At 57.2% G+C, this 57,671-nt stretch carries 45 protein-coding genes and 1 tRNA gene (2 of these 46 only partly in view); 25 read left to right on the forward strand and 21 right to left on the reverse strand.

Annotated features, from left to right (window positions below; genetic code table 11):
• On the reverse strand, positions 1 to 992 hold the 5' portion of the coding sequence (gene gabT, locus PZA18_RS13170) for a 4-aminobutyrate--2-oxoglutarate transaminase (RefSeq protein ID WP_284101313.1). The gene continues 280 nt to the left of window position 1, outside the view; the window shows 992 of its 1,272 coding nt (coding positions 1-992); its start codon is at positions 990 to 992; the stop codon falls past the left edge of the window.
• Between the two features lie 253 nt (positions 993 to 1,245).
• Here gabT and amrB point away from each other — a divergent pair, with 253 nt between their 5' ends.
• The 4 genes from amrB to PZA18_RS13190 are packed head-to-tail and all read left to right on the forward strand — an operon-like array spanning position 1,246 to position 4,242.
• Positions 1,246 to 2,049, forward strand: a complete 804-nt coding sequence (gene amrB / locus PZA18_RS13175; protein WP_284101314.1) for an AmmeMemoRadiSam system protein B — start codon at positions 1,246 to 1,248, stop codon at positions 2,047 to 2,049.
• Positions 2,046 to 2,606, forward strand: a complete 561-nt coding sequence (amrA, locus tag PZA18_RS13180; protein WP_284101315.1) for an AmmeMemoRadiSam system protein A — start codon at positions 2,046 to 2,048, stop codon at positions 2,604 to 2,606. Before amrB ends, amrA begins: the two co-directional genes overlap by 4 nt.
• A complete protein-coding gene (gene amrS, locus PZA18_RS13185; RefSeq protein ID WP_284101316.1) occupies positions 2,603 to 3,676 on the forward strand; it encodes an AmmeMemoRadiSam system radical SAM enzyme in 1,074 nt (357 codons plus the stop codon). Before amrA ends, amrS begins: the two co-directional genes overlap by 4 nt.
• Before the next feature lie 17 nt (positions 3,677 to 3,693).
• Positions 3,694 to 4,242, forward strand: coding sequence for an HD domain-containing protein (locus tag PZA18_RS13190; protein WP_284101317.1), 549 nt, complete (start codon positions 3,694 to 3,696; stop codon positions 4,240 to 4,242).
• A gap of 65 nt (positions 4,243 to 4,307) precedes the next feature.
• On the opposite strand, the gene PZA18_RS13195 is transcribed toward PZA18_RS13190, so the two are convergent.
• The 5 genes from PZA18_RS13195 to pbpC form a co-directional block, all read right to left on the reverse strand.
• A complete protein-coding gene (locus PZA18_RS13195) occupies positions 4,308 to 4,562 on the reverse strand; it encodes a YdcH family protein (protein WP_284101318.1) in 255 nt (84 codons plus the stop codon).
• 170 nt (positions 4,563 to 4,732) lie between these two features.
• The gene (hslU, locus tag PZA18_RS13200; protein ID WP_308447382.1) at positions 4,733 to 6,064 is read right to left on the reverse strand and encodes an ATP-dependent protease ATPase subunit HslU; all 1,332 of its coding nucleotides are present in this window, start codon (positions 6,062 to 6,064) and stop codon (positions 4,733 to 4,735) included.
• A gap of 13 nt (positions 6,065 to 6,077) precedes the next feature.
• Positions 6,078 to 6,611, reverse strand: coding sequence for an ATP-dependent protease subunit HslV (hslV, locus tag PZA18_RS13205; RefSeq protein WP_284101319.1), 534 nt, complete (start codon positions 6,609 to 6,611; stop codon positions 6,078 to 6,080).
• A 144-nt stretch (positions 6,612 to 6,755) separates the two neighbouring features.
• Positions 6,756 to 8,030 (reverse strand): STAS domain-containing protein, encoded by a 1,275-nt coding sequence (locus tag PZA18_RS13210; protein ID WP_284101320.1) that lies wholly within the window; start codon positions 8,028 to 8,030, stop codon positions 6,756 to 6,758.
• A 102-nt stretch (positions 8,031 to 8,132) separates the two neighbouring features.
• Positions 8,133 to 10,265, reverse strand: a complete 2,133-nt coding sequence (gene pbpC / locus PZA18_RS13215; RefSeq protein WP_308447383.1) for a penicillin-binding protein 1C — start codon at positions 10,263 to 10,265, stop codon at positions 8,133 to 8,135.
• Positions 10,266 to 10,525: 260 nt separating this feature from the next.
• Here pbpC and PZA18_RS13220 point away from each other — a divergent pair, with 260 nt between their 5' ends.
• Positions 10,526 to 11,326: a transporter substrate-binding domain-containing protein gene (locus PZA18_RS13220; protein ID WP_284101322.1), complete on the forward strand. Its 801-nt coding sequence runs from the start codon at positions 10,526 to 10,528 to the stop codon at positions 11,324 to 11,326.
• A 79-nt stretch (positions 11,327 to 11,405) separates the two neighbouring features.
• Here PZA18_RS13220 and PZA18_RS13225 read toward each other — a convergent pair whose 3' ends face one another.
• Entirely contained in the window at positions 11,406 to 11,867 is a 462-nt protein-coding gene (locus tag PZA18_RS13225; RefSeq protein WP_284101323.1) for a CreA family protein, read from the reverse strand.
• Positions 11,868 to 12,178: 311 nt separating this feature from the next.
• On the opposite strand from PZA18_RS13225, the gene PZA18_RS13230 reads away from it, so the two are divergent.
• Together PZA18_RS13230 and fliD are read left to right on the forward strand one after the other, a co-directional pair.
• Positions 12,179 to 13,702, forward strand: coding sequence for a M12 family metallopeptidase (locus tag PZA18_RS13230; protein ID WP_284101324.1), 1,524 nt, complete (start codon positions 12,179 to 12,181; stop codon positions 13,700 to 13,702).
• A 141-nt stretch (positions 13,703 to 13,843) separates the two neighbouring features.
• Entirely contained in the window at positions 13,844 to 15,184 is a 1,341-nt protein-coding gene (gene fliD, locus PZA18_RS13235) for a flagellar filament capping protein FliD (RefSeq protein WP_284101325.1), read from the forward strand.
• 87 nt (positions 15,185 to 15,271) lie between these two features.
• On the opposite strand, the gene PZA18_RS13240 is transcribed toward fliD, so the two are convergent.
• The 4 genes from PZA18_RS13240 to argH form a co-directional block, all read right to left on the reverse strand.
• A complete protein-coding gene (locus tag PZA18_RS13240; RefSeq protein ID WP_284101326.1) occupies positions 15,272 to 17,935 on the reverse strand; it encodes an RCC1 domain-containing protein in 2,664 nt (887 codons plus the stop codon).
• Between the two features lie 201 nt (positions 17,936 to 18,136).
• Positions 18,137 to 18,622 carry a GNAT family N-acetyltransferase gene (locus PZA18_RS13245; RefSeq protein WP_284101327.1) on the reverse strand — a complete coding sequence of 162 codons (486 nt, stop codon included), beginning with the start codon at positions 18,620 to 18,622 and terminating at the stop codon, positions 18,137 to 18,139.
• A complete protein-coding gene (locus tag PZA18_RS13250; RefSeq protein WP_284101328.1) occupies positions 18,592 to 18,969 on the reverse strand; it encodes a glutaredoxin family protein in 378 nt (125 codons plus the stop codon). Before PZA18_RS13250 ends, PZA18_RS13245 begins: the two co-directional genes overlap by 31 nt.
• Positions 18,966 to 20,357, reverse strand: coding sequence for an argininosuccinate lyase (gene argH / locus PZA18_RS13255; RefSeq protein ID WP_284101329.1), 1,392 nt, complete (start codon positions 20,355 to 20,357; stop codon positions 18,966 to 18,968). The genes PZA18_RS13250 and argH overlap by 4 nt, the downstream gene beginning before the upstream one ends.
• A gap of 506 nt (positions 20,358 to 20,863) precedes the next feature.
• Here argH and PZA18_RS13260 point away from each other — a divergent pair.
• Both PZA18_RS13260 and PZA18_RS13265 read left to right on the forward strand, forming a co-directional pair.
• On the forward strand, positions 20,864 to 21,424 hold the full coding sequence (locus tag PZA18_RS13260) for an SPOR domain-containing protein (RefSeq protein WP_284101330.1): 561 nt from the start codon (positions 20,864 to 20,866) through the stop codon (positions 21,422 to 21,424).
• Positions 21,425 to 21,477: 53 nt separating this feature from the next.
• Positions 21,478 to 22,158, forward strand: coding sequence for a thiol:disulfide interchange protein DsbA/DsbL (locus tag PZA18_RS13265; RefSeq protein ID WP_284101331.1), 681 nt, complete (start codon positions 21,478 to 21,480; stop codon positions 22,156 to 22,158).
• 79 nt (positions 22,159 to 22,237) lie between these two features.
• Here the strand turns inward: PZA18_RS13265 and PZA18_RS13270 are convergent, their stop codons facing one another.
• The 10 genes from PZA18_RS13270 to rplU all read right to left on the reverse strand — a co-directional run bounded on the left by PZA18_RS13270 (position 22,238) and on the right by rplU (position 32,067).
• Positions 22,238 to 23,035, reverse strand: a complete 798-nt coding sequence (locus PZA18_RS13270) for an inositol monophosphatase family protein (RefSeq protein WP_284101332.1) — start codon at positions 23,033 to 23,035, stop codon at positions 22,238 to 22,240.
• A 119-nt stretch (positions 23,036 to 23,154) separates the two neighbouring features.
• Positions 23,155 to 24,327 (reverse strand): THUMP domain-containing class I SAM-dependent RNA methyltransferase, encoded by a 1,173-nt coding sequence (locus tag PZA18_RS13275; protein ID WP_284101333.1) that lies wholly within the window; start codon positions 24,325 to 24,327, stop codon positions 23,155 to 23,157.
• A 75-nt stretch (positions 24,328 to 24,402) separates the two neighbouring features.
• A complete protein-coding gene (locus tag PZA18_RS13280; RefSeq protein WP_284101334.1) occupies positions 24,403 to 24,768 on the reverse strand; it encodes an MmcQ/YjbR family DNA-binding protein in 366 nt (121 codons plus the stop codon).
• A gap of 12 nt (positions 24,769 to 24,780) precedes the next feature.
• A complete protein-coding gene (locus tag PZA18_RS13285) occupies positions 24,781 to 27,576 on the reverse strand; it encodes an AAA family ATPase (RefSeq protein WP_284101335.1) in 2,796 nt (931 codons plus the stop codon).
• A gap of 27 nt (positions 27,577 to 27,603) precedes the next feature.
• Positions 27,604 to 28,263: a hypothetical protein gene (locus PZA18_RS13290; protein ID WP_284101336.1), complete on the reverse strand. Its 660-nt coding sequence runs from the start codon at positions 28,261 to 28,263 to the stop codon at positions 27,604 to 27,606.
• Between the two features lie 12 nt (positions 28,264 to 28,275).
• Positions 28,276 to 28,890 (reverse strand): HAD family hydrolase, encoded by a 615-nt coding sequence (locus PZA18_RS13295; RefSeq protein ID WP_284101337.1) that lies wholly within the window; start codon positions 28,888 to 28,890, stop codon positions 28,276 to 28,278.
• A 13-nt stretch (positions 28,891 to 28,903) separates the two neighbouring features.
• Positions 28,904 to 30,154 (reverse strand): hypothetical protein, encoded by a 1,251-nt coding sequence (locus PZA18_RS13300; RefSeq protein WP_284101338.1) that lies wholly within the window; start codon positions 30,152 to 30,154, stop codon positions 28,904 to 28,906.
• Positions 30,155 to 30,228: 74 nt separating this feature from the next.
• Positions 30,229 to 31,368: a GTPase ObgE gene (gene obgE / locus PZA18_RS13305; RefSeq protein WP_284101339.1), complete on the reverse strand. Its 1,140-nt coding sequence runs from the start codon at positions 31,366 to 31,368 to the stop codon at positions 30,229 to 30,231.
• Positions 31,369 to 31,461: 93 nt separating this feature from the next.
• Positions 31,462 to 31,740, reverse strand: coding sequence for a 50S ribosomal protein L27 (gene rpmA / locus PZA18_RS13310; protein WP_284101340.1), 279 nt, complete (start codon positions 31,738 to 31,740; stop codon positions 31,462 to 31,464).
• Between the two features lie 15 nt (positions 31,741 to 31,755).
• Entirely contained in the window at positions 31,756 to 32,067 is a 312-nt protein-coding gene (gene rplU / locus PZA18_RS13315; RefSeq protein ID WP_284101341.1) for a 50S ribosomal protein L21, read from the reverse strand.
• Between the two features lie 309 nt (positions 32,068 to 32,376).
• Between rplU and PZA18_RS13320 the strand changes: the two genes are divergently transcribed.
• The 16 genes from PZA18_RS13320 to PZA18_RS13395 form a co-directional block, all read left to right on the forward strand.
• Entirely contained in the window at positions 32,377 to 33,351 is a 975-nt protein-coding gene (locus PZA18_RS13320; RefSeq protein ID WP_308447384.1) for a polyprenyl synthetase family protein, read from the forward strand.
• Positions 33,352 to 33,408: 57 nt separating this feature from the next.
• A tRNA-Pro gene (locus tag PZA18_RS13325) sits at positions 33,409 to 33,485 on the forward strand.
• 506 nt (positions 33,486 to 33,991) lie between these two features.
• Entirely contained in the window at positions 33,992 to 34,450 is a 459-nt protein-coding gene (locus PZA18_RS13330) for a helix-turn-helix transcriptional regulator (RefSeq protein WP_284101342.1), read from the forward strand.
• Positions 34,447 to 35,559 carry a replication protein RepA gene (locus PZA18_RS13335; protein ID WP_284101343.1) on the forward strand — a complete coding sequence of 371 codons (1,113 nt, stop codon included), beginning with the start codon at positions 34,447 to 34,449 and terminating at the stop codon, positions 35,557 to 35,559. Before PZA18_RS13330 ends, PZA18_RS13335 begins: the two co-directional genes overlap by 4 nt.
• Positions 35,556 to 36,611 carry a site-specific integrase gene (locus PZA18_RS13340; RefSeq protein ID WP_284101344.1) on the forward strand — a complete coding sequence of 352 codons (1,056 nt, stop codon included), beginning with the start codon at positions 35,556 to 35,558 and terminating at the stop codon, positions 36,609 to 36,611. Before PZA18_RS13335 ends, PZA18_RS13340 begins: the two co-directional genes overlap by 4 nt.
• Positions 36,612 to 36,720: 109 nt before the next feature.
• Positions 36,721 to 37,782, forward strand: a complete 1,062-nt coding sequence (locus PZA18_RS13345) for a Fic family protein (RefSeq protein WP_284101345.1) — start codon at positions 36,721 to 36,723, stop codon at positions 37,780 to 37,782.
• The gene (locus tag PZA18_RS13350; protein ID WP_284101346.1) at positions 37,782 to 40,649 is read left to right on the forward strand and encodes an SNF2-related protein; all 2,868 of its coding nucleotides are present in this window, start codon (positions 37,782 to 37,784) and stop codon (positions 40,647 to 40,649) included. Before PZA18_RS13345 ends, PZA18_RS13350 begins: the two co-directional genes overlap by 1 nt.
• Complete coding sequence (locus PZA18_RS13355; protein WP_284101347.1) at positions 40,649 to 43,732, forward strand: TrlF family AAA-like ATPase; 3,084 nt, start codon at positions 40,649 to 40,651, stop codon at positions 43,730 to 43,732. The genes PZA18_RS13350 and PZA18_RS13355 overlap by 1 nt, the downstream gene beginning before the upstream one ends.
• Positions 43,733 to 43,872: 140 nt before the next feature.
• Positions 43,873 to 45,639: an AIPR family protein gene (locus PZA18_RS13360; RefSeq protein ID WP_284101348.1), complete on the forward strand. Its 1,767-nt coding sequence runs from the start codon at positions 43,873 to 43,875 to the stop codon at positions 45,637 to 45,639.
• On the forward strand, positions 45,639 to 47,636 hold the full coding sequence (locus PZA18_RS13365; protein WP_284101349.1) for an ATP-binding protein: 1,998 nt from the start codon (positions 45,639 to 45,641) through the stop codon (positions 47,634 to 47,636). Before PZA18_RS13360 ends, PZA18_RS13365 begins: the two co-directional genes overlap by 1 nt.
• 12 nt (positions 47,637 to 47,648) lie before the next feature.
• Positions 47,649 to 49,421, forward strand: coding sequence for a site-specific DNA-methyltransferase (locus tag PZA18_RS13370; protein WP_284101350.1), 1,773 nt, complete (start codon positions 47,649 to 47,651; stop codon positions 49,419 to 49,421).
• Positions 49,418 to 52,150 (forward strand): DEAD/DEAH box helicase, encoded by a 2,733-nt coding sequence (locus PZA18_RS13375; RefSeq protein ID WP_284101351.1) that lies wholly within the window; start codon positions 49,418 to 49,420, stop codon positions 52,148 to 52,150. Before PZA18_RS13370 ends, PZA18_RS13375 begins: the two co-directional genes overlap by 4 nt.
• A 201-nt stretch (positions 52,151 to 52,351) precedes the next feature.
• Positions 52,352 to 54,574, forward strand: a complete 2,223-nt coding sequence (locus tag PZA18_RS13380; protein WP_284101352.1) for an McrB family protein — start codon at positions 52,352 to 52,354, stop codon at positions 54,572 to 54,574.
• Positions 54,574 to 55,695, forward strand: coding sequence for a 5-methylcytosine-specific restriction endonuclease system specificity protein McrC (mcrC, locus tag PZA18_RS13385; RefSeq protein ID WP_284101353.1), 1,122 nt, complete (start codon positions 54,574 to 54,576; stop codon positions 55,693 to 55,695). The genes PZA18_RS13380 and mcrC overlap by 1 nt, the downstream gene beginning before the upstream one ends.
• Positions 55,696 to 56,184: 489 nt before the next feature.
• The gene (locus tag PZA18_RS13390; protein ID WP_284101354.1) at positions 56,185 to 57,444 is read left to right on the forward strand and encodes a hypothetical protein; all 1,260 of its coding nucleotides are present in this window, start codon (positions 56,185 to 56,187) and stop codon (positions 57,442 to 57,444) included.
• Positions 57,441 to 57,671 carry the start of a condensin complex protein MksE gene (locus tag PZA18_RS13395; RefSeq protein WP_284101355.1) on the forward strand. Its footprint extends 381 nt past the window's final position, so the window shows 231 of its 612 coding nt (coding positions 1-231); the start codon lies at positions 57,441 to 57,443; the stop codon falls past the right edge of the window. Before PZA18_RS13390 ends, PZA18_RS13395 begins: the two co-directional genes overlap by 4 nt.

Below are 57,671 nucleotides of genomic sequence, written 5' to 3' on the forward strand. Positions count from 1 at the left end.
AGCTGTTGTCCCAGTTGTTCTGCGCGCTGGTTCAGCCCTTCCTGTTCGATGACTTCGAGCACGGCCAGCGCTGCGGCCGTGGCCAGCGGGTTGCCGGCATACGTGCCCCCTAACCCGCCTGGTGCCGGGGCGTCCATGATTTCGGCTCGTCCGGTCACGGCGGATAAAGGCAGGCCACCTGCCAGACTCTTCGCCTGGGTGATCAGGTCGGGCAAGACGTCGTAGTGTTCCATGGCATACCAGCGTCCGGTTCTGGCAAACCCGGTCTGGATTTCATCGGCTATCAGCAGGATGCCATGCTGGCTACAGAGGCGGCGCAGTTCCCGCATGAATTCTGGCGGGGCAATGTAGAAACCTCCTTCCCCTTGAATCGGTTCAAGAATGATTGCAGCGACCCGTTGCGGTTCGATGTCTGCTTTGAACAGAAATTGCAGTGCCTTGAGTGAGTGTTCTGCCGTAATGCCATGCAGGGCAACCGGAAACGGTAGGTGGTAGATATCAGCCGGAAAGGGGCCGAAGCTTTGCTTGTAGGGGGCCACTTTGCCAGTCAAAGCCATTCCCAGCAGGGTGCGACCATGAAACCCGCCTGAGAAGGCAATTACGCCGGGGCGGCCCGTGGCGGCACGTGCAATCTTGATGGCGTTTTCGACAGCTTCGGCGCCTGTCGAGAAAAACGCGGTTTTTTTGTGATGGTTGCCCGGTGTCAGATGATTGAGCCGCTCCGCTAGCGCGATATAACTTTCGTAAGGCGCAATCTGGTAGCAGGTATGCGTGAAGTTCTGCAGCTGGGCCTCAATCGCCTGGACAATTCGGGGGTGCCGATGGCCGGTATTCATGACCGCAATGCCGCCGGCAAAGTCGATATAGCGACGACCTTCGACATCCCACAACTCAGCGTTGTCTGCTTTGGCGACGAAGAAAGGGGCCAGAACGCCAACGCCACGCGGGGTGGCCAGTTCGCGGCGGCGTTGCAATGATTCACTGCTGGGCATGATATCCCCCGTTGGCGAGCCTCATGATGTCCAAGCATAGACGATGAATTTTTTCATCGTCAATGTTGAATATGTTCATCGTTGCGGGAGGGAGCTAGCCGTATGTCGGGAATCAAAACCTTCTTGGTTTCAAAGGCTTGCTTGGCGTGCTTCGGCCCGCAATATACATAAGAACGGTGTATTGAATGGGCTGCTATCGCTGCATGCCAAAGAGTGATGGGGCAGGTTTTCACTGATCGGGGAGCCGATTGTCATGAGTCAGCGCTTCGTGCGGACACCCGCTGTGGCGGGGTTGTTTTATCCGGCGGATGCCGCTTTGCTCGCGGCTAGTATCACCAACATGCTGTCGGTGGCGGCAGAGCAGGCAGGGCAGCGCCCAAAAGTATTGGTGGTGCCTCATGCGGGCTATCGCTACTCCGGGCCGATCGCGGCCAGTGCCTATCGCTGTCTGCAGCCGTGGGCAGATCAATTCCAGCGGGTGGTTTTGCTGGGGCCGGTGCATCGGGTGGCGGTACGGGGCTTGGCCCTGCCTGGATGCGACGCGTTCCAGACCCCGCTGGGCGAGGTTCCGGTTGATGCCGAGTGGGTAGCCCGGGTGATGCGCTTGCCACAGGTCACGATCAGCCCGGCCGCACATGCGCACGAACATTCGCTCGAAGTACAACTGCCTTTTCTGCAGGCGGTGCTTCCTACCTTTTCGCTACTGCCGCTGGCCGTGGGAAATGCCAGCGCAGCAGAAGTGTCTGAAGTGCTTGAGTGCGTGTGGGGCGGCCCGGAAACCCTGCTGCTGATCAGCACGGATCTTTCGCATTATCTGCCGTACTTGGCGGCCAAAACCCTCGATCGCCAGACTTGTGATGCCATCTTGCAGTGCGATCTGGCGATTGACCATGAACAAGCCTGTGGTGCCACACCTCTGCGCGGCATGTTGATGTCTGCCAGGCAACACCAACTGCAGGCTCGTCTGCTGGATCTGCGCAATTCCGGTGATACCGCAGGTAGCAAGGATAAGGTGGTGGGGTACGCCGCCTTCCGCTTTTCGGAGCCAGGCCAATGACCAACTCGCTTGGAACCGTCTTGTTGCAGCTGGCACGCAGCAGCATTGAGCAGGAACTGGGCATGCCAACACAGAGCTATGCCGGGTTGATGGGCACACTGCCTGAATTGGCGTTGCCTGGGGCGACCTTCGTTACCCTGACCGAACACGCCGATCTGCGAGGATGTATGGGCACGCTGGAAGCACATCGCAGCCTGCATGATGACGTTTGTGCCAATGCGCGGGCTGCCGCATTTCGAGATCCGCGCTTTCCGCCGGTGACATGGCAGGTGTGGCCACAGATCCGGGTGGAGGTATCGCTGCTGACGGCGCCAGAGCCTTTGCCGGTAGCGGACGAAGCCGATGCGCTACGCCAGCTCGTGCCGGGGCGGGATGGTCTGATCTTCAGCTGGGCTGGGCATCGCAGCACCTTTCTGCCACAGGTTTGGGAGCAGCTGCCGCAGCCGGCCGAGTTCCTGGCCCGACTCAAGCAGAAAGCGGGCGTTTCGGCGAAGTTCTGGTCACCAGAGGTGCGGCTTGCACGCTATCGGGTTGAAAAATGGAAGGAGTGGGCATGACGGCTTATTCGGCCCGCTGGTGGCATCTGCTGGATGATGGGCGTATCCAGTGCGACTTGTGTCCACGAGACTGCCGTCTGCATGCCGGGCAGCGTGGGGCCTGTTTTGTTCGGGCAAGGGAAGGCGATGGCATGGTGCTGACGACCTGGGGCCGCAGTTCAGGTTTCTGTGTCGATCCCATTGAAAAAAAACCGCTGAATCACTTCTACCCTGGTAGCGCGGTGCTGAGCTTTGGCACGGCCGGATGCAATCTGGCCTGCAAGTTCTGCCAGAATTGGGATATCTCGAAGTCACGCGAAATGGATACCTTGGCCGATCAAGCCAGCCCCGAGCAACTGGCCGCAGCTGCCCGGCGCCTGGGGTGCCAGAGCGTAGCTTTTACCTATAACGACCCGGTGGTGTTTGCAGAATATGCAATGGATATCGCAGCCTGCTGTCGCGAGCAGTCCATCAAGACGGTTGCGGTGTCGGCCGGCTATATTCACGACGTGCCTCGTCGAGAGTTTTTCAGCTGGATGGATGCGGCCAATATTGATCTGAAGGCGTTTACCGATCAGTTTTACTTCAAACTTTGCGGGGGGCATCTGGAACCGGTACTCGACACCCTGCGCTATCTGCACCACGAAACCGAGGTCTGGCTTGAAATCACGACACTGCTGATTCCTGGACAGAATGACTCGGACCAGGAACTTGGGCTGCTGTGTGACTGGGTGATGACAACACTGGGGCCTGAGGTGCCGCTGCACTTCACGGCGTTTCATCCGGATTACAAGATGACCGCGTTAGCGCCCACCTCTGCGGCGACACTGGCGAGAGCCCGCCGGATTGGGCTGGCGGCAGGACTGCATTACGTCTACACCGGCAATGTGCATGATGCCGAAGGCGGCACGACACGTTGCCCAGCCTGTGGCAGCGTCGCCATTGAACGGGATTGGTATGCCATCCTTGCTTATCATCTGGATGAGACAGGGGGCTGTGAACATTGTGGCACCCTGTTGGCAGGGTGCTATCAACGCTTTCAGGGCGGCTTTGGCCGGAAGCGGATACCAGTCAGGCTGGCAGGCCCCTGACTGAAACGGGAGAGCTCATGCAGGCAAATTACGCACTACTGCTGGCGGCTGCCGCCTTTGCGGCAGATCGGCATCGCGATCAGCGACGCAAGGATCAGGCGGCGTCGCCTTATATCAATCATCCCTTAGCACTGGCTTGCGTACTGGCGAACGAAGGTGGCGTCGAAGACGTGGTGGTGCTGTGTGCAGCCTTACTGCATGACACGCTTGAAGACACGGCTACCCATTTCGACGAATTGCAGCAACGCTTTGGGCAGGAAGTGGCGGCGGTGGTGGCGGAGGTCAGCGATGATCGGTCTTTGAGTGCTACCGAGCGTAAGCAAGCACAAGTGGCACATGCCGCATCAATCTCCAAGCGTGCCAAACTGGTCAAGCTGGCTGACAAGATCTGCAATCTGCGGGACTTGATATACGCCCCTCCTGCTTCATGGGATAACGCGCGCAAGCTGGCTTATTTTGATTGGTCTGCACAGGTCGTGGCGGGTTTGCGTGGGGTGAATCCGGTATTGGAGGGTTTGTTTGACGAGACTTACCAGAAAGGAAAAGACGGGCTATTGCCCGTCTGATGTACCGCAGGAGAGCCTGCCTAAGGGGTTGGGCAGATTCCCAAGTGGTGGTCTAGCGCCTTGGCTTACTCGGTTGTTTCAGCGGCTTCACGCAGGCGGCTGTACAGATCGTCCTTCAAATGCAGGCGCAACTTCTTCATTTCTTCCAGCGCTTCATCGGCCATGGCTTCAATGCCGCTTTCGCTCCGGCAGATAGCTTTGTCTACCTGTTGGTATTCGGCGAACAAGCGGGCGAAGTGGGCGTCTTCAAGTTTCAGGGTGTGAATCTGCTCTTTGAACTCGGGAAATTCCTGGGCCAGATCGTGATGTTCTACGTGCATAGTGCGCTCCAATGGTTACTGATTGATGAGATGACAGGTACCAGCGTAGTGCAGTCGTATGGCCTGCGGCTTGAGCCAGATCAAGCGCTCATGGTTTCCGTTGCGGCCCCCGGAAAAGACAACAGCCCGCTAGGGCGGGCTGTTGGATACCCTCAAGTCATTGCCGGGTATTACAAGACGTAGCGGGCGAGGTCTTCTGACTCGGCAAGCTCACCCAAGCGGCCATCGACGAAGGCTGCGTCGATCAGAACTTCGCCACGTCGGGCATCGAACGACACCTCTTCCAGCAGACGTTCCATGACGGTGTACAAGCGGCGTGCACCGATATTCTCCGTCTTCTCGTTGACCTGACAGGCAATCTCGGCCATACGGCGGATGCCTTCCGGTGCAAACTTCAGATTGACTTGCTCTGTTGCCAGCAAGGCTTCGTATTGTCTGGTCAGGCAGGCGTCGGTGCCGGTGAGGATTTGCTCGAAATCTGCGACCGACAAAGACTCCAGCTCGACCCGAATCGGGAAGCGACCTTGCAGCTCCGGAATCAGATCGGACGGCTTCGAAAGATGAAATGCGCCGGAGGCAATAAACAGGATGTGGTCGGTCTTGATCATGCCGTACTTGGTGCTGACCGTTGTGCCTTCAACCAGCGGCAGCAGATCGCGCTGTACTCCCTGGCGCGATACTTCTGCGCCTTGGCCTTCCCCTCGACTGGCGACTTTGTCGATTTCGTCAATGAACACAATGCCGTTCTGCTCCACGGCGCGCAAAGCGGCCGTTTTCAGTTCTTCATCGTTGACGAGTTTGGCGGCTTCTTCTTCGGTCAAAAGACGCATCGCTTCTTCGATGCGCAGCTTGCGTAGCTTTTTACGGCCGCCCGCGACATTCTGAAACATGCTCTGGATCTGATTGGTCAGATCTTCCATGCCGGGCGGGGCGAAGATTTCCATAGCGCCTTGTGGTGCGGCGACTTCAATTTCGATTTCCTTATCGTTCAGCTCGCCTTCGCGCAACATTTTGCGAAATTTCTGGCGGGTCTTGCTGTCCTCTTCCCGGTGAGAATGGGTGTCTGCCGAGAAGCCGAATTCGCGTGCCGGGGGCAGCAAAGCGTCCAGTACCCGCTCTTCCGCAAGGTCTTCTGCGCGCACACGAACTTTTTTCATTTCGCTATCGCGTGTCTGTTTGATTGCGATTTCCACCAGATCGCGGATGATGGTGTCCACATCTCGACCAACATAGCCGACTTCGGTGAACTTGGTCGCTTCGACCTTGATGAAGGGGGCGTCTGCCAGTCTGGCCAGTCGGCGGGCAATCTCGGTCTTGCCAACGCCGGTTGGGCCAATCATCAGAATGTTCTTGGGCGTGATTTCGTGACGCAGCGGTTCGTTTACCTGCTGCCGCCTCCAGCGGTTGCGCAGGGCAATGGCAACGGCGCGCTTGGCGGCTGCCTGGCCGACGATGTGCTTGTCAAGTTCGTGGACGATTTCCTGGGGGGTCATTTGAGTCATGATGCCGGGCCGCTCAGAGGGTCTCGATGATGTGGTTATGATTGGTGTAGATGCAGATGTCACCGGCAATTTCCAGCGATTTCTTTACGATGTCTGCGGGAGCCATTTCGGTGTTCTGGAACAGCGCGGTTGCCGCTGCCTGGGCGTAGGCCCCACCTGATCCGATTGCGGCAATGCCCTGTTCGGGTTCCAGCACGTCACCGTTGCCGGTTATCACCAGCGTGGCCGTCTTGTCTGCAACAATCAGCATGGCTTCCAGCCGGCGCAACATGCGGTCGGTACGCCAGTCTTTGGCAAGCTCGACTGCACTACGCAGCAAATGGCCCTGGTGCTTTTCCAGCTTGGCTTCAAAGCGCTCAAACAGGGTAAAGGCATCTGCCGTGCCGCCGGCAAAACCAACCAGAACCTTGTCGTGATAAAGCCGTCTGACTTTGCGTGCTGATGCCTTGATGACCACACTACCCAAGGTGACTTGTCCGTCACCACCCAGAGCGACTGCTTGTCCTCTGCGGACTGACACAATGGTGGTTCCGTCAAATTGCTGCATTCGATTGCCTCATTCAATTACAAAAGACCAAACGGCCAATACCTGACGAAATGGGGCGGATTTGATCGAAATGCAAGGGATAGGCGTAAAAAAACCGGCCAGATCGTTGAGTCTGGCCGGTTGATGGTGGGGTATAACGCTGGCTTATTTCTTGCGGACGACTTTGGCAAAGTCAGCGATGCCCATAATGCGAAACAGCGCAACAATCAGCTCATTGGCACCACCGATGACGATGGATTTGCCGGCTGACACCATGCCCATCAGCACATTGACCAACACGCCTGCGCTGACGAAGTCCACACGCGGGACTTTCGTCAGGTCGATCTGCACGGTCGTGACACTCTCTGCGTATTGGTTCAGGGCGGCAAAGGTGGCGTCGTTGGCAGACAGGATTGCACCCTGGAACCGGAATACATCGTCGTCCGCCTTGTTTGCATCGTCACTGGCCTGAATGTCGGCGGCCAGTTTGGCTTCTTCTGCTGCAACTTCGGCTGCCGTTTTTTGCTTGGCAGCAGCATCCCAGGATGGCGGAGAGACTTCGTAAGTCACGGCATAATCAACGGCGAGGTTTTCAAACTCTTCAAACAGGCCGATCAGCTGATAGACATCCAGCAATAGCAGCCAGTAAGGCTCTTCATCCAGTTCGCGTCGCATGACTTCGATCTTTGATTTAAGCAGTTGAGCAAATTGGGTGCCGCCAGACGGCTGGAATTTCCGGCCCTTCTTTCTGAATTGTCCCCAGCGTACCACCATGGCCGCAGCCGCAACCGGATCTATCTGGGTGATACGGCCAAAATCAATTCGAGCCGCGCCGGGTTGCGCCGAAGAGGCTTTGTCGAGAAGGTCAAGCTGGCTATCAATGTTCTCGGTTGTCAGCGATGCCGGAAAAATGAATGATGCACCAGTGGGCTTGGCGCCTGCTTGAGGGGTCGCAGCGGTGGGCGTGGTACGGTGCCAGACTGGGGCGCTGCGCTCGAATTCGACGACAAATTGCAATGCTAATTCGTCGAATTCAGTTTTGCGGTTTTCAAGCTGATACAGCTCGAACAGCATGAGCCAAGTGTCGAGCGCATGATGGCCCTCAACAGTCTCTATGTCTGCAATCAAGGTGGCGACTGCCGCGTCATTCTGTTCGTTGGCGTAGAGAATCGCGGCCTGTTCCATGGCGGGAGACAGGGTGTCTGTGGACTCGGACACCTCAATCGAAAACTCCCCCATGGTCGAAAATTCAAAAGCAGTAGGCTCGCCCCTTGCGGTTGGCGCCCCTGATTTTGTTGGCGGTTCTGCGACCTTGGGACTGGTGGCTGGCGCTTGAGATGGCGCACGTACCTGCCCCGATGGCAAAGCCACCTTGGGTGTCTTGATCTCCGGTGCTTCTGGCTGCGGAGTGTCTTTTTTCTTGAAGAAGGAGAAAACCACGATCCAATTCCCGACTGCTGAAACCTGGCAAGTGTCTGATGCGCCAAATTTGTTGATGTTAGCTGCTTAATTCAAAAGAATTTTTGGCGCAGAACGACGATTCTATAGCTTAGGTCCCTTATTTAAAATAGCCAAGGCGGCACCCCTGACCTGAAAATGTACTACTGAAAATACTTTTCCTTGGTTATTTACCAGCTCAAGCTGGTACCGGCCTGGGCGCGGCGACCACAGGTGACGGTGGCTGGCCGGAGCTATAACTACTCCGTTTAATCTGAAGCGTAAATTTTCGCCTGCCGAGGCCTCAAAACGTATTGCCTGATTGGTTACCGGAATATCCTGATCGGTCGCAAAGATCATCCCGTCACCCGGATAAGTGATACGCGGCCGGATGGCTAACTGGTTGAGTCGCAATTCGGTCATTTCTGTTCCCGTTAGAAACCATTCATCCCGAGCTGGTTCAATCGACGGCACATATTTGACTCGCGAAGCGACTACCCCTGCCGGCGGAGGCCTTTCCTGGCTGGGTAGGTTTGCGTGCAGCCTGTTGACGGTATCCAACCAGGCGGGGGCTGCTCCGGAAACGCCTGATACATCCCACATTGGCTCACCGTCTGCATTACCTACCCAGATTCCCACGGTGTAACGCTCAGTAAAGCCGATACACCAATTATCACGCATATCTTTGCTGGTGCCGGTTTTTACTGCACTCCAGACTCGCGTGGCCAAGGCGTTTTCAAGGGAAAACGTCGTATTTCTGGCTGCGCGGTCTGACAGCATATGGCTGACCAGAAACGCAGTTGCCGGACTGAAGACGCGCTTCCCGTCCTCAGGCCGCTGGCCTGGGTGAAATCGTAGCGAACTCCAGATCCCATTGTTGGCTAGGCTGCGGTAAGCGTTGGCAAGCTCTGCAAGCCGCACGTCAGCGACGCCCAGAGCCAAGCCGTAGCCGTAATGGTCGGCCGGCAGGTCAAGAGGAAAGCCCAGCCATTTCAACCGTTCATAAACCGGCTCATAGCCTGTAAGTATTATCGTCCGAATTGCCGGAATATTGAGCGAGGATGCCAGCGCTGTTCTGACGCTGACCCAGCCTCTGAAGGAGTGGTCGTAGTTCTGCGGCATGTAAACACCAGCAGGTGTCTGCAGATTGACCGGTGAGTCTTCCAGTAAAGAGGCTGGCGTCAACAATTGCCGCTCAATGGCCAAACCGTAAACAAACGGTTTCAGGGTAGAACCCGCCTGACGTGGCGCCATGACGCCATCGACGTGCGGTGCGCTCGCCGCTTTGCCAAGGTTTCCGACCCATGCCAGCACTTCGCCGCTGGTGTTATCGATCACAATTCCGGAGGCGTCTCGCACGTTCCGGTCTTTCAGCTCGGCGATGCGTTCCCGCAATTCTTGCCGGAGCCAGCGTTGGAGTGAGGCATCCAGACTACTGCGTACGCGCACTCCCGGTGAGGTCAGTAATCGTCTGGCTAGTTCAGGGGCCAGATCGACCACGCTTTCTGCCTGGGCTCGTTGGCCGGATAACGCTTCAATAACCATTTGTCGAATGGGTGTACACGGCGTTGGCTCGGCAGACTGCTGGATCTGACGACACACCCGATCTGCCACCTGCTGGGGCGAGGCATTGGGAGACCGCAACAGGCTGCTTAGCAGAGCGCTTTCTGTACGGTTGAGTTTGTCAGGAGGCTTGCCAATCAGATAGCGGGAAGCGGCATCGATGCCTTGTACCTCGGCCCGGAATGGCACCAGATTGATATAGGCTTCCAATATCTGTGCTTTGGTCCACGACTGCTCAATTTGCTGAGCCTGCCGAATCTGCTTGGCCTTCTGCCACAAACTGCGTCCGCTGCCAGATGGCTTGAGCGAAGAATCGAGTAAGCCCGCCAACTGCATGCTGATAGTACTACCGCCACGTCGATCCCCCCGTAGCGTCGAGAGTGAGGCAGCCCCCAAGGCGGACCAATCCACGCCTTGATGGGCGTAGAAGCGTCGATCTTCAACTTGTACGACGGCTTGCAAAAAGGCTGGGGAAATCTGATCGAGGCTGACCCAGCTCAATTTTCTGCTCTGTATATCCACCCGCATCCTTGAAAGTGGCTCGCCATGGCGATCAGTGAGCCAGCTGTCAGAAGAACGCCATCCCGACTGTACGTCTTTAAACGTCGGCATAGCGGCGGCTGTTACAGAAATTTGCAAACTTAGAAAAACCGATAGGAACTTTTGAACAGACATTCACTCTGACTCCGTGAATGCCAAGCGCAACAGGATTTTTGCACTAGGCTTCATCGTTTCTCTCCTCGACATCCTGTTCTCCCCTACAGGATTTGAACGGCGCCTCTGGCGCCGTTTTTTTTATCCTTGCATTTATCCTATTATGCCCGCCGCTGGGGCGCGACCCTGCCGCCAATTGCAAGTGATATGATGTTGTGTTCAAGCTGCTTTGGTTTGATAGTGTGCCATCTATTCCTAATGACTAAATAAAGGGTTTACCAGTGAAAATTGCGCGCCTATGCCTGTTGGTCGGTCTGTTCGTTTCAGCTATGGCACATGCCAATGATTGGGAAAAAATCCAGAAAAAAGGTGAAATTGTAATTGGAGTACGGGATAGCTCGCCGCCTTTTGGATTTTTTGAAAAATCACGAGGAACTGTTTGGGGGTATGATATTGAATTTGCCCAGTATATTGCCCACAAGCTGAATGTGAAGCCCGTATTCAAGACGGTAGACCCTGCGGATAGATTGACGGTAATTAAAGATGGGCGCGTCGATATTGTACTGGCGACCTTGGCCAAAACGCCAGAAAGAATGAAAGAAATAGAATTCAGTTTGGGATATTTTGTTGCAACTCAAAAACTTTTGGCAAAGAAAAAATATGCTTTCAAGGATGTCAGCCAACTGGATAACATGACCGTCTGTGTGCCGGCTGGTACTACCAATGCCCAGTATCTGCGCCGCTTGTCCGCAAGCGTGAAGATTGATCAACTGCCAGATACGGCTGAAGTCTACAAAGCCCTGGCAGAGGGGAGGTGTGAAGCGACTTGTGGTAGTGAGGCCTCGTTGCAGAGAGGTCTTGCCAAACTGCCCAATAAAGCTGAATTTGAAGTGCCTGATGTTCCACTCGAAGCAGAGATTTACGCAGTAGGAATGCGTCGCGGTGAGAGGCACTTGCAAGAGCAAATCGATAAAGCCCTGATTGAAGCAGAGAAAACCGGAGAGGCTGTTGCGATTTATGATCGCTATTTTGGACCGCAAAGTCCTGTGCCCGTACCACGTTCTTTCAAGATTGCTCGCTGATATTCGATCTCTTTTGCAATGCGGATGGGGAAATGTTTTTGGTATTTACATTTCCCTTTTCGGCACGTTTTAATATCTGTTAGCGAACGGGGATTTTTTGATCCATTACAGCAACTGCTGTAATCGCATTGTCTGGGCTGCCATCTATTAGCTTGTCCGAGTAAGTCAAATAAGTCAGCGCATTACGCTTGGCATCTACAATCCGCACGACCCGGACATGCTTGAATACCAGAGAGGCGCCTTCCCTAAAGACCTCTTCTTGCTTTGGTAACGGTTTGAGAAATTTGATGGCAGCAATTTGCCGGCAAGCCACAGAAAAGCGCGAAGGATCTTTTGCTATGCCCAAGGCACCTTTTATGCCCCCGGACTTGGCTCGGGAGATATAGCACGCAACCCCTTCGACCGAAGGATCATCGAAAGCTTCAACGACTACCTTATGGTCTGGACCAAGCAGTTTGAATGCGGTATCGACAGAACCAATTTCTTCTGCCCCAGCTACTGTCGTCACCATTACCAATCCAGCCAGAATGTATTGCTTCATGCCCATTCCCTTGTAAGTGTTGATTACCAATGTGGCATGGTAAGTCCTTGGGCTAACAGTCGGTTAGATTTACCTTGATCCGACATTCATTTGCGGTATCTCTTGCCGCATGGTGCAGACCGTGCGAGGAGCGATGGGTAAAGGCTTTTTTAAATATACTCAATGACATACGGTAAATTTATTGATGGCGAGCCTATGACAAAAGTATAATGGGTACTTGTGTCTGACATGAGTTTGCCTAATTGAGTAAGGTGGGTTGATGATTGTTGGGATTGATGAGTGAGTGGGTTGGATTGTTGGAGAGTGGGTGTATGAGGCAAAAACTGGGTTCAATAACGAGTAGCGCAATTCTAGCAATGGTGAGTGTGCCTGCTATGGCTCAGATGCTTGAAGGCCCCAGCGAGGGGGATTTGCCCACGGCAAAAACAGTGATCGCTGAGACCGGAAAGACGGTTGAATACCAGATTGTCAATGACGAAGCGCTCCTGGGTGACATCATACTCGGCAAGCATCGGGATATTCAGGCTCGGGGTTGGGCCACCACCACGGTGAGACCTTGGACTAAGCAATCGATTGACGCACGCGTAGCGCAAGGGGCAATTGAGACTCAGACCGAGTATTGGCCGAATGCAATGATTTATTACAGTCTGCAAGAGGCTTCGGCAAACGCCCAATCAGAAATTCTGCAAGCAATGCAGATTATTTCCCAGTACACAGCGGTTCGCTTCAAGCAACGCACCACCGAGACTAATTACGTCAGCTTCCGAACGGCTTCCGGTCTCGGGTGTTCATCGTATGTCGGGATGGCGGGTGGTGCTCAGACCATTAATATTGGCAGCAACGGCTGTGGGGTTGGGTCAACCATCCATGAAATCATGCATGCTCTGGGTATTCATCACGAGCAAACCCGGCCTGATCGCGATCAGTACATTCGAGTGATGTGGGACAACATTGAGCAAAGCAAACATCCCAATTATGAAGTGTCCCCTGGCAGTGTTGCGAACGGTCCTTATGACTACGATTCGATTATGCACTACGGCACATGGGCGTTTGCAATTGACTACAACAAGCCGACCATGATCATGCTGGACCCGTCTATTCCAACCAGCCGCTTGGGTCAGCGAGAGAAGATGAGTAGCGGAGATATCGCGACAATCAGCAAGATTTATCCTGGTACGGGTACGGGTACGGGTACGGGTACGGGTACGGGTACGGGTACGGGTACGGGTACGGGTACATCTAATCAGGCTCCAAAAATCACTCTTAAATATAAAGAGGCCACGGTCTTTTCGGGTCAGTCATTTGATCTGGAAGTGAAAGTCAGTGACGTTGAAACCAGCGCCAGCCAACTTAAAGTTATGGCTACCACCAAGAATACGGCGCTGCTGCCTGCGGCCAATATTAGCGTTGCCGCTTCCACTGCGGCAGATGTCAGAATCGTCAAGCTTTTCCCGCTGGTAACGGCAACAGGTGATGCAACGGTGTCTTTGGTGGTTACTGATGCAGCAGGGGCTTCGGCAACGGAAAGTTTCACTTTGCACGTTAAGAGCGCTGTGGGACTAACTATCGAGCAAAAGGCAATGCTATTGCTCAATTGCATGGAATCCAAGTTTGCGGAGTTGTTACCGGTCTCGACCTCGAGTCAGACAACAAAAGTGACTTACGATAGTCGTAATGCGTACTACCGTGGATATAAAACGGGTTGGTATCAAGGTGTCGTCGAGCCAGCCAATGGCCGCTTAGGGGATTTCTACTATTGGAATCCTGCTGGAGGTGGCTGGACGCGATACGCAAGTTGGGATGACGTGAACCGTTGGCACTGCAAACTATGGTAGCGCTTTGTTGTTGAATCATCACAACCCCTCTACTGCTTGGCAGTGAGAGGGGTTTGTATTTTTAATGTATCGAAAAATTGATTAAGTGATTGATCCGGAACATAATGATTGAAGGTTGAGTGGAATGCGGCGGGGGATATCATGACTATCAGCTTGCTTGATGCAGTAATTGACCGTCAGCTAACTGCACGTGGCTTGTCAGCGCCCAATAACGCGGCCACCCCCCCCAGTACTCCAGATCCTTACGCAGCCCCTACTGACAAATTAATTACCCTTTCGGGGTATGGCCAATTGTTGTCAGCAGCTTCTCGTTTTAGCGATACCCTGGCGTCTACCGCTTCTTCTTCCAATACCATTTCTAGCTCCAGTGCGGATGTGGCTACCGGCGTAGCTACGTCCGGTGCAGCAAGTGCCAGTTATTCACTAAATGTCACGCAGATAGCTAAAGCTCGAACTGTGGATAGTGCAGCTGTTGTGGCAGATCCGAGTGCAGTGTTGTATGCCGGCGGGGCATTTTCCATCCAATTTGGAAGTTATAACTACGGTACTCAGACCTTCACTGCCGGGCCGGCTGACCCAGTGTCGATCAACGTTACAAATGGGTCTCTGAATGGAATCGCGTCGGCCATCAATAGCGCAGGAGCGGGTGTCACGGCATCAGTTAAGCAGGATGGATTTGGCTATAGACTATCTATTGCTTCAAACCAAACAGGGGCTGCAAGCTATTTCAAGATTTCTGCGACCGATAATGACCCGCTATCCAGTTTTCAAAATAGCCTACAGCAACTTGGTTTATATGAATCGCAAGTGGCGCAGGATGCGATTTACAGCATAGGCGGGGTATCCAGTACCAACGCGTCCAACACGAATTTGCAGCTTGCTGATAAAGCTACCTTCAATATTCTTAAAGCGGGTACCACAACTCTTACGGTTTCGCCTGATTCCTCAGGTTTTCTTGGCGCCGCTCAGGCTCTTGTTGCAAATTACAATGCAGCAATTGGTACTGCTGCGTCGCTAACGGGTACTGGAGGCGCGCTAAATGGCGATGCGGTGGGGGGGCAATTTGCTACAGATTTGCGCGCAGCTGCCGTGGCTACTTATGCTAACCCTGGCTCTACGCTGACTACACTTTCCAGTATCGGCATCACACCAACATCTGGTAGCTCGACAAGTACATTGTCAATTGATGCGACTGCTTTGCAGACGGCATTCAACTCGGACAAGTTGGGTGCGACCAACTTTCTGTCTACGCTGGCGCAAGGGCTGAAAACGGTGGTAACTGGGTATACCAACACTTCTGGTGGCACGATCCTGAATCAGGCTAAGACGGTTCAGCAAGGAGTATTGTCTACCATTCTCAGTGGTCAGCCGCCAGCTGGCGTTGCAACCTTGCCCAAAGGAATTCAGGAACTGCTACTGCAACGTTCTTTGTCGACGGGTTCAGTAGTCCCTTCTCTCCCAACTATTTCGGTATTTGCTTGACGATTTACTCGGGGTGCTTGGTTAAGCACCCCCGAGAAAATGGCGTGAGCGCTCTTCTTCTGAGCTTCCCAATGGGTAAAACAGGTTTCAGCGCGGGATGCACGTACCAGTCGGTAGGCGTTTCTCGGGAGGGATCTTGCCAGCGGAGTCTGTTACCTCGTATATCACGCGATAGCTGCAACGATTGAGCATATCTTCCGCAGATTGACCATAGCCAATATAAAACTGCGATCCGGTCAGCTGTGACAAATCAACATCACTCAAGACCTCGATTTTTACCAGCTCATCCTGGCTGTTGATTGAGACACCCGCCAGATATTCTGGTATTGGCCCACCAGCATAAGCATTCCAGCCAATCAAACGATCTTTCATGTACCAGTTAGAGTAGGGAGTTTGGCCGTTAATCAATGCGTCTTTGGCTAGTCTCACACCAACATACACACTGTAGCCTTGAGCAAAAGCTTGCCGGAGTAAAGCTCTGGTATCTTTGATCGTGGCTTTCAGTCTGGTTGCCGATTGCTTTACCTCAACGAGGAACGGTGGGCGTACTGCTACGCTGAGTGGCTCGTTGATGCCTGTGGAGATTAGATCAACCAGGCTATCGGCTTCAGGGTTTACCGCTACTCCTAGTTTGCTTTTAAGTGCAATCGTGCCGTCTCCGGCCTGGCCAACCCAATTGGCGCCCCACCCATACACATAACCATCACGTCGCATGGCAAGACTATGCGTTGTGCCAGCGGCCACTATTTGGGCATTGTCCAGATTGGGGATGCGGGTTGGTGTAAGCACCTCCTCAGTTTCTAGCAAATTACTGATTTGGCCGTATTCGTTATTTCCCCAGCCCCAAACTGATCCATCACGCTTCACAGCGAGCGAGTGTTGGGCGCCTGCGGCTATGGCCACAATATCTGTTAATCCGGGCACCGGCGCAGCTGTCCAGCTGTCCTGTTTGTCTCCAGTACCTAGCTGCCCATAACTATTGTGACCAACCGCCCATACCACGCCATCCGCATCCAAGGCTAAAGTATGTTCGCTACCTCCAGCAATCGCGATGATGCGATTCAGCCCCATCATCTGCTTGGGGCGATCAGTCTGAGCGACCGTTCCTATTCCTAGTTGCCCAAAGGTGTTCCCCCCCCAGGCCCACACGGTGCCATCAGAACGTATCGCCAGACTGTGGTTACCGCCAGCGGCAATGGCTTTGACATTGCCAATACCGGTTACCCTTACAGCTTCATGATGAAAAAGTGACGCAATGGCATTGCCGGTCTGGCCGTTTCGGTTTTCGCCAAACCCCCAAACGGTGCCATCATTTTTGAGCACTAAGGTGTGTAAATAACCTGCTGCGAGGGCTTGTACGCCAGTTAATCCTGATATCTGTGTCGGTCTGGAAAAGTAGGAGTAATCCTTGTTTCCAACCTGACCATATTGATTCGAGCCCCACCCCCAAACCTCCCCGTTCTCTTTGAGGGCCACAGTATGGTCGCTACCTGCCGCTAAACTCATTAGATTTTGCAGGGGAATAGGGGTGGCGACTACACGAAAGACACCGGCGATTTCGCCAAGCTGACCTTGCCGGTTATCGCCGCTTGCCCATACCTGCCCATCTCTCGTCAGTGCATAACTATTGTTTTCACTCCCTGCCAGGAGCACAAAGCTCTTTTCGCTGGGGCTGGGGACCGGATTTTGCTCGGAATCTCCTGCGGAGCCATTGGCAATTTGACCAAAGGTATTGTAGCCCCAACCAAAAAGTCGGCCGTTGCTGATAGCGAGACTATGATCGGCGCCAACCCCGGACGCCGAGACATTGGAAAGTGTTGGGATAGGTTGAGGCAGAACATGGTCAGGATGCCCAAGTTGGCCACTGCTATTGGATCCCCAAGACCAAGCAAGTCCATTGCCGTCGACGGCAATATTGTGGGCTTTTGCTACCGCCAAGCTTTTAATATTGCTTAAATTTTTTACCTGAACGGGTTGATATTGCCGACGTTGACTGCCAGTACCGAGCACATTGTCCCAAGCGCTCCCCCAGGACCATACGCTGCCGTCCTTGAGGCGTGCGAGGGTGTGGTGATTTCCCGCTTTGACTTCAACTATGCCTGGCAGCGTAAAAATTTTAATGGGTGTGGCGATTGCCGAGTCATCTGAGTTGTTGATCTGCCCCTGTTGATTATCACCCCAAGACCAGACACCACCATCCTTGTCAACCGCGACGTTAAAGTAGTCTCCTGCCGCAATGTAACTGATCTTGGGTAGTCCAAGGACTTTTTGGGGGGTTGGAAGTGGCTTCTCTGACTCGATTCCAAGCTGAAATGAGGAGTTTGCTCCCCATGTCCAGACGTTGTCGTTTTTGTCTAAAGCAATGCCGTGTCGCAAACCTGCTGAAACAGCGTTGATGCTTGGTAGGTTGAGTAATTTAGCTGGGCTATTGAATGGAGCGGGGGAGCCGGTTGTGAGTTCGCCGAAAAATGCCGCGCCCCAACCCCAGACGGAACCATCGTCGGCCAAAGCCAGTACAAAGCCACCTCGGGTGCTTAGTTCCCGAACGGGGGGTAAATCAGGGACGCGGGTCATTTCTCCTGTCCAAAGCGTTCTGTTGCGCCCGAGTTGCCCAACGTTGTCTATGCCCCATGAAAATGGATCCCCTTTACTATTGAGTGCCATCGAAAAATTTCGACCTGCAGCAACGTTGGGCTGTGCGGGCCAAGCGCACTGCATGCAAGCGAAGAGTACTAAAAACAAAATACGCATAAATGACACTCCGGAGCTACAAATAGTTACCTTGCGGAATTCTATCGAGAATCGACACTTCAGCTGAATGATGTATTCACAGTCTTGCGGACTTGGCAGCGTGCTCAATGACTGAGTCAGGTTGAAAGAGGGTTGCCAGGAAAGTGGATGTCGCTGCGAAAAGGCGCCTGGTGGCGAAACGGCGGGTTACTGGCTTGCTGTTTATGGATGAAGCGGTGGTTGCCACAGCATGTCCAAATGTGGGATGCCGTCTTCCAGATATGTGTCGGAGGTGGGGAGGTAACCGAGCGAGCGATAAAAATCGCTCAAATGTGTTTGCGCGCCAATACGGTTGCCTGCTGTTGGGGTGAGTTGGCTGTGTTGACGTAACCCTTCTTCGAGCAACTTTCGACCCAGGCCGCTGCCTCGGGCCTCCGGAGCGATCACAACCCGCCCAATAGACGGTTCAGCAAATTTATGGCCTTCGGGAACGAGTCTTAAGTAGGCCAGAACCAGGCCGTCCTCCGCTTGGCCCAGCAGGTGCCAGGAAATCAGATCCAGCTCATCAAGATCGGGATAAGCACAGTTCTGTTCAACCACAAACACGGCTTGGCGTAAGCAGCCGACTTCATGCCAGACAATGGCGGGCAAGTCGGACAGGCGGTGCCAAGTCCAGGTCAGGTCGAGGGGCTGTTCTGGTTTTGCCATGCTTGTTCGAATGATTCTTCAGAAAAGCCATGCAGTACCTGATCACCGACGATAATCAGGGGCACTCCCCGACCGTCCAGTTCGCGGAATTTTTCTTGCGCAGCAGGATCTTTTTCAACGTCGTGATCGGAGAAGGCAATTTTGTGCTCTGCCATGTATTCGCGAGCGTGCTGGCAGTGACCACACCACTCGGTGCCATAGATCTGGACGGCAACTTTGGTCGTTGCCGTTGATGCGTGTGGAGCTACTTTCGCGGCGCCGTCTTGCTCAGGCTTGCATGCGGTGATCAGTAAGCAGCAACCGGCAAGCATCAGGATCGCCAGCTTGGGTAGTGGGGTGTGTCTCATGTTGAGGTCAATCGTTGCTTGGCTCGTGCAATGGCCGCTTTGACTTGCTGTGGTGCTGTTCCGCCGACATGGTCGCGAGCTGCTAATGAGCCTTCGATCGTCAAGAATTCAAAAATATCTTCGCCGATCAGGGGTGAGAAGCTTCTTAGCTCGACCAGAGTCAGCTCAGCCAGATCTTTACGTGCGGTTTCTGCATAGCGTACGGCTTGCGCGACGGCTTCGTGCGCATCACGGAAAGCGAGGCCGCGTTTGACCAGGTAATCGGCCAGATCGGTAGCGGTGGCAAAACCTTGACGCAAGGCTCGGCGCATCGCCTCTGGTTTGACGACCACGCCCCGCATCATATCGGCGTAAACACGCAAAGTCGCAATCAGGGTGTCGATGGTATCGAATAACGGCTCTTTGTCTTCTTGGTTGTCTTTGTTGTACGCCAGTGGCTGAGACTTCATCAGTGTAAGTAAAGCCATCAGGTTGCCATTGATGCGACCGGTCTTGCCCCGAACCAACTCCGGGATATCCGGATTTTTCTTCTGCGGCATGATGGATGAGCCCGTGCAGAAGCGGTCTGCCAGATCAATGAAGCCAAAACGCGGGTTCATCCACAGAATCAACTCTTCGGATAGCCGTGAGAGGTGGGTCATGATGAGTGAAGCGGTTGCACAAAACTCAATAGCGAAATCCCGATCTGAGACGGCATCCAGTGAATTTTCACAAACCCCGTCGAATCCGAGCAGAGAGGCAACCATGTGTCGGTCTATCGGGTAGCTGGTACCGGCCAAGGCGGCGGCACCCAAGGGCAGACGATTTACCCGTTTCCGCCCATCTATCAGGCGTTCTCGGTCACGCTCCAGCATTTCGACATAAGCTAACAGGTGGTGACCAAAAGTAACGGGCTGTGCAACTTGCAAATGGGTGAAACCGGGCATCGCGGTGGCGATGTTCTTCTCCGCAAGCTCAATCAGCGCCGATTGCAGGTCTTTGACCAGAACCACCAGAGTATCAATGGCCGCGCGAAGGTATAGACGGACATCGGTGGCGACTTGGTCGTTACGGGAACGGCCGGTATGCAGGCGTTTGCCGGCATCGCCGATTCGATCGGTCAGCCTGCGCTCGATATTCATGTGGACGTCTTCGAGGTCAACGGACCATTCGAACTTTCCTGCACGGATTTCTTCCAGAATGGCTGCCATGCCCGCAGAGATTGCACTCAAATCGTCATCGCTGAGAACGCCGACCTTATTGAGCATCTGGGCGTGGGCTAAAGAACCTTCGATATCGAATTCGGCCAAGCGTTTGTCGAACTCGACTGAGGCGGTAAATCGCTTTACCAGATCGCTGACTGGTTCTGCGAAGCGGCCAGACCAGGCTTTGTTTGATGCGTCTTGCATGGAGATTCCGGATGGCAGGAGAAGTTGGCCCATTATATCCGTGCTCTCACAGGTTTATCTGCTTGTTGCTACGATTTCATCAATGGTTAATCAGAAGTGTGTCGCGGCTAGGGGAATGCCGCAGGAGCATGTGTTGATTCCCGCAATTTGATTTTCAAAATCGTCCAATTAGAGTCATGCTTATTGCGGATAGTTATTTTCGGATTGGTAAAAAATGGGGGCTGGAAGGCATTCCGGTGTGATCGCTTGGCACTGACTTAGTAAGGAATGGTCAAAACCCTTTTGAGGTTCGCCGTTGCACTCCCGCAGGGCTGAGATGCTGCAGGTGCGAGGATGCAGAGCGTTGCAGGTATAATCAATTGATTGCCTGGAGCAGAATTCCGGCGTCATTAAATTGGAAATTTGCAGTTCGAACTATGAGTCGCGATTACAAGAACAGTGGGACACCCTCTCGGGGGAAGCCGTCGTCAAGTGGCAGCAGTGGCGGTGGGTCAATTTGGGCTGGATTGTTGATCGGTCTGTTTATCGGTGTGGCGGTAGCGGTGGCGGCTGCGCTGTACCTCAACAAGACCCCTAATCCGTTTTCAAGCTCAAAACAGGTGCTCAAACCGGAACCGGTGGCAGAAGCGCCAAAACCACAACCCAAAACTGCGCCAGAGGTGTTGAAACCGCAGGGCGCCTCTAATGCATCGGCGCCTGGCGGGCAGTCGAAGGACCGTTTCGATTTCTACACGATGCTGCCTGATCTGGGTGACAAGAAAGAGCCGGAACTAAAGCCTCAGCCTGAAGCCAAACCGAGCGAGACCCCTCCGCCCGCCAGCGTGACCCCGCCTAAAGGCTCGTATTTGCAGGTTGGCTCCTTCCAGAAAGAGGAAGATGCAGACAACTTGAAAGCCAAACTGGCGTTGATGGGGGTAGAGGCAAATATCTTTACCATGGAAGTTGAAGGTAAAGGGGTGATGCACAGGGTAAGGATCGGCCCGTTGGCAACGGTGGAAGATATAGACCGTTTGCGTTCGCAGTTGCGAGTGAACGGGTTGGACTCGGCACTAGTTAAATCCAATTAAATTTTGATACTGAAAACTGATTGGCCGACTCTGGCCATCGCAAAGGAGAATTTATGCAGATCACTTCAATGCTTCGTCGTTCTTTTCTCGGTTTGGGGCTTGCGCTGGTTGCTGGTGCGGCGTTTGGTGAGGTCAAAGTGGGTACGGATTTTGACCTGATCAATCCAGCCCGGCCGGTTGATACTGCTGGCAAGGTAGAAGTGATCGAGTTTTTCTGGTTTGGTTGCCCGCACTGTAACCATCTGGAACCCGCAGTGGAGAAGTGGGAAAAGACGCTTGGCAAGGATGTGGTGTTCCGCCGTGAGCACATCATGTGGGAAGGCCGTAACGATATGGCAAACCACGTGAAACTGTTTGTGGCACTCAAGTCGATGGGGATCATTGACAAGTACACCCAGGCGGTTTTTGATGCCATTCATAAGGATAGGATTGAGTTGCGTGACGAACCGAAGCTGATGGAATGGGTCGCCAAGCAAGGAATTGATCGTGCCAAGTTTGAAGCGGCTTACAAGTCTTTCGGTGCGCAAGCGCAGTTTGCCAGGGCGTTGCAATTGACGCGGGATTACAAAGTGAATGGCGTTCCGACCTTTGTAGTGAATGGCAAGTACACGACGTCCGTGGGCAAGTTTGGTAGCGAAGAACGTTTGTTCGAAGTGTTGAACGAATTGATTGCCAAAGAGCGTGATGGCTTGAAGCCCGCTGCCAAGGCTGCAGATAAGCCAAAGAAGCAGTAGTCAGTACTGACAAACAGGATGGAAAGGAAAAAGGCAGACTTGGTGGAGTCTGCCTTTTTTGCATTTGCGGTAGGGGGGATCAGGTATTGCAGCGTACCCATTTCCGCCATTGTTCGAACAGAACGGGGTTTGAGGCGGCAACCACCGAACGCTTCCAGACGTGGTCGCTCCAGTAGTCATCTTGAAACAAACCGGCAATGGCGCCGCCGGCTTCCAGCAAGATCAGGCTGCCTGCCGCGTAGTCCCATAGCCGTTGTCCACCGTGAATATATAAGTCAAAGCGGCCTGCTGCCAGATAGCACCAGTCCAATGTAGACGCACCCAGATTGCGCTGACTACCAAATGGCGCAACGCTCGCCAGTCGCATGGGCAGGCGACCGCCCAACCACTTGACTTCGACGCCTGCAATCGCATCCGGCATGGCAGGTACATGCTTCTTGAGTGGCAGACGTAGTCCATTCATGTGTGCGCCTTCCCCGACCTCTGCGCAGAAGACCTCATCTGCAACCGGGTTGTAGATAACCCCTAGTACGGGTCTGCCCTGGCGCATCAGGGCGACGGATATGGCGAAGTACGGTAAGCCATGCACAAAGTTAGTCGTGCCATCGATCGGATCAACTACCCATAGCCCATCTTGATGATTGGCCCACAGGGTTTCTTGTTCCTCCTCACTCATTTCTTCACCCAGCACCGGTACCGGAACAATTTTCGGTAGCAATTCGGTGAGAGCCCGCTGGGTTTGTACGTCTGCTTCGGTAAACAGAGTGCCATCATCTTTGCGGCTGCTGCCTACTCGCAAGAATCGAGGCATGACCTCGGTCTGTGCCACTTCGCGCACAGCGGCGATTACTTGGTCGAGCAGTGATTCGGCAGTCATAGAAGGCTCCCTGTTGGAATCTTGTGATTTTACATCGCGGTTTGACCGGTGTTCACATTGTTGCTGCAGTGCAATCAGCCAGACCAAATCCGGCGGGGAGTGGTCTGCACCTGTTTTGTTTACTCGTCAGCATCCGCTTTGGGTTTGCGATTGCTGCCGGCGACCAGCTTGAATTCATACAACCGGCACTCCAGTGCGCCGTTGAATAGCGGCGTGCGACGGCTGGCCGAAAGACGGATCAGCTTGATCAGCATGGGGTCCGCCGTAAAGACAAAAGCTCGCCAACCTGAAAATTGTCGTTTCAATGCATGGCCCAGCTCCGGGTAGAACGCGGCCAGGGCTTCCTGTTCTGAGAGCCGTACACCGTATGGCGGGTTGCTCAGCCAGATGCCTTTGTCTGCCGGGGCTTCGCGCTCAAGTACATCGCGCCGCGACAGCCGGATTGCATCAGCCAGACCGGCAGCGTCCAGATTAGCGGCTGCGGCGTCCAGCGCTTGGGCGTCGATATCACTACCAAAGATCGGTAGCAGGTCGTCTGCTGGCTTCGCCCGGCTTAATGCTTGCGAGCGCAGGTTTTCCCATTGGGATGGGTTGAAATGGCTGAATTTCTCAAAAGCAAAGTGGCGAGCGTGGCCGGGTGGTATGTTCAGCGCCATCCAGGCGGCCTCGATGAGGAAGGTGCCCGAGCCGCACATCGGGTCCAACAAGGGCTCGCCAGCTTGCCAGCCGGTCAATCCCAGAATGCCGGCTGCGAGATTCTCGCGTAGCGGCGCTTCACCGGTTTGCTGGCGATAGCCACGTTTAAACAGGGCTTCCCCTGAGGTATCAAGATAAATCTGCGCCCAGCGGTCAGTCAGGAAAGCGTGAATGCGGATGTCGGGGGCGTGAGTGTCTACACTTGGGCGTGAGCCAGTACGAGCACGAAAGCCATCGCATACCGCGTCTTTGACCTTGAGCGCAACGAATTCGAGGCTGCGCAGGGGGCATTTGTTGCCAGTGACGGCGACTTTGAGGGTGAGGTTGACATCAAATAGTTCGGCCCAGTCGGTTTTGCGGCAGATGCGATAAATATCCTCTTCCGTGCGATAGGGGCCTTCGCCCACCATCCACAAAATACGGCTGGCAACCCGGCTTTCCAGGTTGGCCCGCAGCATGACCTGCCATTCGGCAATAAACGCGGCACCGCCATCGGTCGCTTCGATGTCGCGGGCACCCAGCGTCTGCAATTCCTTGGTCAGGACGGATTCCAGGCCGCGAGGGCAGGGGGCAAAGAAGCGAAAAGTTTGTTTCATCGTTGATACTCAAGGTGATTGCGGCGCCACCAGAAGCCATGGCGCGAAGGCAGATAGTAAATTGCTTGGTTCCATTCAAGGCTGAGGCAGGTAAGTAGCAAGGCCGCTTTGTACCTTTTTACTCAGCTTGGCGCGCACCATCAGGTACGACTGGGCAAGCAGATGGGTAAGTGTGGCGTCATCCAGCAGTGCTGGGCTTTCCATTTGTACCCAATGGGCGCGTGCCAGATAGGGCGCGGGCCGGATGCCTGGCCGATCTGTCAGCTCCAGAAAACGTTCTGGCGCGACTTTGAACGACACAGCGCTGGAGACCTTGGGGTCGGCGTGGCGTACACAGAACATCTTGTCGCACACCGAGTAGACCAGATAGACCTGCCACTTCAAGTCTAGAGTGACGCCGGGCAGGTTGAGACAAAACCGATCAACGGACTCGATATCCAAGAGGCGATACTCCTATTGATCCGCTCTCGCCAGTGCTGCAGTGCGGCGTCTGGCTTGGCTGATGACAGGGGCCCAGCGCTCTCCAGGGCGTTTTTTGTAGGTACACAGGGTCAGCTCGCTCGGGGCAAAGGCATTCACGTTATGCGTGAGTGGCGTCGTGATCAGATACTGTGCCTGTGTGGCCTTGAGGAAGGCGCCTACTTTGTCGATGTTCAGTACATCAAGGTGGGCGAAGGGCTCATCAATGAAGACGAATCCTGATGGGTTGGTTTCGTCCATCATCAGTCCGATCAGCAGAATCAGCGACTTCATTACCTGCTGGCCACCCGAGGCTTCGCCATCATTCAGCCCCATCATGCCCTTTTGGTCAAAGTCAAAGCGTACAACCAGACCCGCTTGGCCGAGCACGCCATCATCGTTATCGAGATGCGGTGGGTCTACTTCGACAGCGATCCCCGCCAGCTCGCCCAGACGTTTGATGTTGAGCGCGTAGGCTCGAATGGTGGCGCGCAGCTTGTTGATGTAGGCGCTACGGGCCTCGTCGGTCAGCTCGCGTGCCCGTTCTACTTCGCGGCCACGGTTCTGGGTTTCGCGCTCCAGGCCGTTAAAATCCTGCTGCATTTTTTCCCGTAGTTCCAGAACGCTGGCGTCGCGCTCCCAGTCGCCATGCTCAATGCGTTCGCGCTGCCGGTGGATTTCGTGCAGGGCGTTCTTCTCGGAGCCCCATTCTTCGCGCAAGCCGGCCAACGTGCTGAAATCCATGCCGCTGGTTTCCAGCTCATCGCGCAGCCTTTCGACTTCTGCAATCTGTCGCGTCTGTTCGGCCTGACGGCTTTCCACTTGCGTCATCAACTCCTTCACCTGCTTGAGCAGCTGAGTCTGTTCATGTTGGGCCCGATGCAGCAGTTCCTTGGTGGCATCGGTTTCCTTGCGTGCTTCATCCTTGGCGGCTTGCAGGGTGGCGATTTCACCGCCAAGCCGCTGCGCCTCCACTCTCAGTTCCGGCAGCATTTTCTCGGCGGCATCGAATTCATCCTGACGTGCCGCCAATTGCTGAATGGCATCCATGCCAGCCAGTTGCATCTGCTGGCTGGCAATCTGCCGCCCCAGCTCAAGCGAGGTGCCTTCCCAGTCAAGGATCTGCTGGTTCAGATCACGCAATTGCCGGCTGATGGCTTCGACCCGCGAGCGTCGCGCCGCTTCGCCGAAAGCATGGTCCCGAGTCTCAATGCCGATATGGCGGGCGCCACGTCTTTCCTTGTGATAGCCCTCGGGGGTGATCCAATCCCCAGCCTGGCGGGCGCCAGCCTCAACCGATTTGATGCGCTGTACATTCGCCAGCTGGCGTACCAGCCATGCCGGGGCATCGCCTTTGAAGTCGAGAATTTCCAGTATCGAGCCGGGTGTCGCGCTTGGAACCGGCTCGCGCTCGGGCACGATAAAGTGGCGATAGCGTAATCGCTGGCCGATTTGAAAGGCGGCTTGGCGATCGGATTCGCGATTGAGCAGGATGATGTGCCGATACGGTGCCAGTAGCGCTTCAACAGCGGCCTGCCAGTCGGTGTCCACAACCTCGACCAGCTCAGTCAGCATTTGATGGGGAATGCCAGCTTCATCAAGCGCCGCCCGCATCTGGCGGACAAAGGGTTCGCTGGGCTGGCTGCCTCCTTGCAGAGCGCTTTGCTGCTCGGCCAGATGCTCACGCTCCTGTTTTGCGGTTTTGATGCGGGCTTGCAGCTCGGTTTGCTGGCTGCGTAACAAGGCAATCTGCTCGGCCAGCTCCACGGCATCGGTGCCGGATTCGCGCTCGGCGAGGGCTTTCAGCTTGTTGCGCTGCTCCAGTAGCTTCTCGGCGGACTTTGCCTCGCTGCCGGCTTGTTGAAAGGGGCCAAACAGCGCCTTGTACTGCTGATCCAGATGGGTTTCGTTGGCTTTCGCGGCATCGGCGCGGGCTTGCAATTGGCGCAACTCGGCATCAATGGATTCCAGCTCGGTTTGTCGCGCATCCAGCTCGCGTCGGACGCCTTTGTACTGGTTGACGTAACCATCGCGCGAATCGCAGGCATCCAGGTAGCGCAGCGCAGGCAGAACATGCCGCTCAATCCGCTCGACCTCGGTTTCCAGACTGCGCCAGTCTTGATAGCGCTGGGCGCGGCTGCGCATCTGCTCCACTCTGGCGGCGAGGCCGTCCAGCTGGCGGGTCAATTCCCCCAGCTCGCGCTCGGCTTCACGCTGTTCGGATTTGGCCTGCTGGTAGTTGTCGAGAACCTGTTTGTCGCCAAATACCTGAAACACCAAGTCCAGCAAGGGCTTGGGGCCATACTCGCAGAGTTTGTCAGTATCGCCCTGCTCCAGCGCCAAGACTTCGGCAATCGCGCGAGTCAGGCCGGCTTGTTCCAGTATCAGCTTGTATTCGTTGACACCTAGCCATTTGAGCTGGTCTTCGCTAGCTGGTCCTAGCTCGACTTCACCGTCCACGACAGCATATTGGCGAATCCAGTCGCCCCCCTGTTTCTTGATGCGGCAGAACAGAGTGACTTTTTCGTTGGTCAGCGGGAAGAAGGGGTTGGGGAACAACCCGCCACCTTTGCGGCGTGGGTTATCGACAACGCCGCGCAGCCAGGCAACGGGCTCGGTGCTGTTGCGAACATAGCGTTTGTAGTCACGTCGCCCGGAACAGCGTAGTGACAGCAAGGTGCGCAGGGCATCAAGCAAGGTGGTTTTGCCAGAGCCATTCGGGCCAACAATCGTGACGATCTGGGCATCCAGCGGGACTTCGATGCTGCGCCAGAAATCCCAATTACGCATTTCAAGTTTTCGGAACTGGAACATGGCTCAGTACTTGTTGGTTTCGTGGGTGGTTTCGCTGGCGCGACGTTTCAGCACTTCGCCCAGTGTGCCTTCGATGATCCGAGGGGCCAGGATCGAGTAGTCGAGCATCAAATCCAACATGGGGCCTTCCATGACCATCTTGTTTCGGCGCTCGATAAACCCCAGCCGGGCCAGCTGCCCGAGGTTGGCATTCATACGGGTCTTTCCCCCCAGACGGTCACGATAATCAGCATAAATGGCATCTTCCGGCACGCCGACCGACACTTCTTCACCCTGTAACAGGGGCTTTTCTGCACCGAACATATCGCCCTGGCCTTCGTTGTCCTTTTCGGCGCGGGAAATCTGGCGCTCGCGCTTGGGCAAAATGATCAAGGCCCACAAGATGATCAACAGCGCGATGGCATCGCGAGGCAACCCCATATTGTTGGATAGCCAGGCTTCGCTATCTCCGAATACGAAGGCTTCCATGTCTTGCTGCAATCCGACCGCAATATGCTCGGCATAAGGGTTCTCCAGCAGCATCAGGCCCACTTCGGCCAGACGATGCTCAAGCGCCCGCCGGAACTCTTCGTCGATCAAGGCCCGGCGTGCCAGCGGGTCGGCACGGGGCAGATAGCGATGGGCGATCAATTTGGCACAGAGTATGGAAAGTGCGTTGTCCAAAGTGGCCTCGGTTTAATCAAGTGGAGCCCCCCACTCGCGCAGGCGGGAGCGGGTATGGGCGGGGTCGGTGTGATGAATGGCCAGAAAGCCGATTTGTTCTGCGGCGGCAATGTTTTTGGCACTGTCGTCAATAAAGATGCAGCGCTCTGCGGCGTGGCCGATACGATTCAATAGCAGGTGATAGATGGCGGGGTCGGGCTTTGCCAGTTTCTCTTGTCCCGATACCACGATGTCGCGGAACTTGCCAATCACCTGAGGATAGTGGGCTTCAGCATAGGGGAAGGTTTCTGCCGACCAATTGGTCAGCCCATAAAGTGGTACGCCAGCGGTATGCAGCGCATCAAGCAAGCTGATTCCGGCGGGTAGCGTTCCTGCCAGAGTTTCCGGCCAGCGTTCGTAGTAAGGACGGATCAGGTCTTCGAGGTGCGGAAACGCAGCGATTTTTTCATCCAGTGCTTCGCTGATGGGTCTGCCGGCATCTTGATGGGCATTCCAGTCGAGCGTACATACCTCTGCCAGAAATTGTTCACGTGCCGCCAGATCCGGAATCAGGTGTTGATAGAGATAGTGCGGGTTCCAATCGAACAGTACGCCGCCAAAGTCAAAGACTACCGCATCGAATTGCATGGAATGTTCGGCCTCAGTTGGGTTTCAGGATGCCGCGCGAGATAAGGGCGACTTCCGGATGATCAAGCGTTTCGATGTCGCTGCTTTGTTCTAGTTGCAACGGCAGTTTGACAATTTCCCCGACAATGCTTTTTTCAAGCGCCGCCTCTGCATCGCCAAGCAGAGAAAGGAGCGAGAGCCGATAGGCCGTTTCGGGGTAGGTGTCCGCCAAAACAGTTTCCGCCAGTGTGGCGGGCTCCTGGATATGAGCCAGCTGTTGGTACAGGGCTTCTGCCTCGAATAGCCGTTCCGCATTCGGAGCAGAGAGCTCTGGCGCCGCAACCTTCTCTGGCATGTCGGGCGTCAAAGCGGCTTCGCGTTCGCGTTCGACGAGTTCGAATTCTGCAATATCCACAAGCTCCGCTGCGGTAACAAATGCTGGCTGTGGCGGAAAGCGCAACATGCCGGCAGCCATGTCAGCCAAGTCGTTGCGAGGGGCTGAGCGCAACCATTCTGCAATGTCGGTCGAAGTCAGGCCCGAGCTGCCAAGGTGCACACGCTGAGATTGGAGCTGGTTGAGTCGGCGCTGGAAGCTGCCGGTAAGCCGCAGGATGCGTGACTGTGCCAGTCCGATTGCCTGGACGTGATCCAGGGTTCGCCGATCCAGGCTTTCATCGGCAAACATGGCCCGGATGATCTCAGTACCTTTCTGAACCCAGCGCCAAACGGCTTCCAGCCGGCTTTGTGCTTTCTGGATCTGAAATTCGGATTGCGATTCGAGCGCTGCCTCAAAGTAGGCGTAAAGCTCGTTCAGACGGGCTAGCAGGTGCTGCAGCGTTTCGTTGGAAATTTGTCCCAGTTGCTGCTGTCCGGCCGCCTGTGCGGTCAGATAGCCTAGCTCGGCATCCTGTTCGGCAAAGGCCAACAAGGTTGAGATGGCCGCCAGCGCAACCCGGCCGGCTTCGGCCAATTGATAGAGCCCATCGTCGCCATCCCACAGGAGTAGCCCGTTTTCACGCAGGCGTGCCAGGACAGTTTTCAGCTTGACCGGCTGCACATAGGCGAAGTGGGCTTCCAGCTGCTGCGGTGACCAGCGCGGCTCGTGGCCACGCGCACCGATCTCTCGCAAAATCAGCAATCGCACCAGTACCTGCTCTTCATTGCCATGAAACAAGGTAATGAACGCATGCAGGAAGTCTCGTGCCTGCATCAGCTCGGAGAGCGGTGTCAGGTCGGCAGGATTGATGGTGGGGATAAAAAAATCAGCGAGGCGCTCGTCTGACATCTTCAGACCTTTATGCGTGCTGGTTGCGGAAAGAGCCGCATGGCGCGGCTCTTGTTGTCTGCCAGGTCGGTCACTCAGGATTTGGTCGGGTCGTAAGGCTCGTAAGCGGCTTGCTCTTCACTACCCGCTCCGATTTGCTCCGGCTTCGCGTTCGTGCGCTGACGTGTCGCTTCAATGTAATCCATGATCGACCAGCACAATTGCTGGCAGCCTTCGCCAGTCAGACCTGAAATGGTAAACATCCGGGGCAGGAGTGGATCGAATGGAGCGTAGGGATCCGGTTCCTGTGCGGTCCAGCCATACCCTTCAAGAAATTCGCGAATGCGGTTTTCCCGCTCTTCTTCGGGCACCATATCCAGCTTGTTCAAGACCAGCCAGCGCGGCTTGGCATACAGCTCTTCGTCGTATTTGCGCAGCTCTTCGAGAATGGCATGGGCTTCACGAACGGGATCGGTATCGTCGTTGAACGGGGCCAAATCCACGAGATGCAACAGCAGGCCGGTACGCTGTAAATGCTTGAGAAAGCGATGCCCAAGGCCGGCACCTTCTGCGGCGCCTTCAATCAGGCCTGGTATGTCGGCAATGACAAAACTGCGGTTCTCGTCAATGCGTACCACGCCCAGATTCGGGTGCAGCGTGGTAAACGGGTAATCAGCGACCTTCGGCCGTGCAGCGGATACGGCACGAATGAACGTGGACTTGCCAGCATTGGGCATGCCAAGCAAACCGATGTCGGCGAGCACTTTCAATTCCAGACGCAAATCGCGACGTTCCCCTTCGTCCCCTTTGGTGAACTGGCGAGGCGCCCGATTGGTAGATGATTTGAAGTGAAGGTTGCCCAGACCGCCCTTGCCGCCCTTGGCCAGCAGGTAACGCTGACCATCTTCGGTCAGGTCGGCGACAACAGCCCCGGTTTCTGCGTCGGTGATCAAGGTGCCAACCGGCATGCGCAGAACGATGTCGTCAGCGCCTTTGCCATAGCAGTCGGCACCGCGGCCATTTTCGCCATGCTTGGCACGGTACTGTTTGACGAATCGGTAATCGACCAGTGTGTTGATATCTTTGTCGGCAACGGCGTAAATGCTGCCGCCGCGACCGCCGTCGCCACCATCAGGTCCTCCGCGCGGGACAAATTTTTCGCGGCGCATACTGGCCGAACCGTTGCCGCCATTGCCGGCGATCAACTCGACGCGTGCTTCGTCGATAAATTTCATAGGGGGACTCCTTGTGGCGCCGTGGCGCGGTAAAAAACAAAAAGCCCTATCGCGTTCGATAGGGCCTTCCGCGTCAGAGTGAAGCAAGCAATATTATGCTTCTGCTTCTACGCCGGTGTACGGAATAACCGTAACAATCTTGCGGCGCTGAGCACCCTTGACCGAGAACTGAACGTAACCATCAGCCTTGGCGAACAGAGTGTGATCCTTGCCCATACCAACATTTTCACCAGCGTGGAACTTGGTACCACGCTGACGGATGATGATCGAGCCAGCGGGGATCAGCTCACCACCGTAAACCTTGGTACCCAGTCGTTTGGCCTCGGAGTCGCGGCCGTTACGCGAGCTACCGCCTGCTTTTTTATGTGCCATGTTGCAACTCCTTGCTTACTTGACGATGGCGTCGATGCGAATTTCGGTGAAGTTCTGGCGATGGCCCTGGCGCTTTTGATAGTGCTTACGGCGACGCATCTTGAAGATGCGGACCTTCTCGCCACGACCATGAGCAACCACGGTGGCCTTGATCGATGCGCCAGCTACCAGCGGGGCACCAATCGAAACCGCTTCACCGTCAACCACCATCAGTACCTGATCCAGTACGATTTGGCTCTCGATGTCGGCGGTGATCTGTTCTACTTTCAATTTTTCGCCAATGGCAACTTTGTACTGCTTGCCACCGGTTTTTACGACCGCGTACATGACATTGAACTCCTGTTTACACCCCGCACCACTGCGGGGAACCGTCCATGATAGGGAAGTGTATGAATTCAGTCAAGTTTTTATGCTGCCTTGACGGCCCCTGCTTTGATCTGGAGTGGATCGGCTATAATCGCCGATTAGTTGAGACCTGAGCCGGGGCTTGATCCATGGCTATTGCCGTCTTGGGCGATCGTTTGAAGGCACTTTCCCGGTTGATGTGGGGAGGTGCTACCAGGCTCCTTGTAGGCTTGCAAGATTGGCTGATTGTTTGTTTGTCCTTCACTTCTAAAATTTAAAAACTTCGCTGACGTGACTGATTCGCTCGCTTTTGTACGTTCCCTCGTAGCCGCTGATATGCAGGCGGTAGACCAATTGATTCGAGATCGCCTGCATTCAGAAGTGGTTCTGGTGCGGCAGGTGGCTGAATATATTGTCGCATCAGGCGGAAAGCGCCTGAGACCGATTCTGGTTCTGCTCTCGGCGAAGGCTCACCGTTACCAGGCCAACCACCACCATGATCTGGCTGCAGTGGTGGAGTTCATCCATACCGCTACCTTGCTGCACGACGATGTGGTTGACGAGTCAAGCATGCGCAGGGGGCGCGATACGGCCAATGCGTTGTTTGGGAATGCGGCCAGCGTGCTGGTTGGTGATTTTCTGTATTCGCGCGCATTTCAGATCATGGTTGAGTGTGACGACATGCGCGTCATGCGGGTGTTGGCAGATGCGACGAATGTGATTGCTGAAGGCGAAGTGCTGCAGTTGATGAATATCGGCGATGCCGATGTCGATGAAACTGCATACCTGAAAGTGGTGCAATACAAAACAGCCAAGCTGTTTGAGGCGGCAGCCCGTCTGGGGGCGATTCTTGCCAATGCAGGAGAGGCTGCTGAAATGGCGATGTCGCGGTATGGTATGCACCTGGGTACGGCGTTTCAGATTGTTGACGATATTCTCGATTACTCAGGTGATGCGGGTGAAATTGGCAAGAACCTTGGCGATGATCTGGCTGAAGGTAAACCCACCCTGCCTTTGATTTATGTGATGCGGCAGGGTTTGCCTGAAGATGCTGCCCTGGTGCGTCGGGCCATTCAGGAAGCTGATCGTGAGTGTTTCAGTGAAATACTGACAGCAGTGCAGCGAAGCGGTGCTTTGGAATATGCACTGCAGGTCGCCAAGCAAGAAGCCGAACATGCGATTGCATCGCTGGCAGCGTTGCCAGCCAGCGATGCACGCAATGCGCTCGAAGCCTTGGCCAGACTGGCTGTGGATCGGTCGCATTAAGCTGTGCTGGGTTGACAGTGATGGCGGCTTCTCGTGATAATCGCCGTCTCATTTTTTCGGGGTGTAGCTTAGCCTGGTAGAGCGCTACGTTCGGGACGTAGAGGCCGGAGGTTCGAATCCTCTCACCCCGACCAGACAAAAAACGGAAAAGCCCAAGTGAATCAAGCACTTGGGCTTTTTGCTTTTGGTCGTCATGAATGCCGATTCGGAGTAAATCTTGGCCCTCGATGGCCCAAGAATGGCCCAACAAGTCGATGTGGTTTTGACTGGGTCGCGCGCCGTGGGTTGGCGAGGCCCAGGCTTACCGCTTGACGGTGCTGTGAATTTCCCCATACTGTCATGCATGGGTGGACGCAACAGCGCTCCTGCCTAGCGCCCTACAAGAACGCTGTGTAGCCCAAGGCGCGAGAGGCAGGGAGATCAGGCCAACTGAGAGATAACCTGGTCGAGAGAGCAACTCAACGCTCGGCGTGTACCCGCCAGGGTGTAGATGCAGGTGCGCAAGCGCAACCGACACCTGTCATCAAGCCCAAGTGATCAAGGCCCCGTGAGGTGCGGCGAAGAACGTCAAGTTTCTGAACTTGATGCGCAGCAACCAACAGCACCGGCTCTCGCAAGCGCGCTTGCTTGTGAGACTCCTATGCCGAGATCATCTCCGGTCGCCCGTACTGGCGACTCATCACGCCCCGCACGATCAAAAAGCGCAACCAAGCCGGTCGCGCAAGCTGTAGCAGAGGGATTCGCCCCCGTCTGTATCGCTCCTTCGTTGCCGCCCGTGGCCCCGCCTGCCGATCTGCCACGGATTCTGTTCATCGAGCAACTTGCCTCCCTCATTGGCAAGACAGAAACGACCATCAGGACGTGTGCGACCAACGCCAAGTACGCGCATCTGATCCCCCGGCCATTCAAGCTTCCGAATAGCCGCCGTCTGTGCTGGTACGAGCGCGATGTTCTTGAGTGGATCGAATCCACCCGCCCCGCCGAGCCACCACCGCCGCGCCGCCCCCGTGGCCGGCCAACGAAAGCCGAGCAGCTGTCGCGAGCTCGATGGGCTCAAAACAACACAGCGCAGCCGTCAGCCAAGGGAGGTGAGCAATGAGCTCCCTTGACGACTCCCCTATCGACGGCGACGCGGCCCTCCGTGCCGAGTATGCCGCTGCGTTGATCGCACGCGGTGTCTCCAGAGAAGATGCTCAGGCGCTTGCAGCTAGAACGCAGTACTTGCCGCAAGCGGCTCGGGCGGCAAAGCCCTCGCCGCGAGCAGGCGCCCCTCTGTCACCTGATACGCCACCAAAGGCGCTCGGCGCTCGTGACGCCAAGCTGCTTGAAGCAGGGGTCGCCATCGCGCAAGACCCACCAGATTGGAATGAGTTGATCTTCCATCACTCCATCCTTTGTCAGACCGGCCTGCCGCGTCGGAAAGTGAAGGAGCGGGAGTTTCAGCGTCGTGTCGGTTCGGCATGGCTGCACCTGCAGGCAGGCATCCTCAGCATTGGCGGCGTCCCGGTTCCACAGCCCATCCCGTACGGCGCTACTCCGCGCCTTGCTTTGGCATGTATCGCCACGTTGGCCCTGCGAAGCAGTTCGCCGGCCATCGAAATTGGTCGCACGCCCGCTGACTTCATGCGCTTGATTGGCCTCGCTGACACGCAAGGGGGCCGCTACAAGACTCTGCGCTGCCAGCTCAACGCCATGGCTGTCTACCGGCTTCAGATGGGCTTCGCCGACCATACCTTCAACAGCATGGCCGTGAAGCAGTACGAAGCTTGGCTGCCGCGTTCTGCCGGTGAACTCAACAAGTGGCCCAACGTCCTTGTTCTCACCGACGACTTCTACAAGGAGTTACGCGCACACGGCGTTCCACTGGATCGTCGTGCGCTTCACGCTTTGACCGGTTCCGCCCTGTGCATCGACATCTACACATGGCTGGCCTACCGGCTTCACCTCATCAAGGGGCCTCCAGTGACCGTCCCGTGGGCGGCGCTTCGCCTGCAATTCGGGCAAGAGTACTGCGGCGTTCGTGCCGAGGACGATTTCCGCACGAGCTTCTTGCTTGCCCTACCCAAAGTCCTGGCGGAATACCCGCAAGCGAAAGTCACCCGATACCCAGGCGGGCTGGAGCTGCACGCCTCGCCTCCGCCCGTGCAACCACGAGTCTTTCCGGTGAGTCCGCTCCGCAGTCCGCGATGCGAGAGGAGCGGTGCATGAGCAAGTTCATACAAAGCCTAAAAACCAAGATGCTTCAAAGCACCAAGCTTCTACAGCAGCTTGCGTCCGACCGCTCGCGCAATGCCGCGCGCTCGCCCGACACGGAGCACGACTACCTGCGGCTCGGGCAATCGTTGCTCAGACGAGCCGCGGTGGCGCAGGACGGGTTGATCGGCGTGGTGTCGGACACCCGACGCCCCTCCACGTTTCAGAAGCGCATGTCCGCCCTGCGGTTCACCCTGCAGCAAAGGCAGCTGGAATTGCTGGGCAGCATCATCGAACCCGTTTCGGATGAGCAGGCACAAAGACACATCGCTGCGTTCGACGAACAAATCGCGTGCGTGGAGGCCCTGCTCGAACTTAGGCGAAGAGGCCTGGGCGGTTTGCGAGCGCTACGCAACAGCAAACGGCGAGCCCTCAGCGGGCTCCCCCCTGACTGGCGCGTCCAACTCTGCAAGCGCGGCCGTGCGGGACGGTACGGTGCTGCCTTGCTGGTCGCAGCGCTGACGGGATGCCGCCCCAGCGAACTGGAGAGAGGCGTCAAGGTTTGGCAAACGCAGGATGCAGCGACGCAGGAGACCGAGATCCACTTTGAGGTCGCTGGTGCGAAGGTCAAACGGGAACAGGGGCAGCCGCATCGCCGCCTGACGTACGCGGCGGGAGACACGCATCCGTTGTTGTCGATGATCAAGGCGCTGTTGCCCGGTACGGCCGAGACCCCTGTCGTCGTTCAGGTCGCGAGCGCCATGAACTTCTCTGCAGAGGTACAGCGCTTAGCTGGCTGCTTGTGGCCTTCGCACCCGGACACCGTGACGGCGTATTGCCTCAGGCATCAATGGGGGGCGGATGCCAAGCGGAACAGCGACGCAGACGCGGTCAGCCGGGGGCTGGGCCACCTATCCCGAAAGACTCAGAGGGTCTACGGCACCGCATCACAAGGCAAACCTGCGCATCGGCTGAAGCCACTGCGTATCGAGGCAGAGAGACCGGTCAAAGGCACAGCGCCTGAAGTGGCGCCTACCGATCCCGACGAACCGGAGTCCGCAAGCTGATCCAACAGGGCTAATTGGGGTAAACATCGAGCTATTGGGGTAATGAAGATCAAACATACCCCAATTTGCAGTAGTATTACCCCATTCTTCCTCGTCCGGATGCTGCTGCATGCAATCACTCTCGCCAGACTACCTCGCCAAGCTGCGCTTCGACGCGCAGCAGCTGGCGACCCTGCGCGCCCTGGGTGAGTACAGAGGCAAGCAGCAGCTCTTCGTGGCGCAGTCGCCGGAGGTCTTGAGCGACCTGCGGCAAGTGGCAGTGGTCGAGTCCACCGAGTCGTCGAACCGCCTGGAAGGCGTGGTCGTCGCCGCGCACCGGCTCAAGTCACTGGTGCTCAAGAATGCCACGCCGCAAAGCCGTTCCGAGCAAGAGGTGGCAGGCTACCGCGATGCCCTCGGTCTGATCCATGAGAGCGGCGAGCAGATGCCGTTTTCCGAAGGCACGGTCCTGCAGCTGCACGGCATGCTGTACCGCTACATGCCACAGCCAGGCGGGCACTGGAAGGCCACCAACAACGACATCGTCGAGCGCCACCCCGATGGCAGCTCACGCATCCGCTTTCGTCCGGTTGCCGCGCACCTCACGCCCATCGCGATGGCGGACCTGATCGCGCGCTACCGCTTGGCCTTGGATCAGCACTTGGCAGACCCCTTGGTGCTAGTGCCGCTGGCCATCCTCGACTTCCTGTGCATCCACCCCTTCCCGGATGGCAACGGCCGCATGGCACGTCTGCTCACCCTGCAGCTGCTCTATCACTTCGACTATGCGGTGGGCCGCTTCATCAGCCTGGAGCGCATCTTCGAAGAATCGAAGGAGAGCTACTACGAAACGCTGGAGGCCAGCTCCCAAGGCTGGCACGAGGCCGCACACGACATCGCCCCGTGGCTCGATTACTTCTGGGGCGCCCTGCTGCGTGCCTACAAGGAATTTGAAGAGCGCGTGGGCACCATCGAGCGCGGCCGGGGCGCGAAGGGCGACCGCGTTCGCTCCGAAATTCTCAAACGCCAACTGCCGTTCTCGATCTCGGAGATTGAGGAGGCGTGCCCCGGCATCAGCCGCGACATGGTGCGCGTGATCCTTCGCGCCATGAAGGCCGAGGGGGTGATTGCCCCAACAGGAAAGGGACGCGGCGCGAAATGGTCGCAAGTCAAGGCGGAGGGGAAAACCTGATGCAACAGACGCTGACGACATATCAAAGCCTGTACTACGCGTGGCTGCTGACCCGACGCGCGGCAGGCGACTCTGTCGAGTCGCTCGCCTCTACCTTGGTGGACTCGCAGGTTGACCTCAACCCCCATCAGGTTGAGGCGGCCTTGTTCGCCTGTGCAAATCCACTATCGCGCGGCGTCATCCTGGCCGATGAAGTAGGTCTCGGCAAAACCATCGAGGCGGGGCTGGTGATCTCCCAGCGCTGGGCTGAGCGCCGCCGTCGCATCCTGATCATCGTGCCCGCCAACCTGCGCAAGCAATGGCATCAGGAATTGCAAGACAAGTTCAACTTGCAGGGTGTTCTGCTGGAGGCCAAGAGCTACAACGCCCTTCGCAAGCAAGACCGCCGCAACCCGTTCCAAGGCGCAACAGGCCCCGTCATCTGCTCGTACCAGTTCGCCAAGGCCAAGGCCGATGACATCAAGGCCGTCGAGTGGGATCTGGTGGTTCTGGACGAAGCCCACCGCTTGCGCAATGTCTACAAGACCAGCAACGTCATCGCCAAGACGCTGAAGGAGGCGCTGGCGCACGTTCACTCGAAGGTGCTGCTGACCGCCACACCTCTGCAGAACTCGCTGCTGGAGCTATACGGCCTTGTCAGCATGATCGACGACCGTGTGTTCGGTGACATCGACAGCTTCCGCTCGCAGTTCACCGCGCAGCCCCGTGAGCAGGCTTTCGCTGCGCTGCGCTCCAGGCTTGCGACCGTGTGCAAGCGAACGCTGCGCAGGCAAGTCCAGCAGTACGTCCCATACACGGCGAGGCGAGCCATGGTGGAGGAGTTCACCCCCTCGACTGAAGAGCGCGAACTCTCAAACTTGGTAGCCGACTACCTTCGCCGGCCCAACCTCAAAGCCCTGCCAGAGGGCCAGCGGCAGCTTATCTCGCTCGTACTGTGGAAGCTGCTGGCGTCGTCCACGCACGCAATTGCTGGCGCCCTGGAAACCATGGCCAAGCGCCTGGAAGGCGAGCTCGAAGCATCGCCCGATGTCCCCGATCTGGCTGAGGTACTCGACGACGATTACGAGTCACTCGACGAAACCGCAGACGAGTGGGATGGCAGCGCTGCGACTACAGACGCATCGCCAGCGGCCCAGCGCGACGCTGTTGCACAGGAGATCGCCGAGCTACGGCACTTCAAGACCCTGGCAACCAACATCCGCGAGAACGCCAAGGGCACCGCGCTGCTGACCGCCCTAGACAAGGCATTCGCCGAGCTTGAGCGGTTGGGAGCCGCCAAGAAGGCCATCATCTTCACCGAGTCCAAGCGCACTCAGGAGTACCTGCTCTCGCTTCTAGAGAAGACGCCCTACGGTGAAGGTATCGTGCTCTTCAACGGCACGAACAGCGATGCCCGTGCCCAAGCTGTCTACGCGGACTGGATCAAGCGCCACCAGGGCACCGACAAGATCACTGGCTCGCGCACGGCCGACACGCGCGCGGCCCTGGTGGAGCACTTCAAAGAGCGCGGCACGGTGATGATTGCCACCGAAGCAGGCGCTGAAGGCATCAACCTCCAGTTCTGCTCGCTGGTGATCAACTTTGACCTGCCATGGAACCCGCAACGGATCGAGCAGCGCATCGGTCGCTGCCATCGTTACGGACAGAAGTTTGACGTTGTGGTGGTCAACTTCGTTGACCGCAGCAATGAAGCCGACGCCCGCGTCTACGAGCTGCTGGACCAAAAGTTCCAACTCTTCGAAGGCGTATTTGGTGCCAGCGACGAAGTTCTGGGCGCCATCGGGTCGGGCGTCGATTTCGAACGCCGCATTGCGGAGATCTACCAAAACTGTCGCGATCCTGAGGAGATCAAGACCAGCTTCGAGCAGCTGCAGCGCGACCTGTCCGGCGAGATCAACGAAGCCATGGTCAAAACGCGGCAGATCCTGCTTGAGAACTTCGATGAAGAGGTTCAGGACAAGCTGCGTGTACGAGCGGAAGCTAGTAGCGCGGCGCGAAGCAAGTACGAGCGCATGCTGCTGGACTTGACGCGAGCAGAGCTCACGGGACACGCAACATTCGATGAAGAAGGATTCGTCCTACTGCGACTCCCAAGCTCCGCACTTGCTGGTGTCGAGCTGGGACGGTACGAATTGCCCCGGAGATCAGGCGAATCACATCTGTATCGGATCGGGCACCCACTCGCCGAGTGGGTAACAACCCAGGCCAAGTCCCGAAAGCTGCCGATGGCCAAACTGCTGTTTGACTACGGCGCCTACGGCACGCAGATCAGCACATTGAAGAACTATCGCGGCAAGTCTGGTTGGCTATCCGTGAGCCTGATCGCCGTGGAAGCGCTGGGCAACTTAGAAGAGCGGCTTGTCGTGGCCGCCGTCACCGTTGACGGTTCACCGCTGGCCGAAGACGACCCCTCGAAACTCCTGCGCCTACCCGTGAAGCTGGAAGGGCCGTGCGATGGCAATGCCCCGGTGTCCGAACTCGCTGAGGACAGTCTGGGCCGCAGGATGGACATCTTGCGTGAAATCAACCAGCGCAATCTGGGCTACTTCGAGCAAGAGGTCCAGAAGCTGGACGACTGGGCCGACGACCTCAAGCTGGGCATCGAGCAGGAGATCAAGGAGATCGACCGGCAGATCAAAGAAGTCCGGCGTACGGCAGCCAGTGCGCCGACGCTGGACGAGAAGTTGTCGTGGCAAAAGAAACAACGTGAGCTTGAGAGTACGCGCACGAAGCTGCGTCGCGAACTCTTCAACAAACAAGATGAAATCGAGGCCCAGCGCAACGACATCATCAGTCAGTTAGAAGGCCAGCTCAAACAACAAGTCAAAGAGCAGCCCCTTTTCTGTATTCAATGGGAGCTAATCTAATGTCAAAAAGGGAGATCGCCAGAGGTTCAGTCTGGCGCCAGTGGGATCTGCACGTGCACACACCGGCGTCCTTCCACTGGACAGGCAAGAAGTTCGACGGAGACATGTCCTCTCCTGAGAACCGCACGCTGATCGACGAAATGATCGAGGCGATGAATGCCGCTGAGCCGGCCGTCTTCGCGATCATGGACTACTGGACGTTTGACGGATGGTTCGCGCTCAAGCGCCGACTGGCCGAACCTGGCGCACCCGCGCTGAAGAAGATCGTATTTCCAGGTATCGAACTGCGACTCTCCGCCCCGACGACCAAGCGTCTCAACGCACACGTCATCTTCGCCGAGACGATCCCAGACCACCATCTGCGCGAGTTCTTGTCTGACTTGAAGCTTGAACGCACGGACAGGGCCGTGTCCAAAGAGTCCCTGATCGACTTGGCAAGAGGCACGGCTGAAGACATGCTCTTGAAGAAGGGGCACAAGAAGGCGGCTGTAGACGGAGACGACAAAGAAGCCTTGATGGCTGGGTACAAGCTGGCAGAGGTGAAGGCTGACAGCTACAAAGCCGCCATCAAGAAGGTTCCCGACGGACAAGCCATCGGATTCATGCCATTCGATACGAGTGATGGCCTGACAGAGGTGAAATGGGAGGACCACTATGCCTACTTCCTCGGTCTCCTTGAGTCGTCTCCCATCTTCGAGTCACGCAATGCCGAGCTCAGAACTGCATTCCTCTGCGAGGAAACGCCGAAGAACAAGGCTTGGATCGGCAACTTCAAGCATGGTCTCAAGAGCATCCCGAGGCTCGTTGTCTCCGGCAGCGATGCACACTGTTTCGTCGGCGTCGCGGGCGACAACGACCGCCGTGGGTACGGCGACTTCCCTTCAGGCAAAAAGACCTGGATCAAAGCTGACCTGTCTTTCCATGGATTGAAGCAGGCGATCCTGGAACCGGCCAAGCGGTCGTTCATTGGAGAAAAACCACCCAAGCTCCAGGCCGTGGAGACCAGCAAGACTCACTTCATCGAGTCGATCGAAGTTACCAAGACGGGCAACAAGACTGGTATCGGCAACTGGTTGCACGGCTGCGATCTGCCTCTCAATCCGGACCTTGTTGCCATCATCGGAAACAAAGGCAGCGGCAAGAGCGCCCTGGCTGATGTGATTGCGACCCTTGGTCACTCCCGGCAAGCAAAGCACTTCAGTTTTCTCAAGCGCGATCGCTTCCTAGGTAAGAGCGGAGATCCCGCACGTCATTTCACAGGCACCTTGACGTGGCAAGACGAGAGCACAGAGGCGCGGACGCTGGAGATTCTTCCCACAGATGACAAGCAGGAGCTGGTCAGATACATCCCTCAGAACTACTTCGAGGAGCTCTGCAACGATCACGTTTCTGGGAAGTCAGACGCGTTTGAGAAGGAGTTGCGGGCCGTCATCTTCTCGCACACCAGCGAGGCGATGCGTCTTGGTGCGCTCGATTTCGATCAGCTCACCGAACAGCAAGAACAAGCGCTGAGAAATCGACTGGGGGAGTTCCGCAAGGAGCTGAAGACCCTCAACGCCAGCATCGCTCGGATTGAAGACCAGCTCCAGCCGATTGAGGAGAAGAAGCTGACGGACCAGTTGCTGGTCAAGACACGCGAGATCGACGAGCACCAGAAAATCAAGCCAGCGGAAGTTGCCCCGCCGCCTGAAACCCTGGAACCCGAGCAGAAGGAAGCCGCCGAAGCGCTTGCGGCCACGGCTCAGAAAATCGAAGCATCTACCAAGCGTACTCAGCAGATCCAGTCGGAAATCACCTCAATCGCCAAGAAGCAGAAGGCGATAGCCAATGCAAGGGAGCAGCTGCGACTACTCCAGCGCGCCTACGAGCAAGCCCAGCAACAGGTTGCTGAAGATCTCCAGCTTGCGGGCTTGAACTGGGCCGACGTGGCTAAGCTGGAGATCAAGACCAGTTTGCTCGATGAACGGTCTACTGTCCTCACTGCGGAGCAGTCGACTTTGCAGACCGAGGCTGGTACTTTGGCCAGCGCCCTCGGGACTCTCGAAGAAGAGAAGAAAGTACACGCGACCAAGCTCAACGCCCGTCAACAGCAGTTCGAAACGTACCAACACCAGCTCGCAGAATGGACCAAGAAGCTGGATGCGCTGACTGGCACCCCGACTGACCCGGACACCAAGGTAGGCCTGGAAACCAGACTGGCCCAGATCAAAGAGCTGCCTGCCAAGCGTGCGGAACTGCAAGCAGCACGGCTTCAGCTGACTGCCGAGATCTTCGACTCCTTGGATGCGCAACGTAAGGCGCGAGAAGAGCTCTTCAAGCCGGTGCAAGACTTGATCAAGGCGAATGACTTGATCCGCGAGGACTACCGGCTTCAGTTCCAGGCGACGCTGGCCGCTTCGGCCGAGGCCATCGCGGAACGTCTCTTTGCTTTGATCAAACAAACCTCAGGTGTGCTGCGCGGCCAAGACGAGGCTCTGTTGACGGTCAAGAAGCTGTTTGATGGCCACGACTTGAACGCCAAGCAAGGCGCCCTGGCCTTTGCGACTGCCTTGCATGAAACGCTTGAACAGGCGGCCAAGGGGCCTGGCGCTGAGATCGGTATTGCCAGCCTGCTGAAGAAGGACCAATCGGCAGTTTCGGTCTACGACTTGATTTTCGGGCTCGATTTTCTTGAGCCACGGTATTCACTGCTCTTCCAGGATACGCAGATTGAGCAGCTGTCTCCCGGACAGCGCGGCGCGCTTTTGTTGATCTTCTATTTGCTGGTGGACAACGGCAAGACGCCCATCATCCTGGACCAGCCCGAAGAAAACCTGGACAACGAGACTGTTTTCCGTCTCTTGGTTCCGGTGCTATCTGAGGCCAAAAAGAAGCGCCAGATCATCATGGTCACGCACAACCCGAACCTGGCAGTGGTCTGTGACGCCGAGCAGATTATTCATGCATCGTTTGATCGAGCCTCGAACTGCAGCATCAATTACGTAGCTGGCTCATTGGAAAACCCGACGCTAAACAGCGCCGTTGTGACCGTGCTCGAAGGCACCAAGCCGGCATTCAACAATCGCTCTGGGAAGTACCACTGACATGGTGTTCCTGCCGCCCCCCAATACTTCCAAGCCGAGCTCTGGTACCAGAGGAAAAGATTGCCTCTCTGCCCAGCCGCGCGATGCGAGCGCACGAATTGCAGCAGCGCATTTTTCGTCGCTGATTGAGCGTTGACTTTATGGCAACAGCACCAATTCGCCCACTTGAACTAGACCTGCTGTGCCAAAAGCTGGAAGCCGACTACGCAGCACTCATCACGGGAACGGGCACAAGCCCGGAGTCCCGCCGCAGCAATTTCCTGTCCAAGGCGATTGCGGCGTTCGTACTGCATGAAGCCGCTGGCGCGACCTTGGAAGAGGCCGTCGCCGCGAGCATCGACGGCGGCCTGGACCACGGCATCGACTCGGTATTCGTGGCTAACGATCAAACCATCTGGCTCGTCCAGTCGAAGTACAAAGAGTCCGGCTCCGGTGAGCCCGAGCTTGGTGACGTGGCCAAGTTTCGGGATGGCGTCACCGATCTCATCCAGGGCCGCTGGGGCCGCTTCAACAACGCACTTCAGAACCGCAGCGGCGCAATAGCCAATGCATTGAACAGCGGCGTCTGCAAGGTCAAAGTGGTACTCGCCTACTCCGGTACGGCAGTATCCGATGACCGAAGGGACATCTTTTCCGACCTGGAGCGTGCGTTCAATGGGCCGAATCCCGGATTCCTGCGCTGCCACGCTTACGGGCTCACTACCCTTCACGATCTCCACTTGGACGGCATCTCGGCCGAAGCCATAGAAGCCGATGTCGAGCTGAAGGACTTCGGGCACACCCAGGCACCTTACAAGGCGTTCTACGGCCGCATGGAGGCCAAGCGCCTTGCAGAACTGTGGGTGGAGTACGAAGACCGCCTGGTTGACCGCAACATCCGACGCTTCAAGGGAACGACAACCGTCAACGCCGGCCTCACGGAGACGCTGCAACAGGAGCCAGAGCACTTCTTCTACTTCAACAATGGCGTCACGTTCCTTTGTGAGGCCATCAATGAGCAGCATCCTCGCGACCCCCATCGGGAGTCAGGGAGATTTCATGTGCGAGGGCTTTCCATCATCAACGGCGCCCAGACCGTGGGGGCCATCGCCAAAGAGCCGATAGCCCACTACGACGCGAATCCCGCCATGGTGATGGCGACGTTTGTGTGCCTGGACAACGCGCCTGACGGCTTTGGCGATCAGGTAACGCAGTCCCGGAACCGTCAGAACGCGGTTGACTTGGAAGACTTCGCCGCATTGGATGAGCGGCAAGCCATGTGGCAGCAGACGCTGCGGATGGCCGGTATCGAGTACATCGTCAAGCATGGTCAAGACGATGCGCCGGCATCCCCAACCAGTTTCAGCGCCCGAGAGCTGGCACCGTTTTTGGCCTGCACGGTGACGACGAGCGATTGGCAGGACTACCTGGTGGCTGCAAAGTCAGACAAGAAGCGGCTCTTCGGACGAGAGGGTCTCGTCCCTGCGACCGATCCGTTACGCCAGTCCTACGAGCGGCTGTTCGCGGATTCTCTGACGGCCAAGCAGATGTGGCGCATTGCCCAGATCGGCCGCACCGTCATCCGCAAGATTCGAGATCGAGCAAGTGCTGAGGGCGATCCCCAAGGCTTAGCGCCAGGCACGCTGCCCGCCAGAGAGGTGCTGACCCACGGTGCGTGGATGGTGCTGCACGTGATCTTCATCCGGCTGCCACTGCACAACGGTGCCGAATTGAATCTCAGCGCAGACGAACAGACGGCACTCTCTCGCGAGATCGACTCCGTGGCAGATAGCTTGGTCTCCGTCGTTCAAGCAATCCAATGGAACAAGCAAGCTCGCAGCGTCTTTGAAAACAAAACGGACTGTCGATCCGTGAAAGGCCGTTTGATGGCGGCCTTGGCGCAGCAGAACCAGGGAGGAAATCAATAGTGCAAGCCAACATCAAGGGGCTGGTAGACCGCCTGGAGCTTTCCCAGGCCAAGGCCATGATGCCTCTGTACGAGGCCATCTCCAACGCTGTTGATGCCATCGAAGAGCATCAAGACGGCTTTATCAACCACTCGATCCGCATCCGGTTGATCGCCTCCAATGACCTGGCCCACCAGGGCGGAGACGGAACGCTGGTCGTGGACGGCTTCGATGTCATCGACGATGGCGTGGGCTTCAACGACAAGAACCTGGCCTCCTTCAAGGAGGCCCACACCCTTTCGAAGGTGAAGCTGGGTGGCCGAGGTGTCGGCCGCTTCACCTTTCTGAAGGTGTTCTCGTCAGTCCGCATTCGCAGCGTCTTCAAACGCGAGGGCCAGGCCCTGCTGCGCGAGTTCGACTTCAGCATTGAAGATGAGCTGAAGGGCGCGGATGTCACGTCCGAGGTCACTGAGAACTGCGGTACGCAGACCTCTTTGCGCGGCATGGACGAGAAGTTCCGCGCCGGGTGGCCCACCCAGCCCGAGACAATTGCCGAGCGCGTGATCGCGCATTTCCTGATTCGGTTCGCGGCCCGCTCTTGCCCGCCGATGACGCTGGAATCACCTGGTCACGCGCCGATTGACCTGCACGCGCTGTTCCAGTCCACGGTGCTGGCCCACATTGAGGAGCAATTCTTCGATGTGTCCGGCCATACGTTCGCTTTGCAGGCCTATCGACACCGTGATGGCCGCTCGCGCCACGAGCTGAACCTGTGCGCCAACGGCCGGGAAGTCACCACCACCAAGCTGCGAGACCTGCTGCCGGAGCTGCCAGAGAAGTTTCTCGATGACGAGCAGTCACCCTACACCCTCATCGTGCTGGTGACCGGGGAGTACCTGGACGATCATGCCAACCAAGAGCGCACGCGCATCGCCTTCCAAAGCGACGACGAGCCCGAGCTGGAGCAGACACTGGTTTCTCGCCGCGCCTTGAACCAAGGCATCACAGGCGCATTGCGCCCTCTGCTCTCGGGCGACCTGAAGTCAACCAACGAGGAGAAGCGCGTCCAGATCGAGAGGTTCGTCGAGCAAGCGCCGGAATACCGGGCGCTGACGCATCCTCGCTACCGCGAAATCATCGAACAGCGAATTCAACCCGGCCTGTCGGACGAGAAATTGGACGAAGCACTCTTGCATGTCAAACGGGACGTAGAAGACAGTGTCCGCAAAGACTTGCGCCACGCGGCCACCTACTTTGAGACCGAGTCGTTTGAGCAGTATGCCGAGCGATTCCAGGCACTTGCCGAACAGGCCAACGAGCTGGGCAAGGCCGAGCTTGCGAAGTACATCACCCATCGTCGGACAATTCTTGACTTGGTGTCGCTGAGCCTCAAAAAACGACGCTCAGACAACAAATACCCGCTTGAGCGGGTCTTGCACAAGATGCTCTTTCCCATGGGTGCCACATCAAAGGACATCTTCTTTGAGCAGCAGAATCTGTGGGTGATCGACGAGCGGCTTTGTTATCACACCCTGCTCACCTCGGACAAGAAGCTGAAATCAATTGAGGGGCTTGAAGATACGTCCGGCAAGGAGCCCGACATCTGCGCTTTTTTCTACGATACCCCCATCGGTGTGCGGGAAGAAGAGGACTCCACAGGCGCGATTGTCGTCATCGAGTTCAAGCGGCCTGGTCGCGACGACTATCAGGCGGACCCCGCGCAGCAAATCATCAAGCGGTTTGTCGAGATTCAAGAAAGCAAGCTCGATGATGTGGATGGCAGGCCCATCAACGCACGCGGCATTCGGTTTTTCGGCTATTTGATCGCGGATCTAACACCGTCTCTCAAGCGGGAGATGCGCATGAACTATCACGAGTCGATTGACGGCGAAGGCTATTTCAGGACGCTCACGGGCGGCAACGGCTACGTCGAAATCATTTCCTACGACAAGCTTTTGAAGGACGCAGCACGCAGAAATCGCGTGCTGTTCGAGAAGCTTGGTCTGCACAAGAACTAAGGTGACACCACCATGAGCAAACAAAAACTAGAACTCACCTGGATCGGGAAGGAAAAGAGGCCCATGCTGGAGCCGCGCATCCTGCTCGAAGACCCGGAGAAGTCCTACCACGCCAAGTATCGCGTGACCGATAGCGACATCTTCGACAACCGTTTGATCTTCGGCGACAACTTGCTGGCATTGAAAGCGCTGGAACAGGAATTTGCGGGCAAGGTGAAATGCGTCTTCATTGACCCACCGTACAACACTGGCAGCGCCTTTGCACAGTACGACGATGGTTTGGAGCACTCAATTTGGCTTGGGCTTATGCGCGACCGTCTTGAGATCATCCGCCGATTGATGGCCGAGGATGGATCACTATGGATCACGATTGATGACAACGAGTCGCACTACTTGAAAGTGGTTTGTGACGAAGTATTTGGTCGAGTCAACTTCGTCTCAAATGTCGTATGGCAGAAAAAGTCATCGCCACAAGCCAATGCAACATGGCTTTCGGATAGCCATGATCACATTCTTGTCTACGCCAAGGACAAGATGCGCTTTCAACCTAGGAAACTGGGTCGAACCGAAAAGCAAAACGAAATCTACAAGCATTCCGATGAACACGACGGCATCGGAGAAGACGGGAAGTGGTATGGGCGCGGCCCTTGGTTCCCGGGCGATTTCACGCTCAGTCTCGCATCCGGCGCGCGAGGTAAGCAGTACGCGAAGACGGGTGTCAGCGACAACATCTATCCAATCACTACTCCTTCGGGCCGAGAGGTTCTGCCAGCGAAGGGACGCGCCTGGGCATATGTCCGTTCATCATACGAGCGACTTCTGACAGAGCATCGCGTCCATTTCGGCAAGGATGGAAGCAGTAAACCAACCATCAAACGTTTCCTGTCCGAAATTGAAGGTGACGGGGTTCCGGCCATGACGACCTGGCACTACTCCGAAGTCGGCGAGAACCGAACTGCCGCACAGGAGGTTAAGGTTTTTAATCCCGAATCACCATTCGCGACTCCAAAGCCGGAGAAGTTGATTTCCCGGATTCTTGAGATCGCTTCTGTGCCAGGGGATATTGTTCTCGATTCATTCGCTGGCTCAGGCACGACTGGTGCCGTTGCGCACAAGATGGGGCGCCGCTGGATCATGGTGGAGTTGGGTGATCACATCGACACACACATCGCCCCCCGACTGCGGAAGGTGGTTGATGGCGAAGACGGGGGGGGGATTTCGGCGAGCGTTGGCTGGAATGGCGGCGGAGGTTTCCGTTACTACAAGCTCGCCCCTAGCCTCATCGTCAGCGACCGTTGGGGCAATCCGGTCATCAACCCCGAGTACAACGCTGCGCAGCTGGCTGAGGCCCTCGCCAAACTGGAAGGCTTCACCTACGCCCCATCGGAGGTGCAGTGGTGGCAGCACGGACATTCCAGCGAACGGGACTTCATCTACGTCACGACCCAGAACCTGTCGGCTGAGCAGCTCCAAGCGCTGTCTGATGACGTTGGCAGCGATCAGAGCCTGCTGGTCTGCTGCGCAGCATTCCACGGCGTCACTGCTGCCAAGGCATCCGAACGCTGGCCGAACCTGACGCTGAAAAAGATTCCAAAGATGGTGCTGGCCCGCTGTGAGTGGGGCCACGACGACTACAGCCTGAACGTCGCCAATCTGCCGATTGCGGAGAAGGCTGAACCGGCCAAAGAGCCCGAGGCTGCAAGCGGCTCTGCTACACGCAAGACCAAGAAATCCGCCGCCACGAATGCGGGGCAAGGCGGTCTGTTCGGGGAGAACGAAGAATGAATGCACGCGTCCAGAACGCCGTCACAGGCCGACTGTCTCTGCGCCCGCCGCAAGCCGAGTCCCTTGCGAAGCTAGTGCGCGCTATCGAGGCCGCGCCGGAGCTGCTCGGCCACGCCCAGAACGTGGCGGCCATCCTTGCCACGCTGACGGCGGAATTCCCCACGCTGGAGGACTTTGAACGCGAGTTCCCCTCGCTGTGCTTCTCGCTGGCCACCGGCGTGGGCAAGACACGGCTGATGGGCGCGTTCATTGCCTACCTGCACCTGGCGCATGGCATCAACAACTTCTTCGTGCTGGCGCCCAACCTGACGATCTACAACAAGCTGATCACCGACTTCACGCGCAATACGCCCAAGTACGTGTTCAAGGGAATCGCCGAATTCGCTCAGCAGCCGCCCTTGATCATCACGGGGGACAACTACGACCAGACCGGTGCGGTGGTTCAGGACCAGACGATGGGCTTTGCGCACGACGTGCGCATCAACATCTTCAATATCTCCAAGATCAACTCCGAGGTGCGTGGCGGCAAGGAGCCGCGCATCAAGCGCATGCGAGAGGTGCTGGGAGACAGCTACTTCAACCACCTGGCCAGCCTGGACGACCTGGTGCTGTTGATGGACGAGTCGCACCGCTACCGGGCCAGTGCGGGGGTGCGGTCCATCAACGAACTGAAGCCCTTGTTTGGCCTTGAGGTGACGGCCACCCCGTTCGTGGAATCCACGCGAGGCCCTGTGCCTTTCAAGAACGTGGTGATGGACTACCCGCTGGCAAGGGCGATGAAGGATGGCTTTGTCAAAGAGCCAGCGGCGGTGACCCAACGCAACTTCGACCCCAAGGCGCACTCGGCCGAGGAGATCGAGAAGATCAAACTGGAGGACGGCGTTCGCCTGCACGAGACCACCAAGGTCGAGTTGCTGACCTATGCCCGAGAAAATGGCGTGAAGGTGGTCAAGCCGTTCATGCTCGTCATCGCGCGAGACACCACACATGCGTCGCAGCTGAAGACTTTGATTGAGTCGTCGGCCTTCTACGAAGGGCGCTATGCGGGCAAGGTGATTCAGGTGGACTCCAGCCGCACGGGGGCTGAAGAGGAGGAGATGATTGCCAAGCTCCTGGCGGTGGAGAGCGTGGACGAACCCACCGAGATCGTCATCCACGTCAATATGCTCAAAGAGGGCTGGGACGTGACCAACCTCTACACCATCGTCCCCCTGCGCGCGGCCAACGCGCGCACGCTGATCGAGCAGTCCATCGGTCGCGGCTTGCGTCTGCCCTATGGAAAGCGCACGGGTGTCGCGGCGGTGGACCGATTGAACATCGTCGCGCACGACAAGTTCCAGGAGATCATCGACGAGGCCAACCGAGGAGACTCACCAATCCGCCTGGAGCGGGTGTTCCTGGACGCTCCAAGCGCTGACGACAAGAAGGTGAGCGTGCAGGTCAGCTCAGGCGCCATGGCCCGTCTGGGTCTTGCAGAGCCCCCGCCCGTGGCTGCCAGCGCTGTCAGCGCGGGAGCGGCACCGGCCGCCGCGCCTGCGCCCGTGTTCACCACAGAGCGCGAGCGCCAAGCCGCTCGCGTGGTGATGGATGTGATCGGCAAGTACGAGGTGATGCGTGACCTCGTGCCGACGAGCAATGCGCTGCTCACCCCCGAGGTGCAATCGGCCATCCTGGCTGAAGTGACAGAGCGACTGAAGCCTGCCCAGGGGGAGTTGCTGGCTGAAGCGGACGATGCCGCACCGGCTCTTGATTTGTCGGCCGTCGTGTGCAAGACCACGGAGATCGTGGTTCAGCAAACCATCGACATTCCGCGAATAGCAGTGGTGCCTACCGGGGAGGTCACCACTGGCTTCCACCCGTTTAAGCTGGGCTCACTGCCCAACTTTCAGCCGGGTCAACGGGAGATCGTCGGCCAAGAGCTGCGCACGAACCATCAGTTCACCATGAGCCGTGAAGCGGGCATCAGAGAGCAGCGCTTCGAGGACTACATCGTCAAGAAGCTGATCGACTACGACGACATCGACTACTTCACACAGGCCGAGTTGCTCTACGACTTGGCCGGTCAGGCGGTAGCCCACTACCAGGCGCAGAGCTACTCGGAAAACGAGCTGCACGAAGTGTTCGACACCTATGGTGCAGAGCTCGCCCGCCTGATCCGGGCCGAGATGATGGCCCACTTCTGGGAAGAGGCCACGGATTACGAGGTGCAGGTCAGCCGAGGTTTCACAGAACTCAAACCGTGCAACTACACGGCGGTCGCCGGGCAGACGGCACACAACTACCGTGAAACGGTGACCGAGCTGAGCAAGATCAAGCAGATGCTGTTCGGCGGTTTCTCCCGCTGCCTCTACCCACTGCAGAAGTTTGACTCGGACACCGAGCGGCGCTTCGCTGTCATTCTGGAACGCGATGCTTTGAAGTGGTTCAAGCCCGCCAAAGGGCAGTTCCAGATTTACTACAAGCTGGGCAGTGAGCAGCCGGAATACATCCCCGACTTCGTGGCGGAGACCGACTCGATGATCCTCATGGTGGAGACCAAGAAGCGGGACGACTTGAGCTCGGACGAGGTGAAGTCAAAGGCCGCCGCTGCTGTTCGCTGGTGCTCGCACGCGTCAGCTCACGCGGCCACGGTAGGCAGCAAACCGTGGCGCTACTTGCTGGTGCCGCACGATGAAATCAAGGAGTCGGACCGACTGACCGCCTTCCTGCGGTTCGAGCTGAAGGCTTGAGGGAGATGCAGAACCTACCAGCAGGCGCCGCGAAATAAAGAACCCCTCAGCGGCGCACCCGCTCGAAAGCGAGAACACCGAGAGGGGCCGTGTTGCATGCGATTGTGAGGGGCCTACAGCGCAGGGTCAATACAGGCCGTGATGCGGTGGCGCCGTGAATCGGCATCGCAATCGTCCAAGCAATTGCTTTGACGCATAAGGATGACGAAGGGAGAAAAAATGACAGAGCAGACCAGCAACCAAGCGTCCGGTACAACGTGGTTCGTCGGAGCCAGCTTCGGTCACACCGATGATCAGAGCGCCCGCTTCCTCGAAGAAGGCATCTGGGAGATCAGTAGCCCCAGCCAGAAGGAGCAGGCGCTGGTTCGCTCCATGCGGCCTGGTGAGCGCATTGCCATCAAGGCCGCGTATGTGCGCAAGCACGGTCTGCCTTTCGACAACCGTCAGCAGACGGTGTCCGTCATGGGCATCAAGGCCATCGGCGTCATCACCGAGAACCCACAGGACGGTGAACGCGTCAAAGTGCAGTGGCAGCCCGCCGATGGCGTGCGCGAGTGGTACTTCTACACCTACCGCCCCACCATCTGGCGCGTTGTGCCCGGCGAATGGAATGCGGATGCGCTGATCGAGTTCGCATTCAACGGCAAGCCCCAAGACATCGAGCGATTCCGCAACGCGCCGTACTGGAAGGACCGCTTCGGCACCCTGTTCCAGTGGGCGGACTTCTACGAGGCCATCGCCGAGAAGCTGCTGGCCTACGCAAGCAACCGAGTGCCGCTCATTCAGGGCATCCACCAGATTGCTCAGCGTGTGCAGGGCCTGGGCTATCTGCAGGACAAATTCCCAGATGGAAGCAGCGGCCCACTGCAGGACATCTGCCCGTTCACAGTAATGGGCACTTTCAACCGAGGCTTGACGGACGCCAACCGCAAGCTGATTGCTGCAGAGCTGGCGAAGCTGCTTGGCGTCACCGTGCCTGTGCCAGCGACGTTCGAAGGCATCCCCGTACTCAACAACCAGCGCTCCTGGTTCTTCCGTTACGCGGACAAGCGAGGGGCCGGAGACATTGATGCCCTTTGGCGCGTCTTTGCCGCAGCGCAGGCACTGGTTGAAGACGACGGACCGGGCACCCGCGACGAGTTCATCGAGGCCTATGACGCCGCGACCCAGGTCTGGGGTGTGGCGTGGAATCTGTCCACTGGCTTGTATTGGACTGCCCCCTGGGAGTTTCCGACGCTGGACAGCCAGTCGCGGCATTACATCCAGAAGCGCCTGGGCGTTCCGATCACCACCCCAGCGCCGCAAGCGCCATGTGATGCGGCCACGTTTTTGCAACTTGCCGACGACTTGCGTACGCGGTTCGCGGAGGAAGACTACCCGGTGCACAGCTTCCCGGAGTTGTCGCTGGCATCGTGGCAGTTCAAGGATGCGACGCCTGCGCCTCAGGAGGACGAAGTCACGCCAGACATGCCACGCGAAGACGCAGGCGAAGAACGTGCAGCCGAAGTCGTCCAGTCTCAGGCCCCCATCGTTCCCTACTCGCTCGCCGACATCACGCGTGACGGCTGCTTCATGTCGGAGCCAGAGCTTGAGCAGCTACTGGACCGGCTGCGCACGAAAAAGAATCTGATCCTGCAGGGGCCACCCGGCACCGGCAAGACATGGCTGGCCAAGCGATTGGCCTTTGCCTTGATGGGGCAAATGGACGAAAGCAAGGTCAGAGCCGTCCAGTTCCACCCGAATCTTTCGTACGAGGACTTCGTGCGCGGCTGGCGGCCTACTGGTGAAGGCAAGCTGACGCTCGCCGATGGTGTCTTCATGGAAGCCATCAAGGCTGCGAAAAAGGAGCCCGCAGCCAAGTTCGTCGTCGTCATCGAGGAGATCAACCGAGGCAATCCGGCCCAGGTGTTCGGTGAGTTGCTGACGCTGCTGGAGGCAGGCAAGCGCACCCCCAGCGAGGCGTTGGAGCTGTGCTACCCGGATGCTGACGGCGTACGCCGGCCGGTCCACATCCCCGAGAACCTTCATCTCATCGGCACCATGAACATCGCGGATCGGTCGTTGGCGCTGGTTGATCTGGCGTTGCGGCGCCGCTTTGCGTTTGTTGGTCTTGAGCCCCGTCTCGGCCCAGCATGGCGAAGCTGGGTGGTTTCAGCGTGCGGCGTGGATGAAGCACTGGCGTCAGACATTGAGCGACGCATGGCCGAGCTGAACGAGCAGATTGCAGCGGATGCACGCTTGGGCAAGCAGTTTCGAATCGGTCACAGCTATGTCACGCCCGTGCATCGGCTGGATGCGGGCAGCACCCGGCGATGGTTCCAGCAAGTCGTGGACACAGAAATCGGCCCCCTGCTGGACGAGTATTGGTTTGACTCCCCAGAGGAGGCACGTCAGGCCACCGAACGGTTGCTGCAGGGCTGGTGATGGGTCTGATCGCGCCACCGATTTCCGCCGAAACAGGGTTCACGCCCGGATTCGTGGGGCGCATTCCTGTCCGGAACCTGTGGCTGTTGATGCTGTATGCGTCGGACCTGTTTCGGACTGGCGGCACCGCCCATGTGGCAGTCGAAGAAAGCCCAGATGAGTTGCCCGATCTGGTGGCCGAAATTTTGGCCCATGCCGTTGAGACTCGGCTGCATCGTCAGCTGAGCCTGGGCTACCGATCTCGGGAAGAGTGGCTCAGCCGCGTTCGCGGGCGCATCGATGTGCTGACCACTGAGCGGCGTCAGTTGCTGGATCGCGGCTTGGTGGCCTGCCGCTTTGCGGAGCTCACCATCGACACGCCACGGAATCGTTTTGTCCGCGCTGCATTGGAGTCCGTTGCTCGCCTGGTCAAGAAGCCGGCTGTCGCCCATCGGTGTCGATCGCTTGCTGCAGCGATGTGGTCCCGAGGCGTCGCAGGCCAGCCGCCGACCCGCGCCCAAATGAGTGTTGATCGATTCGGAGGCCATGATTCGGACGACCAGTTCATGGTGGCAGCAGCCAAGCTTGCCTATGACCTGGCGCTACCCACGGAATCCGCAGGCGGCAACGTGCTGGCGATGCCTGGCCGGGAGGAGGCTTGGGTTCGTCGTCTGTTTGAGCGCGCCGTTGGCGGCTTGTATGCCGTGGTGCTCAGTCCACTCGGGTGGCATGTTCGTTGTGGCGCCACGCTGCAATGGCAAATCTCGTCCAAGACGGACGGTATTGATGACATCTTGCCCGCCATGCGGACCGACGTGGTGCTCGACCATGGCGGCTCGGGACGTCGTATCGTCATCGACACCAAGTTCACCTCCATCGTCACGGCAGGGTGGTATCGGGAGCAAAGCCTGCGCAGCGGCTACATCTACCAGATGTATGCCTATCTGCGGTCACAGGTCGGCTGTGGCGATGCACTGGCAGACTCGGCAAGCGGCCTGTTGTTGCACCCCGCCGTTGGAACGATGGTCGATGAGACAGTCGTCATCCAGGGTCATCCGCTCCGCTTTGCGACCGTGGACTTGGCAGCGAAACCTGCAGAGATTCGTGCGCAGTTGCTGAAGTGCGTCGAGGTGCCATGTTGACGCGCTCCTGGCCGCTCCCCTCCTTGGGTCGCCACACTGCTGGGCGACATGACGCCACACTGCGCGGCGGGGTGTCAGCACACTGCTGCCACATTGGGCGGAGACCTCTTGACACTGAGTTCGCACATTGCCCCCACCTGCTTCGCACAAAGCAGGCACCGGTCTTCGCCCAAAGGTTGGCACCGTCTGTCGCACACTCAGACTGGACGCACGTTCGCAAAGAGGCTGTCCCCACGGTATTCGGCACATTCTTTGAGTTCGCTTCTTCGAGCTCAAAGAATGTGGCCGCTGGGCGCCAAGCCGACAGGTTTGGTGGGCAGCGGCAGCTGGGGACAGTGCAGGAGAAAGATGCGTCCAGATCAGGCAAAAGGTTGAATCCTTGCTGCGGCCACGGGCCGGTGTGCCGCCATGCGCGGCTGTGGGCGACACCAAATGGTCTGGAATCGCGCACCGAGCACGATGCTCGCCATGGCGGGAGGTTGAGCTGACATGGCCAACCCGCGTTCCCTGGTCTACGCGCTGTACACGTACTGGGACACCGTTGAGGTCTTGGTGAGGCTGTCCCGCGAGTTTGCGGTGCTCACCACCGAACAAGTGCTGGGCTGCATCGCCAAGGTGGCTCCGCAGATGGATGCCGAGGCCCAGGGGGCAGCCCTGCGCGCCATGGTGAATGCAGACATCCTCCAACCCTGCGCACGAAGCAGCGACCTGCAGCTCAATGCCTACGTGCTGGACTTCGTGCGCGGGCTGACTCGCGAGCACGAGCTCGGTCTGGCTGCCGTGCTGCAAGCACGCGTTGCCGCCATCCGCGAGGCCACGGAGGCACTCAACGAGGGCATGCAAGCTGCCGACATGGATCGGGCACGGGGGGCAGCCAACAAGCTCGCTGAACTCTTTCGCCAGATCAGCCTGCAACTGGATCAAGACCGCCACGCGCTGCTGGAACTCGCCGAAGACGCCAAGAGCGCCGACGCCAGCATGCCCATCGCCCAGCGCTACCGGCGTGTGCTGGAGGCCTATGACCACTACGTGGAGCCGATGAACCAGATGATGGACACCGGCCCGCACGGCACGTTTTACCGTTACCTGGAAGACGCCGAGCGCTCGCTGGACCTGGCCTTTGAGCAGCTGTCGGTTCAAGGCGGGCTGTACTCACATCGCCTGCAGCTCAGGCAGGTGGCGCACCAGGCCAAGGAGCTGCGGCGATTTGGCCGTCTGATCGCTCAACAGTGCGCCGACACGGTGCTGCCGTTGCGCGAGGAGATGCGTCAACACAATGCGCTGACCAGTGCCGTCAGCCTGCTGCTGGGTCAGGTGCGCAAGCGGGGCCTGCGCCGAGCCTTGTCACGGCATACCGCCGACACCGCGATGCCCGTTTGGCGCAACGAGCGGGGCTTCCGCTTGCAGCTGGGCGATGAGGTGCGAGCCGTGATGGCCGCAGCGCAGCACTACCAGCCGCAATCGGTGGCCTTCCCGCAAGATGAGCCCGGCAATGCCCCACCGCTGCTGGAGCACGTGGACGAGGCGGCCATCCGGCGGCAACTGAGAAGCAGCCTTCCGGTGGACAGCCTGCTGGACTGGCTGCATGCCCATCACGGCCACCTGCAGGACTCAACGCTGCTGCGCTTGTTCCATGAGTTGCAGAACGAAAGCAGTTGGCAGATTGAAGCCCGTGAGCACCCTGAGACCACCACTTTGCAGGCCATCCGCGTGCTGCACCATCCTCACCGAGTGAGCCTTCCGGAATGACGACCCCGCACCCACTGACGCCACTACTGGCACAGATGCCAGCACTGGCTGAGCTCTTCCGCTTGTTCCTGTCCGGCAAGCATCTGAACCGCATGGCCGAGCCTGCACTGTGGGCCGAACTTGAGCAGCACGAACCAGCCTACGCCGGTCTTTTCACTGCGCTGGGCTTTGAACTGCGCGTGGATGCGCGAGGCTTTGCTTGGTTCCACAGCACCGATGCCAGCAGC

Source organism: Parachitinimonas caeni (assembly GCF_030129945.1).
GTDB classification, from domain to species: Bacteria; Pseudomonadota; Gammaproteobacteria; order Burkholderiales; family Chitinimonadaceae; genus Parachitinimonas; species Parachitinimonas caeni.

What these genes read in the sequence shown, in the direction of transcription:
- PZA18_RS13230 (WP_284101324.1), top strand. Translation starts at nt 12,179, where the DNA reads ATGAGGCAAAAACTGGGTTCAATAACGAGTAGCGCAATTCTAGCAATG.
- PZA18_RS13195 (WP_284101318.1), bottom strand. Translation starts at nt 4,562, where the DNA reads ATGCACGTAGAACATCACGATCTGGCCCAGGAATTTCCCGAGTTCAAA.
- pbpC (WP_308447383.1), bottom strand. Translation starts at nt 10,265, where the DNA reads ATGTCTGTTCAAAAGTTCCTATCGGTTTTTCTAAGTTTGCAAATTTCT.
- PZA18_RS13375 (WP_284101351.1), top strand. Translation starts at nt 49,418, where the DNA reads ATGAATGCACGCGTCCAGAACGCCGTCACAGGCCGACTGTCTCTGCGC.
- amrS (WP_284101316.1), top strand. Translation starts at nt 2,603, where the DNA reads ATGACGGCTTATTCGGCCCGCTGGTGGCATCTGCTGGATGATGGGCGT.
- PZA18_RS13250 (WP_284101328.1), bottom strand. Translation starts at nt 18,969, where the DNA reads ATGAGACACACCCCACTACCCAAGCTGGCGATCCTGATGCTTGCCGGT.
- PZA18_RS13390 (WP_284101354.1), top strand. Translation starts at nt 56,185, where the DNA reads ATGGCCAACCCGCGTTCCCTGGTCTACGCGCTGTACACGTACTGGGAC.
- argH (WP_284101329.1), bottom strand. Translation starts at nt 20,357, where the DNA reads ATGCAAGACGCATCAAACAAAGCCTGGTCTGGCCGCTTCGCAGAACCA.
- PZA18_RS13190 (WP_284101317.1), top strand. Translation starts at nt 3,694, where the DNA reads ATGCAGGCAAATTACGCACTACTGCTGGCGGCTGCCGCCTTTGCGGCA.
- PZA18_RS13345 (WP_284101345.1), top strand. Translation starts at nt 36,721, where the DNA reads ATGCAATCACTCTCGCCAGACTACCTCGCCAAGCTGCGCTTCGACGCG.
- PZA18_RS13330 (WP_284101342.1), top strand. Translation starts at nt 33,992, where the DNA reads ATGCCGAGATCATCTCCGGTCGCCCGTACTGGCGACTCATCACGCCCC.
- PZA18_RS13245 (WP_284101327.1), bottom strand. Translation starts at nt 18,622, where the DNA reads ATGGCAAAACCAGAACAGCCCCTCGACCTGACCTGGACTTGGCACCGC.
- PZA18_RS13295 (WP_284101337.1), bottom strand. Translation starts at nt 28,890, where the DNA reads ATGCAATTCGATGCGGTAGTCTTTGACTTTGGCGGCGTACTGTTCGAT.
- PZA18_RS13350 (WP_284101346.1), top strand. Translation starts at nt 37,782, where the DNA reads ATGCAACAGACGCTGACGACATATCAAAGCCTGTACTACGCGTGGCTG.
- PZA18_RS13360 (WP_284101348.1), top strand. Translation starts at nt 43,873, where the DNA reads ATGGCAACAGCACCAATTCGCCCACTTGAACTAGACCTGCTGTGCCAA.
- PZA18_RS13265 (WP_284101331.1), top strand. Translation starts at nt 21,478, where the DNA reads ATGCAGATCACTTCAATGCTTCGTCGTTCTTTTCTCGGTTTGGGGCTT.
- mcrC (WP_284101353.1), top strand. Translation starts at nt 54,574, where the DNA reads ATGGGTCTGATCGCGCCACCGATTTCCGCCGAAACAGGGTTCACGCCC.
- PZA18_RS13370 (WP_284101350.1), top strand. Translation starts at nt 47,649, where the DNA reads ATGAGCAAACAAAAACTAGAACTCACCTGGATCGGGAAGGAAAAGAGG.
- rplU (WP_284101341.1), bottom strand. Translation starts at nt 32,067, where the DNA reads ATGTACGCGGTCGTAAAAACCGGTGGCAAGCAGTACAAAGTTGCCATT.
- PZA18_RS13380 (WP_284101352.1), top strand. Translation starts at nt 52,352, where the DNA reads ATGACGAAGGGAGAAAAAATGACAGAGCAGACCAGCAACCAAGCGTCC.
- obgE (WP_284101339.1), bottom strand. Translation starts at nt 31,368, where the DNA reads ATGAAATTTATCGACGAAGCACGCGTCGAGTTGATCGCCGGCAATGGC.
- rpmA (WP_284101340.1), bottom strand. Translation starts at nt 31,740, where the DNA reads ATGGCACATAAAAAAGCAGGCGGTAGCTCGCGTAACGGCCGCGACTCC.
- PZA18_RS13340 (WP_284101344.1), top strand. Translation starts at nt 35,556, where the DNA reads ATGAGCAAGTTCATACAAAGCCTAAAAACCAAGATGCTTCAAAGCACC.
- PZA18_RS13300 (WP_284101338.1), bottom strand. Translation starts at nt 30,154, where the DNA reads ATGTCAGACGAGCGCCTCGCTGATTTTTTTATCCCCACCATCAATCCT.
- PZA18_RS13285 (WP_284101335.1), bottom strand. Translation starts at nt 27,576, where the DNA reads ATGCGTAATTGGGATTTCTGGCGCAGCATCGAAGTCCCGCTGGATGCC.
- PZA18_RS13275 (WP_284101333.1), bottom strand. Translation starts at nt 24,327, where the DNA reads ATGAAACAAACTTTTCGCTTCTTTGCCCCCTGCCCTCGCGGCCTGGAA.
- PZA18_RS13240 (WP_284101326.1), bottom strand. Translation starts at nt 17,935, where the DNA reads ATGCGTATTTTGTTTTTAGTACTCTTCGCTTGCATGCAGTGCGCTTGG.
- hslV (WP_284101319.1), bottom strand. Translation starts at nt 6,611, where the DNA reads ATGCAGCAATTTGACGGAACCACCATTGTGTCAGTCCGCAGAGGACAA.
- PZA18_RS13355 (WP_284101347.1), top strand. Translation starts at nt 40,649, where the DNA reads ATGTCAAAAAGGGAGATCGCCAGAGGTTCAGTCTGGCGCCAGTGGGAT.
- amrB (WP_284101314.1), top strand. Translation starts at nt 1,246, where the DNA reads ATGAGTCAGCGCTTCGTGCGGACACCCGCTGTGGCGGGGTTGTTTTAT.
- fliD (WP_284101325.1), top strand. Translation starts at nt 13,844, where the DNA reads ATGACTATCAGCTTGCTTGATGCAGTAATTGACCGTCAGCTAACTGCA.
- PZA18_RS13335 (WP_284101343.1), top strand. Translation starts at nt 34,447, where the DNA reads ATGAGCTCCCTTGACGACTCCCCTATCGACGGCGACGCGGCCCTCCGT.
- PZA18_RS13225 (WP_284101323.1), bottom strand. Translation starts at nt 11,867, where the DNA reads ATGAAGCAATACATTCTGGCTGGATTGGTAATGGTGACGACAGTAGCT.
- amrA (WP_284101315.1), top strand. Translation starts at nt 2,046, where the DNA reads ATGACCAACTCGCTTGGAACCGTCTTGTTGCAGCTGGCACGCAGCAGC.
- PZA18_RS13270 (WP_284101332.1), bottom strand. Translation starts at nt 23,035, where the DNA reads ATGACTGCCGAATCACTGCTCGACCAAGTAATCGCCGCTGTGCGCGAA.
- hslU (WP_308447382.1), bottom strand. Translation starts at nt 6,064, where the DNA reads ATGACTCAAATGACCCCCCAGGAAATCGTCCACGAACTTGACAAGCAC.